At 67.8% G+C, this 52,182-nt stretch carries 63 protein-coding genes (1 of these 63 only partly in view); 13 read left to right on the plus strand and 50 right to left on the minus strand.

The features are described from left to right. Positions 1–103: 103 nt before the first annotated feature. The 5 genes from VGD28_RS16200 to VGD28_RS16220 form a co-directional block, all read right to left on the minus strand. Entirely contained in the window at positions 104–1,447 is a 1,344-nt protein-coding gene (locus VGD28_RS16200; protein ID WP_331029390.1) for a glycoside-pentoside-hexuronide (GPH):cation symporter, read from the minus strand. 355 nt (positions 1,448–1,802) lie between these two features. Then, a complete protein-coding gene (smc, locus tag VGD28_RS16205; RefSeq protein WP_331029391.1) occupies positions 1,803–5,216 on the minus strand; it encodes a chromosome segregation protein SMC in 3,414 nt (1,137 codons plus the stop codon). 28 nt (positions 5,217–5,244) lie between these two features. Then, positions 5,245–5,976: a thioredoxin domain-containing protein gene (locus VGD28_RS16210; protein ID WP_331029392.1), complete on the minus strand. Its 732-nt coding sequence runs from the start codon at positions 5,974–5,976 to the stop codon at positions 5,245–5,247. A gap of 28 nt (positions 5,977–6,004) precedes the next feature. Beyond that, a complete protein-coding gene (locus tag VGD28_RS16215) occupies positions 6,005–6,715 on the minus strand; it encodes a DsbA family protein (protein WP_331029393.1) in 711 nt (236 codons plus the stop codon). Next, positions 6,715–7,227 (minus strand): DUF721 domain-containing protein, encoded by a 513-nt coding sequence (locus VGD28_RS16220; RefSeq protein ID WP_331029394.1) that lies wholly within the window; start codon positions 7,225–7,227, stop codon positions 6,715–6,717. The genes VGD28_RS16215 and VGD28_RS16220 overlap by 1 nt, the downstream gene beginning before the upstream one ends. Before the next feature lie 27 nt (positions 7,228–7,254). Between VGD28_RS16220 and mutY the strand changes: the two genes are divergently transcribed. The 3 genes from mutY to nudC are packed head-to-tail and all read left to right on the plus strand — an operon-like array spanning position 7,255 to position 10,504. Next, positions 7,255–8,316, plus strand: coding sequence for an A/G-specific adenine glycosylase (mutY, locus tag VGD28_RS16225; RefSeq protein ID WP_331029395.1), 1,062 nt, complete (start codon positions 7,255–7,257; stop codon positions 8,314–8,316). Next, positions 8,313–9,629 carry a serine hydrolase domain-containing protein gene (locus VGD28_RS16230; protein WP_331029396.1) on the plus strand — a complete coding sequence of 439 codons (1,317 nt, stop codon included), beginning with the start codon at positions 8,313–8,315 and terminating at the stop codon, positions 9,627–9,629. The genes mutY and VGD28_RS16230 overlap by 4 nt, the downstream gene beginning before the upstream one ends. Beyond that, the gene (nudC, locus tag VGD28_RS16235; RefSeq protein ID WP_331029397.1) at positions 9,629–10,504 is read left to right on the plus strand and encodes an NAD(+) diphosphatase; all 876 of its coding nucleotides are present in this window, start codon (positions 9,629–9,631) and stop codon (positions 10,502–10,504) included. Before VGD28_RS16230 ends, nudC begins: the two co-directional genes overlap by 1 nt. A 58-nt stretch (positions 10,505–10,562) precedes the next feature. On the opposite strand, the gene VGD28_RS16240 is transcribed toward nudC, so the two are convergent. Next, entirely contained in the window at positions 10,563–10,994 is a 432-nt protein-coding gene (locus tag VGD28_RS16240) for an MAPEG family protein (protein ID WP_331029398.1), read from the minus strand. Positions 10,995–11,205: 211 nt separating this feature from the next. Here VGD28_RS16240 and rpmF point away from each other — a divergent pair, with 211 nt between their 5' ends. From rpmF to VGD28_RS16265, 5 genes are all read left to right on the plus strand, one after another. Continuing rightward, the gene (gene rpmF / locus VGD28_RS16245; protein WP_066572698.1) at positions 11,206–11,385 is read left to right on the plus strand and encodes a 50S ribosomal protein L32; all 180 of its coding nucleotides are present in this window, start codon (positions 11,206–11,208) and stop codon (positions 11,383–11,385) included. Positions 11,386–11,410: 25 nt separating this feature from the next. Beyond that, complete coding sequence (gene plsX, locus VGD28_RS16250; RefSeq protein WP_331029399.1) at positions 11,411–12,442, plus strand: phosphate acyltransferase PlsX; 1,032 nt, start codon at positions 11,411–11,413, stop codon at positions 12,440–12,442. Next, positions 12,439–13,419 (plus strand): beta-ketoacyl-ACP synthase III, encoded by a 981-nt coding sequence (locus VGD28_RS16255; protein ID WP_414714514.1) that lies wholly within the window; start codon positions 12,439–12,441, stop codon positions 13,417–13,419. The genes plsX and VGD28_RS16255 overlap by 4 nt, the downstream gene beginning before the upstream one ends. Before the next feature lie 98 nt (positions 13,420–13,517). After that, entirely contained in the window at positions 13,518–13,817 is a 300-nt protein-coding gene (locus VGD28_RS16260) for an integration host factor subunit alpha (RefSeq protein ID WP_331029400.1), read from the plus strand. A 1-nt stretch (position 13,818) separates the two neighbouring features. Next, the gene (locus VGD28_RS16265) at positions 13,819–14,154 is read left to right on the plus strand and encodes a MerR family transcriptional regulator (protein ID WP_331029401.1); all 336 of its coding nucleotides are present in this window, start codon (positions 13,819–13,821) and stop codon (positions 14,152–14,154) included. 3 nt (positions 14,155–14,157) lie between these two features. Here VGD28_RS16265 and VGD28_RS16270 read toward each other — a convergent pair whose 3' ends face one another. Genes VGD28_RS16270 through VGD28_RS16285 form a run of 4 tightly spaced genes read right to left on the minus strand, consistent with a single transcriptional unit; the run spans position 14,158 to position 19,011 of the window. Next, positions 14,158–14,700, minus strand: a complete 543-nt coding sequence (locus VGD28_RS16270) for a histidine phosphatase family protein (RefSeq protein ID WP_331029402.1) — start codon at positions 14,698–14,700, stop codon at positions 14,158–14,160. After that, positions 14,700–17,417, minus strand: a complete 2,718-nt coding sequence (locus VGD28_RS16275) for an ATP-dependent DNA helicase (RefSeq protein WP_331029403.1) — start codon at positions 17,415–17,417, stop codon at positions 14,700–14,702. The genes VGD28_RS16270 and VGD28_RS16275 overlap by 1 nt, the downstream gene beginning before the upstream one ends. Continuing rightward, the gene (locus VGD28_RS16280; protein ID WP_331029404.1) at positions 17,414–18,073 is read right to left on the minus strand and encodes a COQ9 family protein; all 660 of its coding nucleotides are present in this window, start codon (positions 18,071–18,073) and stop codon (positions 17,414–17,416) included. Before VGD28_RS16280 ends, VGD28_RS16275 begins: the two co-directional genes overlap by 4 nt. Before the next feature lie 2 nt (positions 18,074–18,075). Further along, a complete protein-coding gene (locus VGD28_RS16285; protein ID WP_331029405.1) occupies positions 18,076–19,011 on the minus strand; it encodes a DMT family transporter in 936 nt (311 codons plus the stop codon). Between the two features lie 56 nt (positions 19,012–19,067). Between VGD28_RS16285 and VGD28_RS16290 the strand changes: the two genes are divergently transcribed. Further along, complete coding sequence (locus tag VGD28_RS16290; RefSeq protein ID WP_331029406.1) at positions 19,068–20,159, plus strand: alkene reductase; 1,092 nt, start codon at positions 19,068–19,070, stop codon at positions 20,157–20,159. 22 nt (positions 20,160–20,181) lie between these two features. Here VGD28_RS16290 and VGD28_RS16295 read toward each other — a convergent pair whose 3' ends face one another. The 26 genes from VGD28_RS16295 to VGD28_RS16420 all read right to left on the minus strand — a co-directional run bounded on the left by VGD28_RS16295 (position 20,182) and on the right by VGD28_RS16420 (position 36,521). Continuing rightward, positions 20,182–20,724, minus strand: coding sequence for a GNAT family N-acetyltransferase (locus VGD28_RS16295; protein ID WP_331029407.1), 543 nt, complete (start codon positions 20,722–20,724; stop codon positions 20,182–20,184). Continuing rightward, entirely contained in the window at positions 20,721–21,140 is a 420-nt protein-coding gene (ribH, locus tag VGD28_RS16300) for a 6,7-dimethyl-8-ribityllumazine synthase (RefSeq protein ID WP_331029408.1), read from the minus strand. The genes VGD28_RS16295 and ribH overlap by 4 nt, the downstream gene beginning before the upstream one ends. After that, entirely contained in the window at positions 21,140–22,282 is a 1,143-nt protein-coding gene (ribB, locus tag VGD28_RS16305; RefSeq protein WP_414714515.1) for a 3,4-dihydroxy-2-butanone-4-phosphate synthase, read from the minus strand. The genes ribH and ribB overlap by 1 nt, the downstream gene beginning before the upstream one ends. Continuing rightward, positions 22,269–22,880 carry a riboflavin synthase gene (locus VGD28_RS16310; RefSeq protein ID WP_331029409.1) on the minus strand — a complete coding sequence of 204 codons (612 nt, stop codon included), beginning with the start codon at positions 22,878–22,880 and terminating at the stop codon, positions 22,269–22,271. The genes ribB and VGD28_RS16310 overlap by 14 nt, the downstream gene beginning before the upstream one ends. A gap of 4 nt (positions 22,881–22,884) precedes the next feature. Continuing rightward, the gene (ribD, locus tag VGD28_RS16315) at positions 22,885–23,868 is read right to left on the minus strand and encodes a bifunctional diaminohydroxyphosphoribosylaminopyrimidine deaminase/5-amino-6-(5-phosphoribosylamino)uracil reductase RibD (RefSeq protein ID WP_331029410.1); all 984 of its coding nucleotides are present in this window, start codon (positions 23,866–23,868) and stop codon (positions 22,885–22,887) included. Beyond that, positions 23,856–24,212 (minus strand): hypothetical protein, encoded by a 357-nt coding sequence (locus VGD28_RS16320; protein WP_331029411.1) that lies wholly within the window; start codon positions 24,210–24,212, stop codon positions 23,856–23,858. The genes ribD and VGD28_RS16320 overlap by 13 nt, the downstream gene beginning before the upstream one ends. Positions 24,213–24,255: 43 nt before the next feature. Beyond that, positions 24,256–24,927 (minus strand): energy transducer TonB, encoded by a 672-nt coding sequence (locus tag VGD28_RS16325; RefSeq protein ID WP_331029412.1) that lies wholly within the window; start codon positions 24,925–24,927, stop codon positions 24,256–24,258. A gap of 253 nt (positions 24,928–25,180) precedes the next feature. Then, positions 25,181–26,506 (minus strand): glutamate--tRNA ligase, encoded by a 1,326-nt coding sequence (gene gltX / locus VGD28_RS16330; RefSeq protein WP_331029413.1) that lies wholly within the window; start codon positions 26,504–26,506, stop codon positions 25,181–25,183. 169 nt (positions 26,507–26,675) lie between these two features. Further along, positions 26,676–27,764 (minus strand): site-specific integrase, encoded by a 1,089-nt coding sequence (locus VGD28_RS16335; protein ID WP_331029414.1) that lies wholly within the window; start codon positions 27,762–27,764, stop codon positions 26,676–26,678. Next, the gene (locus VGD28_RS16340) at positions 27,761–28,045 is read right to left on the minus strand and encodes a helix-turn-helix domain-containing protein (RefSeq protein ID WP_331029415.1); all 285 of its coding nucleotides are present in this window, start codon (positions 28,043–28,045) and stop codon (positions 27,761–27,763) included. The genes VGD28_RS16335 and VGD28_RS16340 overlap by 4 nt, the downstream gene beginning before the upstream one ends. Position 28,046: 1 nt before the next feature. Continuing rightward, the gene (locus tag VGD28_RS16345) at positions 28,047–29,027 is read right to left on the minus strand and encodes an MT-A70 family methyltransferase (RefSeq protein ID WP_331029416.1); all 981 of its coding nucleotides are present in this window, start codon (positions 29,025–29,027) and stop codon (positions 28,047–28,049) included. After that, on the minus strand, positions 29,027–29,269 hold the full coding sequence (locus tag VGD28_RS16350; protein WP_331029417.1) for a hypothetical protein: 243 nt from the start codon (positions 29,267–29,269) through the stop codon (positions 29,027–29,029). Before VGD28_RS16350 ends, VGD28_RS16345 begins: the two co-directional genes overlap by 1 nt. Beyond that, on the minus strand, positions 29,266–29,493 hold the full coding sequence (locus tag VGD28_RS16355; RefSeq protein WP_331029418.1) for a hypothetical protein: 228 nt from the start codon (positions 29,491–29,493) through the stop codon (positions 29,266–29,268). The genes VGD28_RS16350 and VGD28_RS16355 overlap by 4 nt, the downstream gene beginning before the upstream one ends. Continuing rightward, entirely contained in the window at positions 29,490–30,002 is a 513-nt protein-coding gene (locus VGD28_RS16360) for a hypothetical protein (protein ID WP_331029419.1), read from the minus strand. Before VGD28_RS16360 ends, VGD28_RS16355 begins: the two co-directional genes overlap by 4 nt. Beyond that, positions 29,999–30,337, minus strand: coding sequence for a hypothetical protein (locus tag VGD28_RS16365; protein ID WP_331029420.1), 339 nt, complete (start codon positions 30,335–30,337; stop codon positions 29,999–30,001). The genes VGD28_RS16360 and VGD28_RS16365 overlap by 4 nt, the downstream gene beginning before the upstream one ends. Then, positions 30,334–30,693, minus strand: a complete 360-nt coding sequence (locus tag VGD28_RS16370) for a hypothetical protein (protein ID WP_331029421.1) — start codon at positions 30,691–30,693, stop codon at positions 30,334–30,336. The genes VGD28_RS16365 and VGD28_RS16370 overlap by 4 nt, the downstream gene beginning before the upstream one ends. Continuing rightward, entirely contained in the window at positions 30,690–30,971 is a 282-nt protein-coding gene (locus tag VGD28_RS16375; protein ID WP_331029422.1) for a hypothetical protein, read from the minus strand. The genes VGD28_RS16370 and VGD28_RS16375 overlap by 4 nt, the downstream gene beginning before the upstream one ends. Further along, entirely contained in the window at positions 30,968–31,159 is a 192-nt protein-coding gene (locus VGD28_RS16380) for a hypothetical protein (RefSeq protein WP_331029423.1), read from the minus strand. The genes VGD28_RS16375 and VGD28_RS16380 overlap by 4 nt, the downstream gene beginning before the upstream one ends. Beyond that, complete coding sequence (locus VGD28_RS16385) at positions 31,156–31,287, minus strand: hypothetical protein (RefSeq protein ID WP_331029424.1); 132 nt, start codon at positions 31,285–31,287, stop codon at positions 31,156–31,158. The genes VGD28_RS16380 and VGD28_RS16385 overlap by 4 nt, the downstream gene beginning before the upstream one ends. Next, positions 31,287–31,652: a DUF2312 domain-containing protein gene (locus VGD28_RS16390; RefSeq protein WP_414714516.1), complete on the minus strand. Its 366-nt coding sequence runs from the start codon at positions 31,650–31,652 to the stop codon at positions 31,287–31,289. Before VGD28_RS16390 ends, VGD28_RS16385 begins: the two co-directional genes overlap by 1 nt. Before the next feature lie 145 nt (positions 31,653–31,797). Continuing rightward, entirely contained in the window at positions 31,798–32,259 is a 462-nt protein-coding gene (locus VGD28_RS16395; RefSeq protein ID WP_331029425.1) for a hypothetical protein, read from the minus strand. 3 nt (positions 32,260–32,262) lie between these two features. Then, positions 32,263–34,986, minus strand: a complete 2,724-nt coding sequence (locus VGD28_RS16400) for a toprim domain-containing protein (RefSeq protein ID WP_331029426.1) — start codon at positions 34,984–34,986, stop codon at positions 32,263–32,265. 104 nt (positions 34,987–35,090) lie between these two features. Further along, positions 35,091–35,411, minus strand: a complete 321-nt coding sequence (locus tag VGD28_RS16405; protein ID WP_331029427.1) for an ogr/Delta-like zinc finger family protein — start codon at positions 35,409–35,411, stop codon at positions 35,091–35,093. Continuing rightward, entirely contained in the window at positions 35,408–35,905 is a 498-nt protein-coding gene (locus VGD28_RS16410) for a hypothetical protein (RefSeq protein ID WP_331029428.1), read from the minus strand. The genes VGD28_RS16405 and VGD28_RS16410 overlap by 4 nt, the downstream gene beginning before the upstream one ends. Then, complete coding sequence (locus tag VGD28_RS16415) at positions 35,902–36,180, minus strand: hypothetical protein (protein ID WP_331029429.1); 279 nt, start codon at positions 36,178–36,180, stop codon at positions 35,902–35,904. The genes VGD28_RS16410 and VGD28_RS16415 overlap by 4 nt, the downstream gene beginning before the upstream one ends. Continuing rightward, positions 36,177–36,521: a carph-isopro domain-containing protein gene (locus VGD28_RS16420; RefSeq protein ID WP_331029430.1), complete on the minus strand. Its 345-nt coding sequence runs from the start codon at positions 36,519–36,521 to the stop codon at positions 36,177–36,179. Before VGD28_RS16420 ends, VGD28_RS16415 begins: the two co-directional genes overlap by 4 nt. Before the next feature lie 56 nt (positions 36,522–36,577). On the opposite strand from VGD28_RS16420, the gene VGD28_RS16425 reads away from it, so the two are divergent. The 3 genes from VGD28_RS16425 to VGD28_RS16435 all read left to right on the plus strand — a co-directional run bounded on the left by VGD28_RS16425 (position 36,578) and on the right by VGD28_RS16435 (position 38,436). Next, complete coding sequence (locus VGD28_RS16425) at positions 36,578–37,132, plus strand: XRE family transcriptional regulator (RefSeq protein ID WP_331029431.1); 555 nt, start codon at positions 36,578–36,580, stop codon at positions 37,130–37,132. 158 nt (positions 37,133–37,290) lie between these two features. After that, on the plus strand, positions 37,291–38,085 hold the full coding sequence (locus VGD28_RS16430; protein ID WP_331029432.1) for a hypothetical protein: 795 nt from the start codon (positions 37,291–37,293) through the stop codon (positions 38,083–38,085). A gap of 9 nt (positions 38,086–38,094) precedes the next feature. Further along, positions 38,095–38,436 (plus strand): thermonuclease family protein, encoded by a 342-nt coding sequence (locus tag VGD28_RS16435; protein WP_331029433.1) that lies wholly within the window; start codon positions 38,095–38,097, stop codon positions 38,434–38,436. A gap of 4 nt (positions 38,437–38,440) precedes the next feature. Here the strand turns inward: VGD28_RS16435 and VGD28_RS16440 are convergent, their stop codons facing one another. The 13 genes from VGD28_RS16440 to VGD28_RS16500 form a co-directional block, all read right to left on the minus strand. Beyond that, positions 38,441–39,478, minus strand: coding sequence for a contractile injection system protein, VgrG/Pvc8 family (locus VGD28_RS16440; RefSeq protein ID WP_331029434.1), 1,038 nt, complete (start codon positions 39,476–39,478; stop codon positions 38,441–38,443). Next, entirely contained in the window at positions 39,475–39,858 is a 384-nt protein-coding gene (locus tag VGD28_RS16445; RefSeq protein WP_331029435.1) for a phage tail protein, read from the minus strand. The genes VGD28_RS16440 and VGD28_RS16445 overlap by 4 nt, the downstream gene beginning before the upstream one ends. 3 nt (positions 39,859–39,861) lie before the next feature. Further along, positions 39,862–42,369, minus strand: a complete 2,508-nt coding sequence (locus VGD28_RS16450; protein WP_331029436.1) for a phage tail tape measure protein — start codon at positions 42,367–42,369, stop codon at positions 39,862–39,864. 9 nt (positions 42,370–42,378) lie between these two features. Next, entirely contained in the window at positions 42,379–42,498 is a 120-nt protein-coding gene (locus VGD28_RS16455; RefSeq protein ID WP_331029437.1) for a GpE family phage tail protein, read from the minus strand. Positions 42,499–42,506: 8 nt separating this feature from the next. Further along, a complete protein-coding gene (locus VGD28_RS16460) occupies positions 42,507–42,833 on the minus strand; it encodes a phage tail assembly protein (protein ID WP_331029438.1) in 327 nt (108 codons plus the stop codon). 12 nt (positions 42,834–42,845) lie between these two features. Next, positions 42,846–43,361, minus strand: coding sequence for a phage major tail tube protein (locus VGD28_RS16465; RefSeq protein ID WP_331029439.1), 516 nt, complete (start codon positions 43,359–43,361; stop codon positions 42,846–42,848). A 24-nt stretch (positions 43,362–43,385) separates the two neighbouring features. Further along, positions 43,386–44,573: a phage tail sheath subtilisin-like domain-containing protein gene (locus VGD28_RS16470; protein WP_331029440.1), complete on the minus strand. Its 1,188-nt coding sequence runs from the start codon at positions 44,571–44,573 to the stop codon at positions 43,386–43,388. 10 nt (positions 44,574–44,583) lie between these two features. Further along, on the minus strand, positions 44,584–44,967 hold the full coding sequence (locus VGD28_RS16475) for a GPW/gp25 family protein (RefSeq protein ID WP_331029441.1): 384 nt from the start codon (positions 44,965–44,967) through the stop codon (positions 44,584–44,586). After that, positions 44,964–45,527 (minus strand): phage baseplate assembly protein V, encoded by a 564-nt coding sequence (locus VGD28_RS16480; protein ID WP_331029442.1) that lies wholly within the window; start codon positions 45,525–45,527, stop codon positions 44,964–44,966. Before VGD28_RS16480 ends, VGD28_RS16475 begins: the two co-directional genes overlap by 4 nt. Before the next feature lie 78 nt (positions 45,528–45,605). Continuing rightward, positions 45,606–48,290, minus strand: coding sequence for a hypothetical protein (locus VGD28_RS16485; protein WP_331029443.1), 2,685 nt, complete (start codon positions 48,288–48,290; stop codon positions 45,606–45,608). 4 nt (positions 48,291–48,294) lie between these two features. Beyond that, complete coding sequence (locus VGD28_RS16490; protein WP_331029444.1) at positions 48,295–49,341, minus strand: hypothetical protein; 1,047 nt, start codon at positions 49,339–49,341, stop codon at positions 48,295–48,297. Continuing rightward, on the minus strand, positions 49,338–49,994 hold the full coding sequence (locus VGD28_RS16495; protein WP_331029445.1) for a phage tail protein I: 657 nt from the start codon (positions 49,992–49,994) through the stop codon (positions 49,338–49,340). Before VGD28_RS16495 ends, VGD28_RS16490 begins: the two co-directional genes overlap by 4 nt. After that, complete coding sequence (locus VGD28_RS16500; RefSeq protein ID WP_331029446.1) at positions 49,987–50,895, minus strand: baseplate assembly protein; 909 nt, start codon at positions 50,893–50,895, stop codon at positions 49,987–49,989. Before VGD28_RS16500 ends, VGD28_RS16495 begins: the two co-directional genes overlap by 8 nt. 183 nt (positions 50,896–51,078) lie before the next feature. Here VGD28_RS16500 and VGD28_RS16505 point away from each other — a divergent pair, with 183 nt between their 5' ends. Beyond that, positions 51,079–51,711, plus strand: a complete 633-nt coding sequence (locus tag VGD28_RS16505; protein ID WP_331029447.1) for a hypothetical protein — start codon at positions 51,079–51,081, stop codon at positions 51,709–51,711. A gap of 11 nt (positions 51,712–51,722) precedes the next feature. Here the strand turns inward: VGD28_RS16505 and VGD28_RS16510 are convergent, their stop codons facing one another. Beyond that, on the minus strand, positions 51,723–52,182 hold the 3' portion of the coding sequence (locus VGD28_RS16510) for a phage virion morphogenesis protein (RefSeq protein ID WP_331029448.1). It continues 200 nt past the right edge of the window; only the last 460 of its 660 coding nucleotides appear in the window; the start codon falls outside the window, past its right edge; the stop codon is at positions 51,723–51,725.

Below are 52,182 nucleotides of genomic sequence, written 5' to 3' on the forward strand. Positions count from 1 at the left end.
GGCGACGGAGGGGGAGGACGCCCGCAACTGTTGGGATGTCCTCCCCCGCCGTCAGGCGGCGCCTGCCACCTCCCCCTGGCGGGGGAGGATTATCCGATCCATCCTACCCTCTCAGATCGCGCACGATGCGTGCATGCTCCCCGCGACCCAGCGGGTTCATCGCCATCAGCAAGCACGACAGCGCCAGGAAGCCCAGCGGCACCAGCGCGATCGTCATGCGCATCGCGGTGAGCGTCGCACCGCTCTGCGCGACATTGGCGACATAGCCCGCATTCTCGAATCCGATGCCGATGATCGCAGTGGCGATCCCGATCGCCACCCGCTGCAGCAGCGCCGCCATCCCGAACACCGCGCCCTCGACGCGCAGGCCGCTGCGTTGCTCGCCATATTCGATCGTGTTGGGCAGCATCGCCCAGAAGACGAAGTTGAGGCCGACGATCATCGCCTGCATCGCCATCAGATAGGCCTGCATCACCCCGGCACGGTGGATGTCGAACGCCGCGAACAGCGCGAGGCCCATCATTGCCCCCGCCGCGGCGAGGAACCACAGCGCGCGCGTTCCCAGCCGCTGCTGCAGCAGCATCCATAACGGCACCGAAACCGCGCTGACCACGCTCATCGACGCCAGCGCCAGTTGCCCGCCGCCCTCGTCTCCCAGGAAATATTTGAAATAATAGAGCACCGACTTGTTGAGGATCGTCACGGCGACGATCATCGCCACCATCGCAAGGTTGAGCGTCACGAAGGCGCGGTTGCCCGCGATCGCCTTGAGCGCCGCCCATACCGGCACCGGTTCGCGCCGCTCCGGCACGTCGGCCTCGCGATAGGTGAGGCCGATCCACGCCAGGATCGCGGCCCCCGCGACCGCGAACAGCAGCGCGGCGCCAAGATAGGCGTCCGCCGCCGTCTTCGTCCCCAGCAGCATCGCCCCGACCGGCACCGTCCCCAGCGCCACCACCACCGCCGCCAGCGTGCCCGACAGCATCCGCACCCCGGCCACATAGGCACGGTCGCGGCTGTCCGCGCTCACCCGCGCGCTCATCGCCAGATAGGGCAGGTTGATGAAGGCATAGGCGGTGCGGAACGCGATATGCCCCGCGAACACGCCGACCATCCCCCACCAGCCCGGCAGCGCGGGGGGCAGCCAGGCGAGCACAAAGCCCAGCCCCAGCGGCACGCCGCCGATCGCGACCAGCCGCCCCAGCCCGCCCCTGGGCTCGCGCCGGTCGGCGAGCAGCCCGGCGGCGAAATTCGCGAACCCGTCCCACACCGATGCGATCATGAAGATCGTTGCCGCAGCGCGCACCGGCAGCCCGAGCGCGTCGGTATAATAGAACAGCAGGAAGAGCATCGCGCTCTGCCAGTAGAGATTGAACGCGAAGTCCCCGAACGCGAACAGGGTCAGCCGCACGCGGGAAGGGCGGGCAGGGGTCGCCGGATGTATCACGATCGCGCCGCTGCCGTTGAGAAACGGCTTCGTTCAATCCTCTTCGCCAGCTCCAACGTCTCAGCCTTTCTTCGTCACCCACGCTTTCGCGGGGATGACAAGACGAATCGATCTCTAAGGTTGGGGAACTCATATTCCAGCTTCGTCATCCCCGCGAAGGCGGGGATCCATTATCGCCAACGATGCGGCTCGATCTGCTGGGTCAGCCAGAATGGATCTCCGCCTTCGACCTTTGGTCGAAGTTTATCCTGAGCGCCTGCCTTGCAGGCAGCCGAAGGGCGGGGATGACGAATACAGCTGAACCGATCCCACCGATCAGCGACCTGGACGGGTCTCACCCTACCGCGATGCCCTGCTACTCCGCCGCCAGCAGCGACTCCGCCCCGCCAAGATCGACCGACACCAGCCGGCTGACGCCGCGCTCGACCATCGTCACGCCGAACAATCGGTGCATCCGGCTCATCGTCGCGGCATTGTGCGTGACGATCAGGTAACGGGTCGCGGTCTCGCGCGTCATCGCTTCGAGCAGGTCGCAGAACCGCTCGATATTGGCATCGTCGAGCGGCGCGTCGACTTCGTCGAGCACGCAGATCGGCGCCGGATTGGTCAGGAACAGCGCGAAGATCAGCGCCACCGCGGTCAGCGCCTGCTCGCCGCCCGAGAGCAGCGTCAGCGACTGCAGCTTCTTGCCCGGCGGCTGCGCCATGATCTCGAGGCCCGCCTCGAGCGGATCGTCCGAATCGACCAGCTCGAGATGCGCCTGCCCGCCGTTGAACAGCGTCGTGAACAGCCGCCGGAAATGCTGGTCGACCGCCTCGAACGCCGCGAGCAGCCGCTGACGGCCCTCGCGGTTGAGCGTGCCGATGCTCCCGCGCAGCCGGTGCACCGCCTGGATCAGCTCGTCGCGCTCCCTTGCGCTGGCTTCGGCGCTGGCGGTCAGCTCGGCCAGCTCGCTTTCCGCGACCAGGTTGACCGGTCCGATCCGCTCGCGCTCGGCGATCAGCCGGTCGTGCGCGGCCGATTCGTCCTGCGGCCCGCGCACCTCGTTCTCGGTGAAACCGGCGCGCTCGGGCAGCAGCGGCGGCGGGCATTCAAAGCGCTCGCCCGACAGCCGCCCCATCTCGATCCGGCGCATCTCCTGATTCTCGTGCCGTGCCACGGCACCCGCCCGGCCCTCGCGCGCTTCGGCCAGTGCCTCTCCGGCGGCGCGCACCGCGCCTTCGGTGCCGCGCAACGCGGTTTCCGCCTCGCGCTCGGCCAATTGCGCCGCGGCGCTCTCGATCCGCGCTTCCTCGTTCGCCTTCTCCGCGCGCAGGATCGCTTCGTCGAGCTGCGCGGGCTTGTCCTTGAGCGCCTCGGCGGCCTGGGTCAGCTCTACGGCGCGCGCGTCCATCTCGGCGATACGCTTCGCCGCTTCTCCGGCCCGCGCGCGCCAGCTCCTGCTCTCGGCAATCGAAGCGGCCAGCCGCTCGCGTGCCGCCGCCAGCTCGCGTTCCAGATTGCCGCGTTCGGCGCGGGCATTGGCGGCCGCGTTGCGCTTCGCCTCGGCCTCGGCGGTCAGCGCCGCCACTTTGGCGCGCGTCGCGCTCCCGTCGGGCAGCGCCGCACGCGCCGCTTCCGCGCGCCCGAGCTCGCCGCCGGCTTCCTCCAGCTCGGCCGCTGTGCGCGCACGCCGCGCCTCGAGATCGGCGCGCTGCCCGTCGAGCCGCTCGAGCGCCGCCGCCGCGCGATCCTCGGCTCGCGCCGCCACGCGCACCGCTGGCTCGCTATGATCGAGCAGCCTTTTGCATTCGGCCGCTGCGCGCCGCGCCTCGGCGATGTCGCCGTCGATTCGCGTCAGCTCGGCTTCGGCGGCGTCGACCGCGCGCACCGCCGCGGGCCGGGCCTTGTCGATCGCGCGCAGCCGGTTGACGCGCTCGAGCCGTTCCGCCGCGGCCGCGCCGCCGCTTCTGGCGACATAGCCGTCCCAGCGCCGCAGCACGCCTGCCAGCGTCACCAGCCGCTGCCCCACCGCCAGCGGCTGCCCCTCGTCGCGCTCCGCGACCAGCACCTGCGCCAGCCGCCGCGCGAGCAGCGCGGGTGCCTCGACATGCCGCGCCAGCGGCGTCGTGCCGGGCACTGCGCCGGGGTCGGCCTTCAATGCTTCGGCGCCGGCCCAATGCCGCTCGTCCCCGGGGTCGAGCCCAGCCTCCAGATCGTCGCCCAGCGCCGCCGCCAGCGCGCGCTCATAGCCCGGATCGACCTTGAGCTTGTCGAGCAGCCGGTCCTTGCCGCTCGGCCGGGTCGCCTTGGCCAGCGCCGCCGCTTCGCTGTCGAGCTGCGCCAGCTCGGCATGCGCGCCCGCCCGCGCGGTTTGCGCCCGCGTCCGCGCCTCGATCGCCCCGCGCTCGGTCGCGTCGGCGCGGGCAAGGCCGGTGCGCGCGGTCTCGGCCTGGCGCTCGGCCCGGGCCTTGTCGTCCGCAGCTTTGGCCCGCGCTTCCTTGAGCGGGGCGGGGTCGCCCAGCGCGTGAATCTCGGCCGCAACGCGGGAAACTTCGCGTTCGGCACGTTCCACTCGCGCCTTCGCGGCGGAGAATGCCGCTTCGGCGACGCGAGTCTCCGCAGTCTCGCTTGCCTGCGCGGAAAGAGACTGGGCCAAACCAACTTCGGCGTCTCTCGATTCTCCTTCCGCTCTCGCCAGCGCGGACTCGAGCGACGGCATCCGCCCCTCCGCATCCTTGATCCGAACCTCGAGCGCCCTGGCCTCTTCCTCCAGCCGCGCCAGCGCCTCGGCGGCGTCGCGCGCGAGCGCCCCTTCGCGCCCCTTGTCCGCCTCCAGCCGCGCCGCGCTCTCGCCCAGTTCGGCGATTCGCCGCTCGACGCTCGCCCGCTCGCTGCGCAGCCCGGCCAGCGCGTGCATCGCCTCGCTCGCCCGGTCGCGCACCGCCAGCGCCGCCGCCCGCGCCGAGGCCAGCTTTTCCGCCATTTCCTGCTGCGCCGCGAGCGCCGTTTCCTGCTTCGCGGTCCGCTCGGCGACCAGCGCCTCGGCCGCGGCCGCCTCCTTCTTGGCGGCATCCGCTGCCGCCGCCGCCTCGCGCCAGCGCGCGAAGATCATCCGCCCCTCCGCGGTGCGGATGCGGTCGGAAAGCTCGCGATAGCGCTCGGCCTGCCGCGCCTGCCGCTTGAGCGCGGACGCCCGCGCCTCCTGATCCCCGATCACCTCATCCAGCCGGACGAGATTGGCCTCGGTCGCGCGCAATTTCTGCTCGGCGTCCTTGCGCCGGACGTGCAGGCCGGAGATGCCCGCCGCTTCCTCGAGCATCTGGCGCCGCTCGCCGGGCTTGGCCTGGATGATCGCGCCGATCCGCCCCTGGCTCACCAGCGCGGGCGAGTGTGCGCCGGTGGCGGAGTCGGCGAACAGCAGCGCCACGTCCTTCGCCCGCACGTCGCGCCCGTTGATGCGATAGGCCGATCCCGCGCCGCGCTCGATCCGGCGGACGACCTCCAGCTCCCCGTCATCCTCGCCGCCGGCTTGTTCGGCCAAGATCGAGACCTCGGCGAAGTCGCGCTGCGGACGCGTCGCGGTGCCCGCGAAGATCACATCCTCCATCCCCGCGCCGCGCATCGACTTGGCGCTGTTCTCGCCCATCGTCCAGCGCAGCGCCTCGAGCAGGTTGGATTTGCCGCAGCCGTTCGGCCCGACGATCCCCGTCAGCCCGGGCTCGATGCGCAGGTCGGCAGGGTCGACGAAGCTCTTGAACCCCGTGAGGCGGAGCCGCTTGATCTGCATCGTCCGGCCCCGCCCCCGCGGCCCGCGATCAGGCGCCGGCGGCCTTCAGCGCCGCTTCGACCTGCGGCCAGGTGCCGGTGTTCTCGAGCACCTTGCCGTTGAGGATGAAGGTCGGCGTGCCCGGGATGTTATATTCCTTCTGGGCGGCCTCGTTGCCCTTCACCAGCGCATCGATCGCACCCTGATCGGCCAGACACTGGCGCGCCTGCGCCTCGGGCACGCCGCGCTGCTGGACGAAGGCGAGATAGCCGAACTTCTCGGCCAATGCCGCGGTGCGCTGCGCCGGCGACATCGCCTCGACCTGCTGGATGAAGGGGTCACCCTCCTTCGGGCCATTCTGCAGGATCGTGTGCTGCTCCTCGTACATCTGGTCCATGATCGCGAAGAACGGGCCAGGGCCCGCGCACTGGCCGAGCAGCGCCGCGCCCAGATCGATCGGGTTGAGCAGGAAGTCGCGGAACTCGAAGCTCACCTTGCCCGCCGCGATATAGGCCTTGAGCGGCTCCATGCCGGTGTTGGCGAAGGCGGCGCAATGGCCGCAGGTGCGTGATCCATATTCGATCAGCTTGATCGGCGCATCGGGGTTGCCCATGCGGAAGCCGCCCTCGGCGGTCTTCTCGACCTTGTCGGTCCACTGCGTGCCTGCTGGCGCGGCCGTGCCCGCCACCGGCGCGGCGGGCGTGGTGGTGTTGCCGGCTTCGCCGCCGCCGCCGCAGCCCGCCAGGATCATCGCGGACGCCAGGCCAATCGCAATACGCATCAGTTTCTCTCTCCGTTCGAAACTTGGTTCAGCGCGCGCCCGCGGCGCGCAGTTCGGGTTGAAGGGCGGCCCAGTCGCTGCCGGCGACGGCCTTCCCGTTGACGGTGAAGCTCGGCGTGCCCTGGATCACGGCCCATGCCGCCTTGGTCATCGCGGTCAGCTTGTCGAGGTCGCCGGGCGCCGCGAAGCAGCGGTCGATCGCCCCCGCGGACATGCCGCGCTTCTGCATCAGCGCCGACAGGCCCGAACCGCTTGCGGCTGCCTTGATCCGGGCCAGCTCCGGCTGCTCCTGAATGCGTGCGCCGTTGGCCTGCCACCACGTCTTGCCCTGCTCGAACCAGCTCTCCTGCGCGGCGAAGATCGCCTGGGTGGCGCCGCTGAATCCCTTGGGGCCGGTGCAACGCGCGAGCAGCGATGCGGCCATGTCGAGCGGATCGCGCACGGCGTGGCGGAATTCGACCCGCACCTGCCCGCGGCGGACCAGATCGTCATGGAGTGGCGCCTTCGACTCGGCGACGAAATGCGCGCAATGCGGGCAGGTATAGCTCAGATACTCGACCAGCCTGACCTTGGCGGCGGGGTTGCCGGTCAGGATCGCCCCCGATTTGGTCTGCACGACGTGCGTGCGCCAGTCGCGGGCCTGCGGCGCCTTGGCCGCGGGTTTCGCCTGCTGCGCGGGGGCCGTGGCGGTGAGCAGCGGAACTGCGAACAGGGCGAGGGACAGGCGGAAAAGGCGCATCAGTCGATCTTTCCAAGCTTGAGCACCGGCATCGCGACCCCAGCAGCAAGGCCTTCGAGCACCGCGCGCAATTCCGGATCGGCGATGCCGCGCAGGCTTTCGCCCATCTCGACCGGCACCGGTGCGGGCTCGGGCTTGGGTGCGGGGGCCGGCGCGCGCGCGACCTCGCCCTGCCGGATCGCGACGCGGGCGACCGCGGGATAGCCGAAGAAGCGGTTCACGCGCTCCATGATCTCCGGCGCGATATGCATCATCATCGGCGCATGCGCGCCCTGCACCACCAGGTTGAGCACGCCATTGGCGCGCTCACCGCGGGGAAAGCGGATCGATTCGGGGGCGGACACGCCGGCATAGCGCTCGCCGACGATCTCGCTCCAGCGCCGCACCACCGCGCTCTGAACGAAGCCGAACTTGCGGAACGCGACACGGCCGACATCGGGCACCAGCTCGGCCACCGGGCGGAGGCGGTTGCTGCGTTTCGGCTCTTCGGTCGTGGCGCGCGGCTTACTCATCGCGTCAGTCCATGCCATAGCCGGGGCGTGCCCGACAACGCTTCTCGCGATATCGCCGACCCGCTGCTCGCCTGGTACGATGCCAATGCCCGCATCCTGCCGTGGCGCGCGCCGCCGGGAAGCCCGCCGCCCGACCCCTATCGCGTGTGGCTGTCGGAGGTGATGCTCCAGCAGACCCAGGTCGCTACGGTGATCCCCTATTTCGAGAAGTTCACGGCCCGCTGGCCCGATTTCGCGAGCCTCGCCGCAGTCGACGATGCCGATCTGATGAGCGCCTGGGCGGGGCTGGGCTATTATGCCCGCGCCCGCAACCTGCTCGCCGCCGCGCGCGCCGTCGCGAGCGAGCATGGCGGCGATCTCCCGCGGTCCGAAGCCGAGCTGCGCCAACTCCCGGGCTTCGGCGCCTATACCGCGGCGGCGGTCGCGGCGATCGCTTTCGATCAGCGGGCGGTGGTCGTCGATGGCAATGTCGAGCGTGTCGTCACGCGCTTGTTCGCGGTGACCGACCCGCTGCCGGGTGCGAAGCCGCGCATCCGCGATCTCACCGACTCGATTACCCCCGATCTGCGCGCCGGAGATTTCGCACAGGCGATGATGGATCTGGGTGCGACGATCTGCACGCCGCGCGCGCCCAGATGCCTGCTCTGCCCGCTGGCCGGCCGTTGCGACGCGCGTGCCGCGGGAACGCCCGAGGCCTTTCCGGTCAAGGCGCCGAAAAAGGCGCGGCCGTTGCGCTACGGCACTTTCTTCTGGGTCGAGCGCGACGGAAGGGTGCTGCTGGTTCGCCGCCCGGCAAAGGGGCTGCTCGGCGGTATGCGCGCGCTTCCCACCGGCCCCTGGGCCGAGTCTCCCCCGGCGCTCTCGGCTGTGCCCTTCGCCGCCGGCTGGACGCTGCGCAACGTCACGGTGCGGCACGTCTTCACCCATTTCGAGCTGGTTGCCGCGCTTGCGACTGCAACGATCGGCAGTCACATAGACATCGCATATGAATCCGCGGACGGCGAATGGTGGCCGATTGCCGATCTCGAATCGGCTGGGCTCCCGACCCTGTTCGCCAAGGCGGTGAAGGCGATTAGGAGAAGCGAATGAAGCGGTTCTGGCTGGCTGGCGGCGTTGCGGCGCTTGCGATCGCCGCGGTTTCGGGTGCCACCGCGTTCGGGCAGGTTGCCACCTCACCGCCCCCTCGGGACGCGGCGGCCGCCACCAATGCCGTTCCGGCGCTGACCCGTGCCTATGTCGCCGACAGGAAGGCGCCGGGCATCGTCGTCGCCTATGCCAAGGGGAACCGGCCGCCGCTCTTCGCTGCCGCGGGTGCGATCGCCGATGGCGCGGACGCCGCGAAGGCCGGCCCCGATTCGCTGTGGCGGGTCTATTCGATGACCAAGCCGATCACCGGCATCGCCGCGATGATGCTGATCGAGGACGGGAAGCTGAAGCTCGACCAGCCGGTCAGCGACTTCATTCCCGGCTTCAAGTCGATGAAGGTGCTGACTGATCCGGCGAACAGCCTTGCCGCCCGCCCGGCGGCGCGGCCGGTGACGATACGTCACCTGCTCACCCATACCGCCGGCCTCGGCTACACCATCGTGACCAAGGGGCCGCTGCTTCAGGAATATGAGCGGCTGGGGATCGTGCCTGCCGCGCTCAACCCGGGCGTCGAGCCCAATCTGCGCAAGGTGCGGCCGGGTTCGCTCAAGGAATTCGCCGATCGCGTGGCGACGCTGCCGCTGATCGCCGATCCGGGGACCAAGTGGAGCTATTCGATCAGCCTCGACGTGCTCGCGCGCGTGGTCGAGGTCGCCGGCGGGATGCCGTTCGAGCAGTTCGTGCAGACCCGGCTGTTCGCCCCGCTCAAGATGACGTCGAGCTATTGGAGCGTGCCCCCAAGCGAGACCGGCCGCCTCGCGACCAACTATCTGTGGACCGGCGAGAACCGGATTCCCATCGATCCCGGCGAGGGGTCGGTCTTCGCCGCGCCGCCGTCCTTCCCTTATGGCGGCGCCGGGCTGGTGATGTCGGCGCGCGACTATGATCGCTTCCTCGGCATGCTGGTGAGCGAGGGCGCGCTCGACGGGGTGCGGGTGATGAAGCCTGAAACGGTGCGGCTCGCCATGTCGAACCTGTTGCCCGCGGGAGTCGTGTTCGATCGCGCGCCGGGCGGCAGCGGCGGCGATACCGCGCCGAAGATGGGGTTCGGCGCGGGCGGCTCGGTCTATCTCGAAGGAGTGCCGGGCGGGCCGGGCAAGGGCACCTATGGCTGGGGTGGTGCGGCGGGCACGATCGCCTGGGTCGATCCCACGAACAAGATCCGCGCGACGGTGATGGTCAATTACTTCCCCAGCGACAAATGGCCGCTGCGCGCCGACGCGGTCAAAGCCGTCTATGCCGATCTGGGGTTTTGATGCAGCTTGAGGTCGGCTTCACTGGCGCGGTGCTGGACCGTGCGGATCGGGAGCGCAACAACCCGGACGCGCTGGCCGCAGCGCTCGGCGACTGGCGCGCGCGGCTGCTCAAGCTCGACGGGCTGGAGCCGGAGATCGACGGCGCGGGGCAGCTGGTCTGGACCAGCCTTGCCGACCTGCCCGAAGGCAGCGAGCCGCTGTTCCTCGGCTATGTCGCCGGCAAGCCGCATTTCGCGCCCTTGGCGATGGACGAGCGGCACGGCGTCGCGCGATCGCCGGCGCTGTTCCGGATGCTGGGCCTGATGCCCGCCGATCAGGCGGGGCTCTATGCCTGCGCGCGCAGCCTGGTCGACTGGCACCAGCGCCACGGCTTCTGCCCTGCATGCGGCACCACGACCGAGCTGTTTCGCGCCGGCTGGGCGCGGCGCTGCCCTTCTTGCGCCGCCGAGCATTTCCCGCGCACCGATCCGGTAGTGATCATGCTCGCCGAGCATGACGGGCGCGCATTGCTGGGGCGGCAGGCGGCGTGGCCTGCGGGGCGCTATTCGGCGCTGGCCGGTTTCGTCGAGGTCGGCGAATCGATCGAGGAAGCGGTGGCGCGCGAGACGCTGGAAGAGGCCGGCGTCGTTGTGCGCGATGTTCGCTATGTTGCCAGCCAGCCTTGGCCGTTCCCGTCTTCGCTGATGATCGCTTGCATCGCGCAGGCGGAGGGCGATTCGCTGACCCTGGATGCGGACGAGCTCGAGGATGCGATCTGGGTGACGCGGGACGAGGTCCGGGCGGCGCTCGACGGGCACCCGGATGCCGGTTTCGGCGCGCCGCCGCGCTACGCCATCGCGCACACGCTGTTGCGCGCCTGGATCGGGGAAGGCTAGAATCGTTTTCAGTCAAGCGGCGCGGGCCGGTGCCGTTTCAGCGAAGCTGAAAACGACCCTAGCCCGCCTGGATCAGCTCGATCGTCTCGCTTTCCCCGATGCCGAAATAGGGGATGCTCGCAGCATAGAGGGCGAGACCGGCCAGGATCGCGAAGGTCAGCAGGATGCCGATCGCCCGGCCGGGCTTCCATCCGTCCATGCCGAAGGGGTGGAGAATCCGCGCGACCACGAACAGCGCGGCCACCCACCACAGCCAGTCCACCGTGCCCACCGCCAGCTCGATCAGCGCGATCAGGATCACCACGAGCGGCGCATATTCCGCGAAATTGAGCTGCGCGCGCATCCGGGCGATCAGCTTGGGGCTGCCGCCGTCACCGATCGAGATCTTCTCCGATCGCCGCACCATGCCGACCCGCAGCGCAAGCCACAGGTTGAGGATTGCGCAGGCGGCGGTGGTGGCGAGCGCCACGGGCAGGATGATCGCGTCCATCGGTATCGGTTCCCCCTTTTGACCGCCATGCGGTGCCACGCCGCGCGCCGCCTTGCAACTTGGCCGGAAATCGGTATAGGCGCTCGCTCGCTTCGCGACAGGCCTGACCGGCGGTCCGGCGAGTGCCGGGACCACGGCGCTTGCCCGTTCCCCGCGCCAAGCGTATCGCGATCCAGTTTTTTGACGACACGAATCCAAGAAGGTTGCCGAAATGGCCGTCCCCAAGAGAAAAGTTTCGCCGAGCCGCCGCGGCATGCGCCGGTCGCACGACGCGCTGAAGGTCGAGGCGTTCCAGGAATGCCCGAACTGCGGTGAACTCAAGCGCCCCCACGTGCTGTGCGGCGCCTGCGGCCACTATAACGGCCGCGAAATCGTCTCGGTCGAGGGCTGAACTCGAACAACGGGGGCCGTCAGCCATGACCTCAAGCGCGCGGATCGCTGTCGATGCGATGGGCGGCGACGAGGGGTTGGCGGTCATGCTCGCCGGAGTCGCACGCGCGCGGCGCCGGTTCGAGGGGATGCGCTTCCTGCTGGTGGGTGATGAGGCCGCGATTCGCGAGGGCCTCAAGTCGCACCCCAACCTGACTGCGGCGTCGGAAATCGTCCACGCGCCGGAAATCGTCACCGCCGAGGAAAAGCCGAGCCAGGCGATTCGCCGCGCCAAGGTGACCTCAATGGGCGTCGCCATCGATCTGGTGAAGAAGGGCGAGGCTGCCGCCGCCGTGTCGTCGGGCAATACCGGCGCGCTGATGGCGATGTCGAAGCTCGCGCTGCGCACCATGCCCGGGATCGATCGGCCCGCGCTCGCTGCGCGCATGCCGACGCTCGGCGCCAACGACGTGGTGATGCTGGATCTCGGCGCCAACACCGAGGTCGACAGCCGCAACCTCATCCAGTTCGCGGTGATGGGCGCCGCCTATGCGCGCACCGTGCTCGATCTGCAGGCGCCGCGCGTCGCGCTGCTCAACATCGGCACCGAAGAGCTCAAGGGCACCGACATCATTCGCGACGCTGCGCAGCAATTGCGTGCCGCGACTCACCTGCCGCTCAACTTCACCGGGTTCATCGAGGGCAATGCCCTGTCGCGCGGCGATGTCGATGTGATCGTATGCGACGGCTTCGCCGGCAACATCGCGCTCAAGACGGTCGAGGGCACGGCACGCTTCGTCGCCGATCTGCTGCGCCGCGCCTTTTCCAGCTCGACCCGCTCCAAGATCGGCTTTCTGATCTCGCGCCCGGCGACCGAGCTGCTGCGCCATCATCTCGACCCCAACAACCACAATGGCGCGGTCTTTCTCGGTCTCAATGGCATCGTGGTGAAGAGCCATGGCAGCGCCAACGAGCTTGGGGTCGATACCGCGATCGGGGTTGCGGCAAAGATGGTGCGTGACGATCTGACGCGCCGGATCGCCGAGGATCTGGGTAATTTCGAGGCCCAAGCTGCATGACTGAGTTGGTGCGCCGCGCCGTGATTACCGGAACCGGATCGGCCCTGCCGCCGCGCCGGGTGTCGAATGCCGAGCTGGCGGAGCAAGTGGATACCAGCGACGAATGGATCGTCGAGCGGACCGGAATCCGGTTCCGCCACATTGCCGCCGAGGGTGAGACCACCGCGACGCTCGCGACCGACGCGGCGAGAGCCGCACTGGCGGCCGCCGGGGTGGATGCGTCGGCGATCGACCTGATCGTGCTGGCGACCGCGACCCCCGACCAGACCTTTCCCGCCAGCGCGACCAAGGTGCAGGCGGCGCTCGGGATCAATGACTGCGTCGCATTCGATGTCGCTGCGGTGTGCTCGGGCTTCCTCTATGCGCTGCAGGTGGCGGAGAGCATGATCCGCGCGGGCAGCGCACATAAGGCATTGGTGATCGGCGCCGAGACCTTCAGCCGCATCCTTGACTGGGAAGATCGCGCGACCTGTGTGCTGTTCGGCGACGGCGCCGGCGCGATCGTGCTTGAGGCGCAGGAGACCGCGGCGGCGGGTGGCCGTGGCGTGCTGGCGACCAAGCTGCACGCCGACGGGCGCCACAACCAGCTGCTCTATGTCGATGGCGGCCCTTCGACCACCGGCACGGTCGGCAAGCTGCGGATGAAGGGCAAGGAAGTGTTCCGCCATGCGGTGGTCAATCTCGCCAGCGTGATGGGCGAGAGCCTCGCGGCAGCGGGGCTGGAGGCGGGAGATGTCGATTGGGTAGTACCCCATCAGGCGAATGCCCGCATCCTCGATGCGACCGCGAAGAAGCTGGGCCTTGCACCCGAGAAGGTGATCGTCACCGTCGACCAGCATGCCAATACCTCGGCGGCGTCGGTGCCCCTCGCACTGGACGCTGCGGTGCGCGACGGGCGCATCAAGCGGGGCGACCTGCTGGTCCTCGAAGCGATGGGCGGCGGCTTTACCTGGGGCGCATCGGTCGTCCGGTTCTGACACAGCCGCCGCCGCGCCGCTCGTCACGATAGCGTAACGGCGGTTGCGCTGTGATATCCGTGTGTTACAGTGACGTTGCCGGAGTTGGAGAGTTTTCGATGGCCACCGCTGCGACGCTGACGAGAGCCGATCTTGCCGATGCCCTGCATCGTGAAGTCGGGTTGTCGCGCGCCGACGCTTCGCGGCTGGTCGAGCAGGTCCTGCGCCATATGTGCGAGGCGCTCGCTAATGGCGAGAATGTGAAGATTTCGGGCTTTGGCAGCTTCATCCTTCGCGACAAGGGCGAGCGCATCGGCCGCAACCCCAAGACGGGGGTCGAGGTGCCGATCGCCCCACGCCGCGTGCTGACCTTCCGCGCCAGCCAGATGCTGCGCGACCGGATCGTCAACGGGGGATGAGATGAGCATCGGTCCGGAGAAGGGGCCAAACGCCTTCCGGACGATCGGTGAGCTTGCACAGGAAATCGGGCGTCCTCAGCATATCCTGCGATATTGGGAGACGCGCTTCTCGCAGCTTCGTCCGCTCCAGCGCGCCGGCGGTCGCCGCTATTACCGTCCCGAGGATGTCGCGCTGGTGCGCCGCATCGATTCGCTTCTGGGCAAGGAAGGCTACACGATCCGGGGGGTCCAGCAATTGCTCGCGAGCGAGCGGGGCGGGGCGCGCAAGCCATCCGCCGAAACGCTGACCGGCGTGCGCGATGCGCTCGCGCGCGCGCTCGTGGACGACGAAGCCTAGCGGTCAGTCGCGGTCCGGGCCGAGCGCGGGATCGAGATCGCGCGGGCGCGTAAAGCGGATCAACACGCCGCCATCGGCGCGAACAGCCGCCCAGTCGGCGACGTCGAAGGTCATCTCGGCGATTGCCGCGGTCGGGAATTTCTCCTCGACCGAATCGCGCAATGCATCCCCCGTCCGATCGGGGATCAGCGTCAGGATCAGGTCCTCAAGGCCCGGATTGTGGCCGATGAGCAGGGCCGTCCGGGCCTGTGCCGGGAGCTCGTGCACGATATCGAGCAGGCTTCCCGCCGAGGCGAGGTAGATGCGCCGGTCCCAGGCAGGCGCGAGATCGCTGCCATAGCCCGCTTCGACCTGCTCGACCGTCTCGACGATGCGCACGGCGGGCGAGGCGACGACATGGTCGAACGTCATTCCCTCGCTGCGAAGATAGCGGCCCATTGCGAGCGCCGCACGCTGCCCCTTGCCGTTGAGCGGCCGGTCGAAGTCGCGCGCGACGGGATCGTCCCAGCTCGATTTGGCGTGGCGCAGCAACGTCAACGTCTTCATCAGGCCTCCCGGGGGACGAACGCGGGCGCCTTCTGCCCCAGCGGCGCGACAGATGAAAGACGTTCGACGCGCCGCACCGCCTCATCGAGCGGGATGCGCGATACCGGGGTCCCCGGCGGGAACGCGCCGAGCAGCCGTGAGGGCATGGCGGCGGAAAGCAGCACAAAGGCGCCTGCATCGTCGGCGCGGCGGATCAGCCGCCCGAACGCCTGCGCCAGCCGGGCCCGGACGATGCGGTCGTCATAGTCGCTTCCGCCGCCTGCTAGCCGCCGTGCCGCATGCAGCACGCTCGGCTTGGGCCAGGGCACGCCTTCCATCACCACCAGCCGGAGCGATTGGCCGGGCACATCCACGCCATCGCGCAACGCATCGGTGCCGATCAGCGAGGCGCGGGGATCGTCGCGGAAGATGTCGACCAGCGTCCCCGTATCGATCGGATCGACATGCTGCGCATAGAGCGGAAGCCCCTCGCGCGCGAGCCGGTCGGCGATACGGGCGTGGACTGCGCGCAACCGCCGGATCGCGGTGAACAGGCCGAGCGTGCCGCCCTGTGCCGCGACGATCAGCCGCGCATAGGCAGCTGCCAGCGCGGCGGTATCGCCGCGCTTCACATCGGTGACGATCAGCACTTCGGAGCGGTTGGCATAGTCGAAGGGCGACGGCGCCTCGAACCGCGCGGGGGGATGGATCAGGTGCTGCGCGCCGCTGCGGGCGTCCGCCACGTCCCATTCGCCGCCCGCGCGCAGCGTCGCGGAGGTGACGAGCGCGCCATGCGCGGGTTTGAGCACCGTCTCGGCGAACGGCTTGGACGGATCGAGCCAGCGGCGATGCAGGCCCACATCGACCTCGCGTCCTTCGATCCGTTCCACCGCGAGCCAATCGACAAAATCCTCCGTCGCCGGGCCGCCGATCCGGGCGATCAGCGCGAGCCAGGCGGCAACCGTCTCGGCACGCCAGCCCAATGAGGCGATCGCGCCCTCGATCCGGGCGCGCGCCTGCCCGTCCATCCAGTCGGGCGCCTCGTCGAGCACCGCTTCCAGCCGGCGGCCGAGCGCCATCATCGGGCGCAGCAGCTGCTCGAGCGCGGCCGCAGCCGGGCCGGCGGCGTCGATCAGCGTCGCGTCCGGCTCGGCCAGCTCGGTCTCAATCCCGTATCCCGCTTCGCCCGCGCCATTGGCGTCGCGCGCATAGGTGAGACCGCGCACCGCGGCGAGCAGCTGCTCGATCGCGCCGAAGGGCTGGCCCTCGGCGAGCCGCTGGAGCCAACCGTCCGAGGGCAGCGCGCGTGCCGCATCGACCGCCGCGGCGATCGCCTGCGCACCGGCATCATCATAGCTGGCGACGTCCGACAGGCGCGCGGCAAGGCCGCGGCGGCGCCCGCGCGATCCCGATTCGGGGCCGGTGATCCAGCGCCGCAGCTCGATCGTCTCCTGCCCGGAAAGCGCGACCCCGAACATCGCATCGGCGGCGTCGAACAGATGATGCCCCTCGTCGAAGACATAGCGGGTCGGGCGGGTGGCGGTCTCCCGCCCGCGCGCGGCGTTGACCATCACCAGCGCATGGTTGGCGATGACGATATCGGCGTCGGCACTCGCCCGCGCGGCGCGCTCGATGAAGCATTTGCGATAGTGCGGGCAGCCTGCATAGACGCACTCGCCGCGCCGGTCGGTCAGCGCGGTCGATCCGTTGCGCCGGAACAGCGCGGGCAGCCAGCCGGGCAGGTCGCCGCCGATCATGTCGCCATCGGCGGTATAGGCGGCCCAACGCGCCGCCAGCTGGGCGAGGATCGCCGCGCGGCCGGCGAACCCGCCCTGCAATGCGTCCTCGAGGTTGAGCAGGCAGATATAATTCTCGCGCCCCTTGCGCGTGACGATGCGGCGCTTGCGGACCTCGGGATCGGCGAACAGCCGCTCGCCCTCATGGCCGAGCTGGCGCTGAAGCGCCTTGGTGAAGGTGGAGACCCACACCGGCCCTTCGGCCTTGGCGGCCCAGAGCGAGGCGGGGGCGAGATAGCCCAGGGTCTTGCCGATCCCGGTGCCCGCTTCGGCCAGCACCAGATTGGGCGAATCGCGCAGCATGCGCGGCGCGAATGCGCTCGCCGCCGCCTCGGCATAGAGCCGCTGGCCTTCGCGCGTCTCGGCACCGCTGCCGGTCAGCTCGGCGAGGCGCGCGCGGACCTCGTCCGGCTCCAGCACGACGGTGCGCGGCGGCGTGCGGGGCGGTTGCTCGGTCCATTCCGGCAGGCGCGAGAACAGCCAGCGCTCGGGCTTTTCCGGACGGCTCAGCCGCTGTGCCAGCGCAGGCGCCCAGCTCCAGCGCAGCCGCGCGAGCGATTGCGCGGCGTGCCACGCGCCTTCGCGCTCGGGCCAATCCCCGCCGGCGATCGCGAGCATCGCCTGCGCAGCGTCGCGCAGGAAGGCGGCGACATCCGCGTCGCCTTTGGGTTCGGGCAGGCCAAGAAAGCGCGCGACGCCGCGCGGGGTCGGCACCATGAAGCGGGCCGGGCGCAGAAAGGCGAACAGCTCGAGCAGGTCGAGCCCGGACAATTCGGCATAGCCGAGGCGCAGCGCGGCGAGCGGCGCATTGAGCAGGATGACGGGGGTATCGGCGGCGATGCGCACCGCCTCGCCTCGCCCGACGCTGCGGGTGCCCTCCTCGGTCGCGATCCAGACGCCGCCATGGCTGGCGTAGAGGGCGGGATAGGGGAGCGCGTTCACCGCGCGTGATAGCGCAGCCGGCCGACGAAGCGCGACATGCTGAAGCGATGGTCCTTGCGGCCGGCCAGCTTCGCCTTGGCCTTTTCAAACTGCATGATGTTCTCGATCCGGCGGGCCAGGAAGGCGCGCGTCTCGGCCTGCCCTTCGCTCTCGTCGTTGAGGAGCACGGCAACCGTCGCGGCATAGATGCCGGCGAGCATCGCGCGCTTGCTGTAATGGTTGTAGTCGGTCGCGGTATCGCCTGCGAGCCGCCATATCGTATCGGCCGATCGCCAGCCGAGCTGCGCCGCGCGCGGCGCATTGTGCGGCATGGCGAGGATCGCGAGGGCGCGGCGCAGCGCCTCCCGGTTCGGCGCAAGCGCATCGAGCCGTGCCTCGACCAGCGCGGTGATCCTTGCGCGGATCTTCATGGCGCCGAGCGTTTCGGGCGGCAGTGCCTGCGCCATCTGCCGGTCGATCTGGGCGAACCACAGGTCGATCATGTCGATCGCCTTGCCCGGCACGGCCAGCCGCGCCACGTCACGATCGGCGCCGATCGCGTCGGCCGCAGCCTCCACCGCCCTGGCATTCCAGCCGTCGAAGGCGGCATTGGGGGCAAGGTGCGGGGCGAGCGCGATGCGCAGCTCGTCCAGCGTCATGTCAGCGACATCGGCCATGCTCAAGACTTAGCCTCGTCTGCCGTGGTTGCAACCTGCCCCGGCGGCACCGATCCGCGACGGACCAGCACCAATGCGATCGCCACCAGGATCGCGCCGACGAAATCGGGCAGGCCCAGCCGCTCGCCATAGACCATCCATCCGATCGTGCCGGCGACGACCGGCTGCGAGAGCAGGGCGATCCCGACGACGAGCGGAGAGAGGTGGCCGAGCGCATAGATCAGCAGGCCCTGCCCGAACACCTGGCTGGCAAGCGCCAGGCCGACCAGCACGCCCCAGTTGCCCGGCCAGATCTGCTCTCCCATCGCCATTGCGAACAGCAGCAGCGGAAGCGCGCCGACCGCGCTGCACAGCGCCAGCGCCGACAGCGGAGTCATCGCTTCGCGCGCGCGGGACATCAGGATGAAATAGACGGTGTAGAGCGCCCCTGCGAGCAGGCAGAGCAGATCGCCCAGCAGGTTCTGCGGCGACAGGCTGTAGGAACGGCCAAGCAGCAGGCCCGCGCCGACCGCGGCCAGCGCCAGCGCGACGCCTTGCTGGCGCGTCGGCCAGGCACGCGCGACGAGGAAGCCCCAGATCGGGAACATCAGCGTCGCCGAATTGCCGAACAGCGTCGCGTTGGCGAGCGTGGTGTGAAGGATGCCGACATGCCAGGAGGCGAGATCGGCGGCAAAGGCGATTCCCGCGAAGAACAAGGTGATGCCCAGCCCTCTGGCGCGGCGCAGCGGGTTGCCCTCCATCGCGAGCACGATGGCGAACAGGAAGGGCACGCCGAGCGCCAGCCGCCAGAATCCGGCGGCAACGGGCCCGACATCGGCGGCGCGCACGAACCATGGCCCGAATGCCAGCGCCATGTTGCCGAGAAGCAGTGCGGCGAAGGGCAGCGCAGTCCCGCTATGCTGCGGCGCAGCTTTTCTTGGGGCAGCGGAGTCGTGCATGCGGCCCTTAGCGCTCTAACTGTTGCATATTGCAACCCATCGGGAGGAAATTTCCCATGCCCAGCCTGTTCGACCCCATTGCCTTCGGTACGATCGCGTCGCTCAACCGCGTGCTGATGGCGCCCCTGACGCGTGGCCGGGCGACGCGCGATGCGGTGCCGACGCCGATGATGGCCGAATATTATGCCCAGCGCGCCGGTGCAGGGCTGATCATCTCCGAAGCTACGGGGATCAGCCGCCAGGGGCTGGGCTGGCCATTCGCGCCGGGCCTGTGGAGCGATGCGCAGGTCGCTGGATGGAAGCCGGTGACCGATGCGGTGCATGAAGCGGGCGGGCGGATCGTCGCGCAGCTCTGGCATATGGGGCGGCAGGTCCACAGCTCGGTCACGGGCGAACAGCCCGTCTCGTCCTCCGCGACCACCAGCCCCGGCAAGGTCCACAGCTATGAGGGTCGCCAGCCGTTCGAGCAGGCGCGGCCGCTGGCGCTGGAGGAGATCCCCGGCATCCTCGACGATTATGCGCGGGCCGCCGAGAACGCGCTGAAGGCCGGGTTCGACGGGGTGCAGATCCATGCCGCGAACGGCTATCTGATCGACCAGTTTCTCCGCGACAATGCCAACTTACGGACCGACGGCTATGGCGGCAGCGTCGAGAACCGCATCCGGTTGCTGAGCGAGGTCGCGGAGCGCGTCGCATCCGCGGTGGGCGCCGGGCGCACCGGCGTGCGGCTTTCGCCGAACGGGGCGACGCAGGGCGTCGACGACAGCGATCCCGCGGCGGTGTTCGTGCCCGCGGCGCAGCGGCTGAACGAGATCGGCATCGCCTTTCTCGAGCTGCGCGAGCCGGGTCCCGAGGGCACGTTCGGCAAGACCGAGGTGCCGCGGCTGAGCCCCATGATCCGCAGGGTCTTTGCCGGGCCGCTGGTGGTGAACTCGGACTATTTCACGCGCGAGGCGGCGCAGGCGCAGCTCGACGGCGGCGCGGCCGATGCGGTGAGCTTCGGGCGCGCCTATCTCGCCAACCCCGACCTCACCGAACGGCTGCGCAGCGGCGCGGCGCTCAACGAGGGCGATCCCGCGACCTGGTATAGCCAGGGGCGCGAAGGCTATGCCGACTATCCCGCGCTCAAGGATCAGGAAGCCGCCTGACTCGCTTCGCTTAGCCGCGCGGTCATCTCGCCGTCCGCCGTGCCCGCCATTCGTCGGCGGTCTGGCCCCAGGCATCGACGCGCTCGCCGACATAGGGCTCGGGCAGTTGCACCGGCCCCATATTGTACGAGCCGAGCCGCTGCGCGAGGCGGATCGAGTTCGCATTGTCGGGGTTGATCGTGTGGATGATGGTGGTCCAGCCGAGCACGTCCACCGCATAGTCCATCGCTGCCGTGGCGCCCTCATAGGCATAGCCCTTGCCCGCGAACTCCGGCGCGACGCCCCAGCCGATCTCGGTGCCCGGCCAGCCATCGGGCTGCCACGGTCCGAGCCGTCCGACCCATTTCCCGGTCGCCTGCTCGATCACCGAGAACATCGCAAACCCATTGATGTCCCACGATCCCGCCATCGCACAGAGCTGGCGCCAGGCGAGGCTGCGCGCGACCGGGCCGCCGATGAAGCGCGCCGTTTCCGGGTCCGCCGCAAACGCCGCCCAGGCGTCCAAGTCCGAGGCTTCGGGACGGCGCAGGATCAGCCGCTGCGTGAAGAGGACGGGATGGCTCAACCGAGCCTGTCCTTGAGCGCGAGCATCGCCAGCGCTGCCTCGGCCGCGCCGCCGCCCTTGTTCAGATGCTTGGGATTGGCCCGGGCGATCGCCTGCGCCTCGTTCTCGGTGGTGAGGATGCCGTTGCCAATCGCAATGCCGTCCATCGTCAGCGCCATGATGCCGCGCGCGCTCTCGTTCGAGACGATCTCGAAATGATAGGTCTCGCCGCGGATCACCACGCCGAGCGCGACGAAGGCGTCGTAGCGGCCGGTTTCGGCTGCCATCGCGATCGCGCCGGGAACCTCGAGCGCGCCCGGGACGGTGATCGTCTCGTGGCTGTGCCCGGCCGCCTCGATCGCGGCGCGGGCGCCGGCGAGCAGCATGTCGTTGAGATGGTCGTAGAAGCGCGCCTCGACCAGCAGAACCCTGGCCATCAGGCGCCGCCTTCCAGATCGATCGGGCGCTCGCCGACGATCGACAGCCCATAGCCGTCGAGGCCGACCAGCGTGTGGTGGGTGTTGGTGAGCAGGATCATCTCCTCCACCCCCAGTTCGGTCAGGATCATCGCGCCGACGCCATAGTCGCGCAATTCCTCCATATCGGCCTCGGTGCGGATGCCGGCCTTACGCTCGACCGCCATGGTGAAGGCGTCGGCGCGCGGCTTGTTGATGACGACGATCACGCCTGCGCCTTCCTCGCCGATGATCTCCATCGATCGCTGCAGCAGCTTGCCGCGGTCGCCTGCTTCGCCGAACAGGTCGCCGAACGGGGAGAGCGCGTGCATGCGGACGAGCGTGGGCTTGTCTGGATTGACGCGGCCCTTGAGCAGGGCGATCTGCTCGGTGCCGGCGGCGGTGTTCCAGAAGGTGATGACGCGCCAGTCGCCGCCCCAGCGGCTGGTGAAGTTGGTCTCCGCGCGGCGCTCGACGAGATGGTCGTAGCGATGGCGATAGGCGATCAGGTCGCGGATCGTCCCGATCTTGAGGTTGTGGAGCTGGGCGAAGGAGACGAGGTCGTCGAGCCGCGCCATCGTGCCGTCATCCTTCATCACCTCGCAGATCACGCCTGAGGGATTGAGGCCGGCGAGCCGCGCGACGTCGACCGCGGCCTCGGTATGGCCGGCGCGGACGAGTACCCCGCCCTCACGCGCGACCAGCGGAAAGACGTGGCCGGGCGAGACGAGGTCGGCGGGGCCGTTGCTCGCGTCGATCGCGACAGCGACGGTGCGCGCGCGATCGGCGGCGGAGATGCCGGTGGTGACGCCTTCCTTAGCCTCGATCGACACGGTGAAGGCGGTGCCCATGCGAGTGCCGTTCTTGCGCGCCATCGGCTCGAGGCCGAGCTGGTCGATGCGCTCGCGCGTCATCGCGAGGCAGATCAGCCCGCGGCCGTGCTTGGCCATGAAGTTGATCGCGTCGGGGGTCGCCATCTGCGCCGGGATAACGAGGTCGCCCTCATTCTCGCGGTCCTCGTCATCGACAAGGATGAACATGCGGCCGTTGCGCGCCTCGTCGATGATCTCCTCGGGCGAAGAGAGGAAGGCGTGGCGGAGACGGGCGAGTTCAGCTTTGGCCACGATGGGCCTCCATGCGTTGGAGATAGCGCGCGAGCACGTCGATCTCGAGGTTGACGGCCTGGCCCTGCGCGAGCGCGCCGAGGGTGGTGACGGCCTGGGTATGGGGAATGAGGTTGATCGCGAAATGCGCGGTGCCGTCGCTCTGGTCGGACACCTCGTTCACGGTCAGCGAGACGCCGTCGATCGTGATCGATCCCTTGGCGGCGATGAAGGGCGCGAGCGCGGGGGGAACCGAGACGCCGATGCGCTGCGACTCGCCATCCGGGCAAATGCCGAGCACCGTGCCGGTGCCGTCGACATGACCGGTGACGATATGGCCGCCAAGCTCGTCACCGAGCCGGAGTGCGCGTTCGAGGTTGAGACGCCGACCCTGCACCCATTGGTCGGCTGCGGTGCGCGAGATGGTCTCGTGCGAGACATCGACCGCGAACCAGCCGGGCGCCTTGTCCACGACGGTGAGGCACACGCCCGAGCAAGCGATCGACGCGCCCAGATCGACGGTCGCCATGTCATAGGTAGTGGTGACGCGCACGCGCAGGTCACCGCGGTCCTCAAGGGCTTCGATGGTGCCGATATCGGTGATGATTCCCGTGAACATACCGTTATTCAGAATCCCGTTTGCTGGCGCGCTCGTAGACCTCGAGCCGGTCGCTGCCAAGCATGCGCGTGTCGGTGAGTTGCCAGCGGCCATGGGCACCGCCGAGCTCGGTGAGGCCGACATCGGCGATGCCAGGCTTGCCGCCGAGCAGCATCGGGGCGCGATAGAGCAGCAGACGATCAACCAAGTCGGCGCGCAGGAAGGTGGCGGCGGTCATCGCGCCGCCCTCGACCAGCAGATGATCGACCCCGACCAGCGTGGCGATCGCGGCGGGCTGCGATATCATGTGCCAGCCGTCCGCAGTGCGCGCCGACAGCAGGACGCGGCGCGGGGCACGGCCCTCGAGGCCGGGCAGGCGCACGTCGAGCCTCGGGTCGTCACGCTCGAGCGTGCCGCGGCCGATCAGGATCGCCTCGTGCCGCGCGCGCTCCAGATGGGCATGCGCGCGCGCCTCGGGCCCGGTGATCCAGCGGCTTTCGCCATTGGCAAGGGCAATGCAGCCGTCGAGCGAGGTGGCGAGCTTGAGCGTGACATAGGGGCGCCCCTTGAACCGGCGGGTGAGAAAGCCCGCGATCGTGCGGCGCGCCTGGGTCTCGCCGATCCCGGTCACCACCTCGATCCCCGCCTCGCGCAGCCGTGCGATCCCCTTGCCGTCGGTGCGCGGATCGGGATCGCGCATCGCGACGACGGCACGCGCAATGCCTGCCGCGATCAGGAGATCGGCGCAGGCGGGTCCGCGCGACGATTCATGCGCGCAGGGTTCGAGCGTGACATAGGCAATGGCGCCCCGCGCAGCCTCACCGGCTTCGGCCAGCGCCATCGCTTCGGCATGCGGGCGTCCGCCGGCCTGAGTCCAGCCGCGGCCGACGACATGGCCATCTACGACCAGCACGCAGCCGATGTTGGGATTGGGCGCCGTCACCCGCTGGCCGCGCGATGCCAGCGTGAGCGCCGCACCCATCCAGCGGGTGTCGCTCAGAGACCCCATGACTTCAGCTTGTCGTCGATCTTCTTGTACTCGAGGCGCTTCTTCTCGGCCTTGGCCTTCGCTTCGGCCTCGCGCTTCTGCCGCGCTTCCTCGTCGATCTTCTGCTGCGCGACGATCTGCTCGAGCGTGCGATCGGCCGGCCAGCTCTCGACGTAGATGATCTCCCGCTTGTAGGCGCGCTCGAAGTAGGAATCCAAATAGAAGCCGGCGAGGACCAGGCCGGTGGTCGCGAACGCAGCGAGCAGGAACCAGATCTGGTAGCGATGGCGGATGCGCAGGACGTCGCGCAGGTCCTGGAGCGGCCCGACCGACGAGACATGCTTGTTGCGCCGAAGAAAGAACATGGGGCGCAAGATAGGCGTGCCGCGCGGCCGGGGCTAGACCTGCCTATTCGACGATCTGGAAACGCAGCGTCATCGTCTTCCACCCCTCGACCGGCACGCCGTCGCGCGTCGCGGGCCTGAAGCGCCAGCGGGCAAGCGCGTGGCGGCGCGTGGCGTCGGACAGGCCATCGCTCGGGCTCTTCACGATATCGATCGCCTTGACCCGCCCGTCGGCGCCGATCAGCACGCGCGCGGTGACGCTGCCTTCGGTCCCCCGGCGGATCTCTGCAGGCGGATAGGGAGGCTGGAGTGCGTCGGCATATTTGGGATCGACCGAAGGGGCGACCATCACCGGCGGCCGCGGCGGATCGAGCGTGACGCCGCCGCCCGCCGGGCCGACGGGGCCGGGCGGCTCGGACGTCGCCGGGCCGATCAGGTCGGTCCCCTCGATCAGCGCGCCCTTGCCGGCCAGGTCGATCACCGGGTCCGGGACATGCGGCAGCGGCGTCGTCATTGTCCTGCGCTGTTCTATCTGCTGCTCCTCCGGCTGGGGCTTGGGCGGGGGCGGCTTGGGCACCGGAATATTCTTCGTGACGAGCGGCGGGTCGGCAAAGACCCCGGGAGCGATCGTCGGGCCTGCATGATAGAGGCCCAGGATCATCGCGCCGCTGATCAGAAGGGCTGCGCCGGCTCCAGCCGGCCGCGATGCAGTGGAATGATACCTGTCGGCATACATGGCTGCTCTCCTTGCTTCCGGCCTGTCTTTGCCGGACGCGATCAATGATATATCATTACATCCAATCGGCAAAGCGTTTTCCTCCGGCGGTGAAGCGAGCCGTTCGCCAGGGGCATCCACCGCTCCGTCAACCGCTGTCGCCCTCGTCTGCGCGGGGGTGGCCGCCCCCCGGGTGGAAGGATCGAACCCGCTCGCTGGAGCCGACCAAACCCCTTCGTTCGAGCCGGCGAGGTTCGGCGCGGCGGCCGGGCCGTCAGCCGCGCAGACGGGCGATCGCGCGGTCGCGACCGATCAGCGGAAGCAGGGCAGCCATGTCCGGCCCCGAGTCGCGGCCGGTGAGCGCGCGGCGCAGCGGGAGGAACAGCGCCTTGCCCTTGCGTCCGGTCGAGTCCTTGAGGACGGCGGTGAGCGCGTGCCAGGGGTCGGCAGACCAGTCGAGGCCGGCGGCGGCGTCGGCCGCCCGGGCAAGGAATTCGGCGTCGTCGGGATCGGTCGCGGCGGTCACTGGGCCCTGCACGACCTGCCACCAGTCCGCCGCTTCGGCCAGCGTCGAGAGATTGGGGCGGATGGCGCGCCAGCCGGCGGCGTCCATCCCCGCGGGCAGGCGCGCGGCGACGGCTTCATGATCGAGCTGGTGGAGGATGCGGGCGTTGAGCTGCGCCAGCTCCGCCTCGTCGAACCGGGCGGGCGCGCGGCCGAACCGGGCGAAGTCGAACGTCGCGAGCAGCGGCGCCGTATCGGGCTGCGGCTCGACGGGATCGCTGGTGCCGAGCCGCGCGAGCAACGCGACGATCGCCTGCGGCTCGATCCCCGCCTCGCGGAAATGATCGGCGCCGAGCGAGCCGAGGCGCTTGGACAGCTTGCCTTCCGATCCGGTCAGCAGCGCTTCATGCGCGAAGGCCGGCGGCGCGGCGCCGAGCGCGTCGAACATCTGGAGCTGCGCGGCGGTGTTGGAGACATGATCCTCACCACGCACGACATGGGTGATGGCCATGTCGATATCGTCGATCACCGACGGCAGCAGGTAGAGCCACGAGCCGTCGGCGCGGCGCACCACGGGATCGCTCATCGTCGCCGGATCGAAGCGCTGGGGACCGCGGATCAGGTCGTGCCATTCGATCGGCGCCGCATGATCGAGCCGGAAGCGCCAGTGCGGGCGCACGCCTTCCGCCTCGAGCCGGGCGCGATCGGCATCCGTCAGGGCAAGCGCCGCACGATCATAGACCGGCGGCAGGCCGCGGCCGAGCAGGATCTTGCGCTTGAGGTCGAGCTCCTGCTGCGTCTCGTAGGCCGGATAGATCCGGCCGGCGGCGACCAACTCGGCAAAGCGGCGCTCGTAGAGACCGAAGCGCTGCGACTGGCGCTCCTCGCCATCGGGGACGAGGCCGAGCCAGGCGAGATCGTCGCGAATCGCCGTGACATGCTCCTCGCGCGAGCGCTCGCGATCGGTATCGTCGATGCGCAGCAGAAAGCGGCCGCCGGCCTTGCGCGCCCACATCCAGTTGTGGAGCGCGGTGCGGATATTGCCGACATGGAGCCGGCCGGTGGGGCTGGGGGCGAAACGGGTGACGACGGTCATGCGACGCCCGCTACCCGATTTCGCCGGGCCGGGAAACGCCGCCCGGTTTACGTCGCCGCCGAACCCGCCTATCGGGGCGCACACGGTCATGCGGCCGGGCGCTTAGCTCAGTTGGTAGAGCATCTCGTTTACACGGTGATGTCGAGCGGGCCGCAAAGCGGCAGAAATCCTAGGCTTTCCGGACCTTCGCCGCATCAGCTTCGGGGATGGTTCGGGACTCTGACGCTTCAAGTGCGTTTCTCACATCATCATCCAGGACGTGCGCGTAGCGTAGCGTCGTCTTCAGCGTGCGATGCTTGAGCGCTTCCTTTGCGGCCGCGAGCGAGCCGGTTGCGCGCACGATCCTGGTGCCGCGAGTATGGCGCAAGTCGTGGAAGCGGAACGCCTCTATGCCGCCGGCGAGCTTGGCGGCCGCGAACGCGCCTCGCAAGGCCGTGGCGGACATGGGATAGCGCTGCCCCTTGATCCGCGCCGGTTGCGCCCGTCCCTTCTTGTCGATGAAGCCCGGCCTCGTGCGCTGGGCGACATAGGTGAAGACGCGCGGGCCGACCTTCGGCTGTCTCGCGATGATCGCGACCAGCGCCGCGGTGAGCGGGCGGCGCACGATGTCGCCGCCCTTGATCCGAGTCTGTGCCTGCATTGTGGTCAGATCGACGTCCGACCAGCGCAGCGCGATCACTTCCTCGCGGCGCCATCCTGCCTTCAATGCGAAATCGACCACGTCGAGCATGTCCTCGCGCAGCTCGTCGAACAGCGCGGTTTCCTCATCCACGGACAATTCGCGGGGTGGCTTTTCGGTCACCTTGAGGCGCAGCGCTTTCCAGTCCGGCATTTCGCCGACGTCGAAGCGCGCCTTTTCACAGCGACGCCACACGGCGCGCATGTTGTCGATCTCGCGGTTGACGGTTGCATTCGATCGGCCATCGCGCCGACGGGCGACGTGCTGTTGCAGGTCGCGCTGCGTGATCTCGCTGAGCAGGCGCTTGCCGCCCAGGCCGGCGAGCAGATCGGCCAGCATGTACTCGATCGTCGACCAGCTCGACAGGTGCTCGCCATGCTCGGCGTAGACGCCGCAGGCTTCGTCCAAGGTGATCGGCGGCCGCGTCTGCAGCTGCATGATCGCCTTGTTGCGCTGAACCGCCTCATAGGCTTCGGCCTGGCGCTTCGACTCCATGCCAGTCGAGCCGTAGTGGCGACGGCCCTTCCAGACGAAATCGAAGTGATAGTAGGGGGAACCCTTGGGCTTGTAGACGCTCATCGCCGGCTGCGCTGTCGCTCCGAAAACGGCACGATAACACCGCCGCCATGATTCGCAGCAATCTTGCGACCGCCCTTCCCCGTCCGCTTCGTCGGCTTAGGCCGGTCGGCAGTGCGCTTGACCTCGATCAACTGATCAAGATCGTCGGGATGATAGCGAACGCAGCGCCCGATCAGGATATAGCGGACGTTGCCCGCCTGGCGCTCCCTGCGCAGCGTGCGCCCGCAGATCTGCAGCCGCGCCGCCGCTTCGTCTTCGGTCAAGAGGAGCGCGTCGGCCATGTCAGCCGTCGAACTTGTCAACGTCGTTGCCCCAGGCATCCCAGCCGGGGCGGCGCTGGCGGGCGAACAGCTCGACGCGGGGGCCGGCGTAGAGCGCCTCGACGTCGGCGATCATCTGGTCGGGCTTGCGGCTGTGCTCGCGCGTCGGCGCCACGACCAGGTTGCGCACCGATCGGGACATGACGCGCGGCTTGCCGATCGTGCCGACGAGATAGAACTCGGCCGCCGAGCGGAAGACGTAGCCGGTGCCGAACGCCCAGGCCGCGCCGGTCGAGGTCTGTTTCGCCCACGCGCCGGCGCTCTTGAAGGTGAAACCCCATGCGTTAAGAAGTTCGATCGCGCGATCGAGCAGCGGCGCCGTCGCCCACATGATCAGCGCGCAGTCGGGCGCGGCGAGCCGCGCGACGGGCAGCTTCGCCAGATCCTCGACCTTCATGCAGGGATAGTGCGCGACCGGGTTCTTCGCCTCGCCCTTCGCCGAGAAGTTGGAGAAGCGCCACGGCGGATCGGCATAGATTACCCCGTAATGCCCGGCCTGCAGATCCCCAAACGGCCAGTCGATCGGCGCCGGTGCCGGCGGCGGTGCGACCGTCCCGCGCTCCGGTGGAGTCGGGATTCCCAAGTCGCCGCCGAACAACTCAAAGTTGCCAGCGGCCGCGACGCGCCGGCGCGACATCGTGAGCTTCACGTTGTGCGCGTGAATGTGCCGATCATAGGCCAAGTGGCAGCGCTGGCACATGGCGCGAAGGTTTTCGTCGGCGCAATTCTCCGGCGTGTCGTCGAGGTGCGCGACGGTGAGCACGACGATCGAGCTGGTGACGCTGTGCGGCTCGCCGTTGATCTCGGGGCAGCGGCCGCCATGATCATGGCCGCACTCGCCCTGGCATTCGCAGCGGTCGCCCGCGCGATCCTTGCGGATCCGCAGGCTGATCACCGGCCAATCGGCGGGATAGCGAGCGCGATTTTCGGCCGAGATCGGCATTATGCGCGATTCCGCTTGAGCTTGATGAACAGCACGCCGCTGCCATCGTCGTTAAGGGAGACGTTGACGCCGTGCGTCGGGTCGAAGTCGGCGAGGTTGATCGGCCCCTTCGCGCCGCTCTCGCTGGCGAACCGCACCAGATCCTGCAGGGACATCAGCAGCGAGGGCAGCGTGCACACCCGCTCGTGCGCGCGCAGCACCTTCGGCGCTTCCGGCAGATCGAGGGAAAGCGTGTCGGTCATTCGACGATGCTCCATTCGATGCTGCAGCCTGGGCCCCAGCGCTTGCTGGCGACCTTGCCTGCGTCCTCCAGTTTCATCAGGCGGCGACGCACGGCGTCGGTTTTGAGCGCGCGGCCGAAGCCGTGCTCAGATGCGAGGATATTGCGGATCACGTAGGTGAATATGCCGCCGGGGCGAGCCGCCATCGCCTGCAGGATCTGCACGTCGGTGGGCGTGGCCGTCATAACAGCGCCTCCGTCGGGGTCGGCCAGTTCCAGAAGCCCTGCAGGCCGCGCATGGCGATCGGCGTCGGCCAGCGCTCAATTTCGAGCATGGGCCAGCCCCAATTGGCATGTTCGTCCCTGTCGCTGTCGTTGACCTCCTCGACGCCGAACTCGCGCGCGATATCGACGCCGTTGCGCGGCTCGCCCAGAATTGCGGTCCCGAGGCCCACACCGAACGGCAAGCTGCAGTTAAAGGTGATCTTGGTGGCCTCCTCGAGGATCGGAAGCGCCAGTGCGGGGTGGAGGCACGTCTCAGCCGCCAGCTCACCGCCGGCCGCGAGCGCAGCGATCAGCGCCTCGACCTCTTTGCGGTCAATTTTGCGCGTGGAGGCGTGGATCACGATCCGCTGGCCGATCAGCTCGGCATAGGCACCTCCGCGGCGCCGAGGATTCCAACCGCGAAACTCGTATGGCTTTGCGCCAGCCATGATGAGCGAGGCCCACGGCTGGTAGATGGTGAGCGCCTTCATCGACCATCCCCCGGCGTCTGAACGGTAATGTCAATGTCCATGCCGATCACGCCGCGAACGGCTTCGGCGATGGCGGTGGCGTCGATCGCGACAACCTGGTCGGGGTGCTCGACCTTGATCGAAGCGGCGAGCGAGGGCGCCTCGAACAGCGCGATCGGCAGCTCGATCTTCAGGTTGAGCGCGCGCTCGTTGCGGGAGAGCGCGGGATAGCCAGCGGTGACGCGCACGCTGGGGCGGTCGCTGCCGCCCTGTCCGCGCGCGATCGTCAGCCAGAAGTCGAGCAGCATGACGTGCTTGCCATGCGCGCGGCTCTCATGTCCGTAGCGGCCGCTCATGCTTCACCGCCCTTCGCATAGAGCGCGTCGAAGATTGGGCCGTTGCGCTCGCGCCACTGGCGGGCATAGGCCAAGCCGCGCAGGCGCTCTTCGGATTGCGAGCCGCGACGGACATAGGCGGTGGCGGTGCCGGCATAGGCCTCGGCGCGCACGAAGCCGCGGATCTGCAACAGCGCGGCGATGGCGCGCGGCTCGGCACCGCGGCGATCGGCCTCGGCGATACCGGCCCGTTCCATGCTGGCGCGGGTCTGTTCGGCGGCCTCCTCGACCGTGCACAGGCTGCGGGAGCCGAGCCACGGATTGAGGTGCGCGTTGGCCAGCTCGAGCTGGTCGGGGCTGAGAAGTTGGGTGCTCATGCGTCACGTTCTCCAAGCATGCGCGCCTGCAGTTCGTAGGCGCGTTCGGGTGAGGTTTCGGGTTGGGGTTCGCGCCGGACGCCGGCGATGAAGCTGCGCGCCTCAAGGCAGTTGGCCGACCAATCGCGGATGCGGCCTTCTTTCCAGGCGTCCGAGATCGCGCGGCGCAGCGGTGCCGGCAGGCGGAACCAATGCGCGCGACACATCAGCTTCCCGCGCGGAATCCGCTCGCGGCAGTTCGGCGCATCGCACATGCTGATGCCGGGGTTGCGCCTCATGACGACGCCCTCCGGCCTCGCGCACCGGGGCGGCGCAGGCCGAGCTTTTCGGCACGGCAGTGGATCGCGCTGGGCGAGCGGTTCGGCAGCAATGCCGCGACATGCTTGGCGCCGCCGATGGGATATTCGCGGCGCACCGTCTCGATCTCGGCGCGGCGCCAGAAGAAGGGCGAGATGGTGTCGCTCATGAGCGGCGCGATCCGGCGCTGCCGAACAGCGCGACCAGGATGAAAGGCATGCTGACGATCGCGACCAAGGCGAGCAGCACGATCTTTGCGACGCGACGCCAGCGGGCATGATGTGCGAACCCGCGCATCACAGCATTCCCAGCGAGGCTAGATAGGTTTCGAGGATCGCGTCGTCTTCCTCGAGGACGTGCTTCTCGACCTTCCGGCGCGCGATGATCTTCTTGAAGGCCTTGGTATCGTATCCGACCGCCTTCATTTCGCCGAGCACGTCGCGCTTGTCCTCGGCGATGCCGATCGCCTCCTCGTCGAGGCGCTCGTAGCGTTCGATGAACAGGCGCAGCTGCTCGGCCGCGCTCTCGCCCGATGTCTTGATCGGATCCGGCACGACGCGCTTCTTGCGGCCGCGCGGCGCGCTCCCCGGCAGCGCGGGCGCCGGGACATGCCGGGCGACGCCATCCGCGCCGCGCTGCAGCCGCATGGTGAGTCCGGTCATAGGATCCCCGCGAGGTGCAGGAGGGCGCGCCCTGGCAGGAGCGCGAATGCGACGGCGGCGATGGCAAGGCAGGCGCGGGCGAGCACTGGCCGTGCCGGTGCGCAATCCGGGCACGCGCAGGAGCCGAGCTGGGCAGCGCGGCGCATCAGAGCAGCTCGCCATTGGTGCAGCGCGTGCACATGTCGGCACCGGCCCAGCCGCAAGGGCGCATGTCGGCCGCTTCGCAAGGCGTCGCGTCGGTGCAGCCGCAGCCGCGACAGATCGTCGGATGCGCGTCAACAGGGGCTGTCGCCAACTGGCGGTAGACTGCCGCGTCGATGCGCATGGCGCGATTAATCATCGCCAGCGTGTCGGCATGGCGAGCAACGACGCCGGGGGTTTCGAGCTGGCGCAATAGCGCGCGCAGTTCGGCCTGCGCATCACCTTGGCCCATGCGGCGTGCTTGCCCCGCAGGATGCTTGGCCGCGATCAGCTCGGCGAGCTGGTAGATCGTGAGGCCAGCGGCCTTGCGGCGCAGTGCGAGGTAGCTGGCGGGGGTGAAGGCAGGCAGCACGCCAAACGGCGGCGGTGGCGGCACAGGGCGGCCGAACAGAGGGGCATGGAACATGCGTCAGGCTCCTTTCTTGCGGGTGGTGTCGGGGTTGGGGTTGCGGAAAACCCAGCAGTTGACCGTCTTTCCGGTGACCGAGTTGACCGCCTTGTTCTCGAGGAAGCGGCGCGCCTTCGACGTCTTGAGCAGGCGCTTCAGCTCCTGGCTGGTGCACGGCATGCGCAGGCCGTTGGCTGAGCAGCGGGACTCGAATTGAACCAGGCTGATCGCGTGCAGATCGGTGCCGCGCGCATGGTCGATCGGATTGTCGGGCGTGCTCGGCAGCGAGCAGTCCTGGGCGTGGAAGTGGTCGAACCGTTCCCAGAACAGCGTGACGTGCGGATGATCGGCCTCGGTCACCCGGTGGCGCTCGACCAGCATCGACAGGATCAGGTCGTGCGCGTCCTGGACGTCGCGATTGGTGAGGTTGGTGACGACAAGCCGCAACGCGTCGAGCATGGCCGCGAGCTGGGCGTGGTTCTTCGCGAAGCGGTGATCGCCGCAGCCGGGATGGTGCAGCATCGCGGTTTCGTGGCGGGCGAAGGCCTCGAAATAGGCTTTGAGGATCTGCTCCTCGCGCCGCACGATATGGATCGGGAAGCCCGAGATCGCCTTGACGTCGATCGACTTGAGCGCCTCGCCGGCCTTCTTGCCCTCGATGCTGAAGCGGCCCTTGTCAAAGTGCAGGCCCATGATGCGCTCGCGCACCGCAGGCGATCCCTCGACGGTGTCGTTCTGGGCGATGACGATCGCGCCACGGAAGGGCGGCTCGAACGTCTCCATACCGCCGTTGGCGATAGCGCGGGTGCGGACGGCACGGCCGTTATAGGCTGTCTTCAGCTCGTCCCATTCGAAGCGCTTGGCGTGCGGCGTGTCCTGACCGCGGTCGCCTTCGATCAGCACGACCGGCAGATTGCCGACCTGGCCGAGCGTGCGGGCGATGCCGGCGTTGGTCGCCTTGGTCGGGTCGAAGCCCTCGTAGGCGGAGCGGCCGAGCAGCTTCCACAGGAACTCGAGCAGCGTCGTTTTGCCGCTGCCCGGCGCGCCGGTCATCTCGAGGAAGCCCAAGCTCTCCTGCTTGGCGCGGACATGCTCGGCGAACAGTGCCAGCACCCAGAAGGCGAGCACGACCAGCCCCTTCGGGCCATAGGCGGTGACCAGCGGCGTGGTCCATGACAGGTCGAGATTGTCGGGGTCGTATGCGATGCGCAGCATGCGCTCTGACGTGCGCAGCTTCACCGACCGCTTGCCGAGCACGAAGTAATCCTCGTCGTTCGGCTCGTAGACGCGGCCCTTGTGCACGGCGGTGTCGCCGAAGATCCACGCCTCGTGATCGATCGAATAGCCGGTGAACTGGATGGCCTCGACGACTTGGATGTTCGCCCATTGGCGCTGCATCAGCTTGACGATCTGATATTGATTGCCGGTCCACAGCGCGCCGGGTGCGACCGAGGCGAGCCGCTTCATGAAGTCGCCGGATCCGGCGCATGCCGAGCCGGAAAAGGTCGCCTTCACGGTCGCGCGATCAGACGGGAAATCGACGCGTAGGAAGTAAGCGCCTTCCTCTAGGTTCGGGTCGCGCTGGTAGTAGAGCGTGCGGAAGGTGCAGTTGGCGACCTCCTCGATCTCGACCGCGCGCTCGGCCGCCTTCTGCCATTGCCGGTCGAATGGCAGTTCCTTGAAGTCGGCAAGATCCGGCTCGCTGCTCTCCAGCATCGCGGCCAGCTCGGCCTGGATGCGGTCGATCGAGAAGTTCGCCCAGAGCTGGCGACCGCCAAAGGTGACCGGGAAGTTGGCGAATTTCTCGCGCTCGTAGATCAGCAGCGCCTTTGCTGTGGCGCTCGGCGCGATCGTGATCTCGCCGTTCCAGCGATAGGTGGCGAGATCCTCGGGCTTGAGCCGGTCGCGCTGCCCGAGGTCATTCCAGTCGAGCTTGTCGCCTTCGCCATCGGGGCGCACCTGGGCGGCGCCCGAGCGCCATCCCTCTTCTGTCGCGCGCTCGTGAAACTTGCGGGTGAAGTGCACGCCAGCGCGGCCGACGTCGAACGCCCAGACCAGCTTGGGGCCGGCGAGGTTAAGCTCGCCACAGACGCGGCGAAGATCGGCGAGGAAGTGCTCGGGGTAGACGTTGCAGGTGAGCGTCGAGACGGCGCGGATCTTGCCGCGCTGCACCAGGTCGATCGTGTCGAAGATGCCCTCGGCAAGCCACAGCTCGTCGGCCCGAGCGAGATCCTCGAGGCCGACGCCGGGATACATCCAGCAATGGCCGCGATAGCTGCTCCCATAGGAGAAGGTCGCCTTCTTCTTGCCGAAGCGGCCGGGCTGGTCGATCAGCCGCTGCCAATAACCGCCGCCGGGGATCGGGAAGCGAACGGCGGCTGAGGTGATCTGCAGCTCGGGGTCGCGATACCATTCCTGCGTGTAGGATCCGCGCAGGCCCATGAGGTTGAAGCCACGTGCGGCCGACAGATAGGCGTCGGCGGCGGCATGGGGATTTTCGGCAGTCTGTTTGTGGCGCTTCGACCAGTTGTCAAAGATGTCGGGGTAGAGTTCCTTGACGTGCCGCTCTTCGCCGCAGCGATTCACGCGGCCGCACTTCACGACCCAGGGGGCGTCGGCACGGGCATAGGCCTCGCGCTTGCCGCACTTGCTGCACTTCCCCTCCTGCAGCCACGCGCCCTTGGTCTTGAACTTGTAATCGTTCTGCAGGCGCTTCAGCACTTCTGTGAGCAAATCGTCGCGCATCGCGGTGGTCGGTTCTTTCAGGCAAGCGGAAGGCGTTCCCGGAAGCGCATCGCGACCGGGTCGGTAAGCAGGTCAGGAGCGCCGGCGTCGGCGCGGGGTTGGGATCAGCCGCTCATGGGTGCGGCCTGCGTTGGCGGCTCCTGGGTCGCCGGCGGCTTGTCGTCGTTGGCAGGAAGTGGTTCGGTGTCGTTCGCCGGCCGCCAGTCACCGAGCGGCAAATGGATCGTCGGATTGGGCCGCGAGCTGGGCCGAACGGTGCGGATCAGGTTGAGCTGGGCGACACAGGTGTGCCCGCATTCGATATTATCGCATGCAAGGCGAAGCTCGCGCACGATGGGCGTCAGCTGCTCGCTGGAGCGTGCGATCATTCGCGTGCTGCAATGCGGGCAGGGGATGCCGGGCATTCTCGGTTTCTTGGCAGTCATGGTTGGGTTCCCCCCACGGTTTCCCCGCCCGGCCCCGCGCCGAGAGGATGGAAAGACGAGAGACGCCGACCAACGACCGCCATCGCAGATTGGGCTTCTTCGAGTTCATGTTCGGCGCGGTGGACCTCGCGAGGCCCGGCACCGGGATGGGTGACGGCGAGCACGGCCGCGAGCGCTTCGCCGTTTTCCTTGGCCGCAGTGGCGACGGCGGCGGTGAGGGCGAGGCGGTTGGCCACCCGCTCCCCGATGCCGCGATCGAGCAGCTGGAGATAGGTTTCGGAGATCGGCGCGGTGTCGCCGCCTGCCTCGATAAAAGCGAGGTCGAGGGCGACGCCCTGAGCGACCGTCGGATGCGCGTTCGACTGCGGGTGCGACCATTTGCGCACGAGCCGCTCGCTGCGGTCGACGATCTGCGCCATGCGCGGGTAATCGATCTTGCCCGCGATCGTGCTGATCGCCTTCGAGAAGGTTAGAGGTTCGCGAGCGAGGGTCAAAACGGCACCTCTGCGCACGGACCGCAGAAACCATCTTCCGGGGTTCCGGCCTCAGTGGTGGCAAGATCGATCAGGCAATGGCGACACCGGCTCTCTGCCTCCGCCAGCTTCTGGATCTCGGTGCAGACCTCAGGATAGGCCTTGAAGATCTGCGCGAGCCGCCGTTCGGCGGTGCGATACTTTTTTCGTGCGGCCGCAGCGCGCTTCAGCTGGGCTTGATGCCGTTGCACGATGGCATCGCGGCGCGCGACGAGCTTGGTGAGGGCGGGGCTCACGACCGCGCCTCCGGGTGCAAAACCGGGCTCCGATCGCACGCGACGATCGGAGCGCCGGAAGTTACGACGCCCTTATGCGAGTGGCAGGGGGCCGAGGCGTCGTGGGAGAACAGGTCGGGTTGCTCTTCGAAGTCGGCGGGTACGCCGTTCGGAAAGATAATGAGCAGGGCGGTGACCGGGAGCCGAAGGCGGCGGGCAGTCCGCAGCACGTGGGGTTGCTTGGCAGCCGGAACGCGGCCGCGCGTCTTCCAATCCTGAACGCTGGACGGAGACTCCGATAGTTCGCGCGCCATGGGCCGGGTGCCGCCGAACACGTCGAACAGGGTGAGGGTGCTGCTCATGATTCGCGGTGTGCGTAATTTCCGACGCTATTGCAAGCGTAAAATACGGACGGACGGTGTTCGAGTTTTACGCGACTGAACTGAGAATGGATTCGGGTGCTATCCGACTGAAGCAGCTGCGCGAGAGCGCGCCAGTAAAGCTGAGCGTCCGCCGCGCAGCGAAGGGGGCGGGCATGCCTCCGGGATCCTATGCCGCCTACGAGGACGCAAAACGGTTCAAGAAGCGCTTCATCCCCGTTGAACTGGCGCACTCGTTGGTGGGCGTCTTTGGCGAGCATGGCATCGCGCGCGAGGCTGTGCTCGCGCTTGCTGGTGTAGGGCCGGATGCGCCCGTTATCGAAGCGCCCGCGCCCCCGCCCGTCCAATTCGTGACGATGCAGGTCGCGCTTCCTAGTGAAGCTGCGCTCGCGCGGATGTTTGAGGGGCTGCTGCGACCCGTCGATTATCAAAATCAGAGCGTGGCCGAACTCGCTCAAATTCTCGCTCGGCGGCTTCCAACCGGTCTCGCGCAGCTTCAAGATCTGATGCCGGCACCCGCGCTGGCCGCATCGCCCGAACGCGGTGCAGATCTTCCAGCTCTCGCCACAGATCGTCCCGCGTCGCGGCGATGACCGAGCACATGACATCGCACCGCGCGCAGGCCTGTTCGCAGCCGGGCGAGTTGCGGAATACGGGTTTGCTCATGGGCGCGTCGCTCGAATCGTTGTTCTCGTTGTGTTCTGCTGACACGGCGAGCGCGTTGTAGGAAATATCTTTCTCGGGGGGCGGTATGGAAAAGAAGGCTGGCGGCGTCGCGCGTGCAGTGGGCGCGTGGATCTGGGTCGTGTTCGCCAGCATCCTTCTGATCGGCTGCATGGTGAGCGGTTGGTGGGTCGGCGTGCTGTTCTTCGCCGTTTCGATCGCAGCCGCATTGCCGCCGCTCAAAGCCCACCTGCTTCCAACGATTTCGGGCGCAGCCCGCATCGCGGCATCGACTGTCGCCGGATTCCTCGGTTTTATCGTGATTGGCGAAAGCGCGCCGCCGGTGGACCGTAAAGCGACATCCGAGAAGGTCACGGCAAGCACCGCATCACCTAAGGCGGAGGCGGTAGAACAGAAGGCGCTCGCGGAGGCCCGTTCGACGTCGTTTCATGCGTTCTACGAGCGAGTGATCGACGCAGCGCGACCGTGCGACGAAGCCAACACCAAGGCGGCGGAAACGCTCCAGGCGGTGTCGAGCGGCGGCGCAACGGTCTATGACGCCTATGGCGCGGCCAAGGCCGCTGAGGAGCGCTGCTCGGGAGTGTCGGCTGAAATGGCCCGGATCGATGTGCCCGAAGAGATCGACGATGAGGCGGAGGACAAGGCCGAGGAAGCTGTCAGCAAATGCCGCAATGCGTATCTGATGCGCGCGATGTCGTTGCAGACGATGCTGGAGGTGATCGACGGCGACGCAAAGCCGTCGAAGATCCAGGAGTATAAGGAGCGGGCGGAAGCGGGTCAGGGCGGTGTAATGCTTTGCGTCGCCTCCCTGTTTGACGCCGCGTCCAGTGCCGGCGTGGAATTGAAGCCCAAAAAGAGCTGAGGCGTGTCGATGATATTTCTCTGCATCGCGGCGGTCGCGATTGACGGTGACACGTTGCGATGTCGGGGTCTCGGCCGCGTCCGCCTTGCCCGCATTGATGCGCCGGAACTGCATGGGTGCCCCCCGCGCCGTCGCTGCGCGCCGGGGGATGGCAAGGCTTCGCAGCGTAACCTTGCCCGAATGCTTGGCGCGCGCGTCACCTGTGAACTGGTCGATGCCGATCCTCGAAAGAAGGGGTTTCAGGCGCGCGACCGGTTTGGGCGACCGGTGGCGCGGTGTTCAAGCGGCAGAACGGATCTGGGCGCGGCGCAATTGCGTGGCGGGTATGCGGTGCGCTGGCTGCGCAGCTGAGGAATCAAGCCCGCTCTAGCTTGATCGACGTCGTGAAGCCCCGATCGCTCAAGCTGTGCGCGACCTCGCTGATCCGCCACGGCACCGCGTCGATCTCGCTCTTGAAACCGCGCACCACGACCTTCTGCTCGGGCATCAGGTCGGCGCGGCCGAACGCGAGTGAATAGTCGAAGGTCGCGGCCTGGCGCGCGGCGCGGCCCGATGCGGCCTTCGCCGCGGCGCGCGCCTGCGCCTCGCTGGCATAGGTGCGGGACAGCTTCTTCGCGCCATCGGCCTTGCCGACCGTAACCTGCTTCTTCTTCGCCGCCTTGCGATCGTGCCAGGACGCGGTGGCGCCGGTCGAGTCATCACGCTTGGCAAGCCGGTAGCTGTGCCGATCGCCGTCGCGCCGACGCAACGTGACTTCGGCGAGCGGCTTGCCGGTGGCGGTTTCCCCCTGCCCGATCGGGACGAGGATGAGCGAACCGCCCTTGATCGTCGCGACGGCATCGTGCTCGCGCCCCAGACGGCGCATGAGCGCCATATCGCTCTCGCGGCTCTGCACGAACGACTTGAGCTGGATCGACGCCAGTGCGGCTGCGCAGCGGCCCTGCAGGCCGTTCCTGCCCGCGATCTCGTTGACGATCGCGCCGAGCGTCGTGTCGTGCCAGCTCTTTTCGCGTCGCGCCTTGAGTTCGCTGGTGAAGTCGGCCGATCTGGCGGTAATGCGTACCTGGTCGGGCGGGCCGCTATGTTCGACCTCATCGACCTTGAAGCTGCCCTTATCGACCAGCCCCGGCGTGACGTCGCGCCCCTGCGCCCAGCCGAGCTGCAGCTTCAGCACCGCGCCGGCCTTTGGCATCTCGAGCTTGCCGTCGGCATCGTCGAGTGTGATTTCGAGCTGATCGGCTTCGTCGCCGCGCTTCTCGGTCAAGGTGAGCGAGATCAGCCGCGGGCGCACCTTGGCGGTGATGTCGAGCAGCTCGGCTGCCGCGTTGAAGATCGCCCCGCGCAGATCCTGCCCGCCGAGGGTCAAGCGGAAGTCGGGGATGTTGGCGCTCATTCGCTGTCCACGCGCACGAGGTCGAGCGCGAAGTCGATGCGGCGCGGCGTGCCGTCGTCGAACAGGTGCTTATGCCGTTCGTCGAGCGCTGTGATGGCGAAGTCGCCGAAGACACGGCCGGCTCCATCGACCAGCGGCCAGTATTCGCCTGAGCCGGCCATCTCGCGCAGCTCGTCGATCGAGGCGCGGCCGTCCGACAGCTCGGCATAGCTGCTGCCGCTGATCGTCACGCTCTCGTCGCCAGGTCCGACGAACTGAAACGCATCGCGCGCGCCGATGCGCTTGCTGCGCTCGTGCCGCCAATCGGCGCGGCGCTGCAGTTCGTCATGCGCCAGTGTCGAGACGTGGAAAGCGAACATGCCAAGCGACATCAGGATCATGCGTCACCCCCAATCCGGCGCGTCGGCGAAAGAGCCGCCGGTGCCCGGCTTGCGGCGGCGCTCTTCATCAAGGATCCGACGCACTTCCTCGGCGATATCTTTGGGTCGCTGGTCGGGCGTCGCGAAGATCTGGATTGTGATCGGCGCCGTCGCCATGGCCTGTGCAGATGGATTCGCAGCGCCTCCCGCGTTGCCCGACATGCCGCCGCCCGCGATGGCCGGTGCAGCCGCGCCCAGCGCCATTGCCGCGCCAAGTTCGCCCGCCAGCCGGTCGATGCGACGCAATGGCTGGCGTTGACCGCCAGCGATCCCCTCGTCGAGGCCCTCCATCATGAAGCCGCCGAAGCCCATGAAGACGCGCGAGGGCGATTGGATGCCGAGCTTTTGCTTGAACCAGCGCGCGGCCGAGGACGCCGCATTGACGATCGTCGATTTGAGCGCGCCGAGCATCGCCGTCACGCCACGGATCAGGCCTTGGATGATGTTGCGCCCGGCCTCCATCATCTGCCCCGGCAGCGGGCCGCGCAGGAAGTTGAGCACGGCCGTGAAGGCGCGGAAGAACATGCCGAACGGCGTGAAGTTCAGGATAAAGCCGGTGATCGCGGCGATTCCCGCGCTGACAGCCGACTTGATGCCCTCCCACACGCGACCAAAGAAGGCGACGATCGCGCCCCAATTGTTGTAGATCTTGTAGGCGGCATAAGCGAGCAAGCCGACGACTGCGACGACGGCCAGGATGGTTCCGATGATCGGAAGCAGCCCGACGGACGCGATGCCGCCCGCTACGCCCATGGCGATCAGGCCGGAGTTGAGCAGCACGATCGGCCCCATGATGCCGGCGATCGCGATACCGGCGCCGCCGAGCACCACGAACAGAGCGGCCAGCACGCCGGCGGTGAGCGCAAGGCCCTTCGCCAGCCTCGGATTCTCACGCGCCCATTTGGCAAACGCCTTCGCGCCGGCGCCGACCTTCTGCGCGAGCGAGGTCGCCGCAGGCAGGATCAGCGTACCGATCGTGATCGACAGGTTCTGCATCTCGACGTTGAACTGCCGGGATTGCTCGGCCGCGTCGCGCAGCCGCTCGGCGAAGTCGGCATCGGTCGTGCCGCCAGCATTGCCAGCCTCGGCGCGGATCTTGCGATATTCCTCAAGGTTCTGGATCAGCGGGCGCAGCGCCGCCTGCACTTGTGCATCTTCGAACAGGAAACCCATCTTCGACAGGTCGCCGCCGAGCGTCTTCTTCGTCAGCTCGGCGATGGCCTCGAGCGGCGTCTTGCCCTCGGCATATGCCTTCTTGAGCGCGGCGGGCAGATCGACGCCATAGTTCTTCTTGAACGCGCGGATCGTCGCCGGCGACGTGATCTTCTGGAGCAGATTGGCGACGTTCGTCGCCGCCGAGGCGGAGTCGCCAGCGCCCTTGCGCGCGATCTGCAGCGCGGCGGCGAGATCCGCGACGGCGGGCGCGCCCTTCTGCCCGAGCGCCTGACTGGCGGCGGTGAGCGCAGGAAAATACTGCGCCATATCCTTGATCTCGAACGCGCCCTTCTTGCCGGCCGCCGCCATGATATCGATGACCTTGCCGGTCTCGGCGACGGGCACCTTGAGGTTATCGTTGGCAGCGAAGGCAGCGGCCGACAGATCCGCGATCTCGGCTTTGTAGGCGGTTGCCGCGCGGCCAATCGGTTTCATCATCTGCACGGCTTGGCGCGGGTCGAGCCCGAAGCCTGACAGCGAGTCGATACCCTCGCGGATGGCCTCGGGAAGCTGGTTCGCCGCGGATGCGACCTCGAGCACCGTGTCGCCCATCTTGCGGGCCGCGTCGCGGCTTAGATCAGCCTTTTGCGCGATGTCGGTCATCGACGACTCATGCGTCATCGCGTCTTCGGCCGTGCCAGTGAGAGGGCGCAGCATCGTGCGCCCGGTTTCCATGGCAGAGAAGCCGCCGGCAGCGAGGCCGGTCGCCATGTTCATTCCCTTGCCGAACTTGTCACGCGCCGCGCCGAACCGCTGTGCGCGATCGTTCGCTGCCCGCAAGCGGCGCTCCTGCTCGGCGAGTTCATCGTTGGTGCGAGCGATGTCGCCGCGCAGGCGGCGTTCGTGCTGCGCCAGATCTCCGGTGGCTATGCCGGCCGCGCCGAGCCGATCCCGCAGCTGCTGAAGCCGCGATCCCTGCTCGGTATATTCCGTCTTGAGCGCTGCCGATTCGCGCTTGGCCTTGGCGAAGTCGGCGGCCAGCTTCTTCGTGGGCGTGCCGGCTGCTTCGATCTGGCGCGCGAGGGAGATGACCTTGGCCTGCGCCTCGGTCATTTGTGCCTGGGCCGTGCGCAGGCCAGCCTTGAGTTCGCGAAAGCCGGCGATGTCGGATTGCGTGCGCTTGAGGTCGCGCAGGCGGTCGTTTGTCGCCTTCAGCTCGCGTGCCGCCTTGCTCGAACCGCCGGCGATATCGCGCAGTGGGCGGGAGACGCGGTCCCCCGCCTCGAGGAGCATGCGGATACGGAGATTGCGGTCCATCGCGGCCTCTCAGCGCTTTTCGGCTTGGGTGCGGCGCTCTGCCTGAGCGCGCCAGGCCATGAGTTCGCCGAGATCCATTTCGGCCATTGCGGATGGCGGCCAGTGAAACACGACCGCCAGATCCGCCATGACGTCTTCTACTCGGTTGGGGAGGCCGCCTGCTTTGCGGCCGTCGGCAGCAAAAAATCCATGACCTCGCCGCCGAACTGCATCAGGTCGGCGGGATCCATCGCGGCGTTCTTGTGAATCACCGGCATGGTGATGCGCGGTGCCAGCTCATGCAGCGCCGCCACGTCGAGCTGCGACAGCGCCATGAGCGTGAGGCCGCGCAGCTCGCCCGAGCCGGGCTTGCGCACGGTGATCTCGGTCCCCTTGGCGATCAGCACCTGGTCGCCGACCATCACGTTCTCGTCGAGCGTGAACTTGCGGAGCTTCGGCGCGCTGTCAGTGGTCTGGGTTTCCATGCTCACGCCCCCTTAGAACTGGCCGATGGCGGCGCGGTGCGCGGCCATGATATCGACGCCATCGACGATGCAGATGCCGCCAAGGATATCGATCTCGACTTCGGTGCGGCCGTTCCAGATCTCCTTGTAATAGGCGCAGGCCGTCTTGACCTTGAACTCGCCCATTTCGCCCGACTGCTGGTCGCCGCGGTCGATCTCCTCGTGCCGGCCGCGCACCACGATCTCGATCGTGGTCAGCTCGCCGGTGTCGTCGTTCTGGAACGACCCGACCCAGCGGATCTGCACGCCGGTGAGCGTCGGTAGGCCGTACTGGCGGATGACTTCGCGGATCGGGCCGCCGTAGCTGTGCTCGATGTCGAAGTCGTCGCCGCCGCCCAGGTCGAGCTTGACGGGACGGTCCATGCCGCCACCGCGCCAGCTCTCGAGCTTGCGGTCGAGGTTGGGGAGTTTCATCGTCTTCGTCTCACCGACATAGCCGATGCCATCGATGACGGTGGTCATGACCTTCAATACGCGGGGCAGGCCCATTTCTTTTCTCCGGGACTAGAGGGATCAGGCGGCGAGCGCGACCAGCTCGGCGAAGTCGGCGAGATACTCGTCGGTGATCTCCTGCCGCAGGTTGAGGTTTTCGAGCGGCGGGACCGGCGTGTAATTGTAGCGCACGAGCAGCTTGCCGGCCTTGAGGTTATCGACCGGGTTCATGTCGGCATCGAACCAGGCGGTCGCGCCCAGGATGCGCTGTGCCGCGCCGGGACGGGCGAGCTGGCGGAAGGTTTCGTTGATCCGCTCGATGATGTCGCGCGCGAGGCCGGGGGTCAGCGGCTTGTCGATCGCCCAGATCATGCCGAGCGCAATCGTGTCCGCGAGGATCTGCGCGGTGCGCGTGGCGGTTTCGAAGACGAAGTCCTTGCCCGCGTCGGTCGCCGGATCCGCGCAGGTGCGGTTGCCCCAGAAACGCAGCGCGCCGTTAATGCTGACGATCGTCGTGATGCCGGCTTCGTTGAGCTGATTCGCATCGGTATCGACCGACTGGAAGTCGAAGCTGACATCCTCGGTCATCCCGACGACGCCATCGACCGGCACGTTCGACAGCGTCTTGTGCCAGCCATATTCCTGATCGATGCGAGCACGCATGCCGAGCGCGTGCGCCACGGCGAAGCTGGTGACGGTGCCGGCGCCCGACTTCACCAGGAAGTCAGGTGCGATGAGCATCAGCTCGCGGCGGTCGAAGCTCTCGCGATAGGTGATCATCTCCGCGACCGTATCGCCCTGGCAGCGGGCATAGGCGAAGGCGCGCAGCTTCTTGGCGACCTCGGCCAGTTCATCGGCGACGTCCTCGCTGTCGAGGCCCGGCGCGCCGAGGATCCGCGGCTTGATGCCGAGCTGCGCCTCGGCGCCGAGCAGAAGCTGCAGGCCGGCGATGACGTTGATGTCGGTTGCTTCCTCGACGCTGACTTCCCCGGCCGCCACGCCGGGCGCGACGCGCACCAGGACGATCGGCGTGCGGACGTGCGTGGCAATCGCCTCGAGCGCCGAGCGACCCGTGCCGGTGGCGCCGATCTTCTCGATCGCATCGACGATGCCGGCGGGCGCGATCTTGATGCGGGTATTGAGCGGGAAGGCTGCGCCGTCAGCCGCCGGTGCGGTTACGACCAGGCCGATCACGCCGGTCGCGACGATGGCGAGCGAGCGGGCCGCCGTGGCGGCTTCGGTGACGCTGATTCCGTGCAGAAACGTCATGGGGTTCCTCTCAGTTGGGCGCAGGAGTGGGGTTGAGGGCGCTGCGTGCGCGAACGGGCAGGGAAAAATTGAACCGGGTGCGGCGGCCGGCGGGATCCCGCGCGACGCCGGCGATCACCAGCTCCGCGCCGCTCGCCGTGGTGGCGCCGCCCATGGCGATGCGCGACACGCGCACGCGCGGTTCCTGCCGCGACAAGGCCAGCGCCGCGGCCGCGTAGAGCCGGATGCGCGTGAGGCTGGTCATCGGCTGATCGAGCAGCTCGGGAAGCAGGGAGCCGTAGTCGCGGCGGCAGACCCGAGTGCCGAGCGGCGTGCCGAGAATGTCGGCGATCGATTGGCGCAGATGTTCGAGGCCGGCGAGCGGCTTGCCAGTGTCGCGGTTCATGCCGTTCATACCGGCACCCCCGACTGTGCCGCGCCGGCCTGCACCTGGCCATGCTTGTGCGTCTTGAGGCTGATGCTGCCGGCCTTCACGTCGGCATCGCTGGCGATCTCGCCATCGGCGTGAAGCTTGGCATCGAGCTGGACGTCGCCGGTGACCTTGAGCTTGCCGTCGATCTCGACATCGCAGACCAGCTTCGCGGTCCCGCCATCGGGCAGCACGACGTCGAGCTTCTGCGCCTCGGGATCGTAGGAGAGCTTGGCGCCATCGGCGAAAACAAGCACGACGGCGCGCGTGTTGCCTGGCGCCGGGTTGGCGTCGCTCGGCAAGCCGCGCAAGATCAGCCCGCCCGTCGTGTCGCCTTCCGGTGCCAGCACGAGCACCTGCTCGCCCTCGCTGGGCGGCATCCAGATGTGCGTGTCGCCCGCCGATCCGGTGAGCCAGGGCAGATCGCCAGTTTCGAGATCGCCGATCGTCACGCGGCACGTCGCCGCGGCGAGATCCACGGACGCGACCGTGCCAATGCGCAACATGTCGCCCAACAGGCGCTGAATGTCGGAGGGGTCGCTCATTGTGGCGGTTATGGCGACCGAGTGCCTGCCACGCGTCGATCGGCGCTTGTAGAGACCCACTCTACAAGCGCCGATCCCTTAACCCGAGCTTTCGTCCACCCCGAACGTATTCGCGATCCAGGCGGTGGCCGGCATTACGCCGGCATCTACGTTGCCGGAACCGGGATGGATGTGCCCGGCATTGTCGGCACCGATCGTGCTGTCATCGTAGCGCACCGTTGCCTCGATACCATCGGTGCTGACCACATCGACCTGATACCCGGCAACCTGGCTCTGGTGCATATAGTTCGGCAGGAAGGCGATCTTGTCATCGTCATATGCATCGAGCTTGTCGCGCAGGTAGGCGAGCGCACGCTGATGAATTTCATAGTCGCCATAACCGACCTTGTCGGCCACCATCGACGGATAGCAGCCGAAGCCGATATTCGGGTTGTGCTCGCGCCAGGCGCCGATGAGGCGGTCGACCTCGTCGACGTCAGCCTCCATCGCTTCGACGCCGACATAGATGCTGTTCTGCGGCGCGGACCAAATCACGAAATCGATCAGGTTGGCGCCCAGGCCGAGCAACGGCTCCAAGCGTGCAAGCCCCCACACGAAATCGAGGATATATCCGTTGCGAATGCGGGGATCGTTCGCGGCGGTCTCACCCGACGTAGCTGGCCGGATGAACGGGTTTCGCGCGCGACGGTAATTCTGCGCCGCACCGGCATCAGGTTCGGGCACGCCATCCGCCCCGCCGTTGATGTAATTGGTCAGCTCAACGCCATCCGAGACGGGCGCCATGAGATCGGTGTGGAAATGGGTGAAGTCGCCCAGGCGTCGCCCGCCGCGCGCCTCGCTGGGGATGCCGGGCAGCCCGCCATAATTCTGGCTGACCATCGAGCCGTGAAAGGAGACGTCGAGCCCGATCGCCGCCAGACGCGCGGCGATCACCGCGGCCTGAATCTGCTCTCCGATGCTGTCGCCGCCATAGAAACCGCGCAACGTGCCGGTGGCGGCGGCGCTCGAGATGCTGAGCGCGACCTGCCACCGTTTGAAATTCACGCTCGGCCGCAGTCGGTCGCGGATTTCGATGGTCAGCACACCGTCCATCTGATCGGTGTCGAGGGTGAAGCTGTCCGATCCGCGCCTCTGCTCCATATAGGACAATAGCGTGGTCTCGTTTCGGCTGTAGCAGGTGATCTCCAGACCCCGGCTCTCGAGCCGCTCGATCGAAGCGTTAAGCGGGAAGAACGGTACGCGACAGCCGCGGGTCAGATGCAGTCGACTCGGCATCGCCGGCAGGGTGATCTCAGCTTCCCGCACGAGCGATCCGACCGCCGCGACGTCAGCCGCCAGCGCGTCGAATCCCGCCTGCATCGCGGGTGCATCAAGATATCGATCGGTCAACGCGCGGTAGGCGATGCCGCCATTGGCCATCGCCCCGCTCAGCGCCGCATAGGTGGCGCCGCCGCGATACCAGCCGGTCAGGCGATCCGGCAGCGCACCAGGCACGACGACGCCAAAGCCCGCGCCGCTCGCGACGGTGACGCCGCCGGCGTTCAGCGCTTCCCACTTTACCGGGTAGCAGAAGCCCGCCTCGAGCGTGATCGCGCTGTCGAAGATCGCCGGCGCCCAAGTCGCTTCCGGCCCGCCAGCGGTCAGCCCGAGCGCCGCCAGCGACCGGGTGAATTCGGGGATCGCGAGCACGTCATCGGGATCGATGCCGGGCGGCTCGTTGACATATTCGGCGTCGGTCGCGCGCTTGTAGACCCAGAATTTGACCTGAGTCGCCGTCGCGGTGACCGCGAGCGGAACCTCGATGCCGCGAAGCAACGTGTCCGCAGCTACATGGTCGGCGCCGTCGCCGGTTTCTATCGTGACGCCCCAGCCAAGGAAGCCCGCATCGACGGGGAAGCTGTCGCTCGCGTCGCGCTCCGCCGCCGGCGCGTAACCAACCTTCAGTGCTTCGTCGTGCCGCCCGACCTTCTCGGCTTGATCTTCAACCTCGGCCTGCAGCATCTCCGCATCGAGATAGCGATCGGTCAGGGCCCGATAGGCGATGCCGCCATTGGCCATCGCCCCGCTCAGCGCCGCATAGGTGGCGCCGCCACGATACCAGCCGGTCAGGCGATCCGGCAGCGCACCAGGCACAACGACACCAAAGCCCGCGCCGCTCGCGACGGTGACGCCGCCGGGGTTCAGCGCTTCCCACTTCACCGGGTAGCAGAAGCCCGCCTCGAGCGTGATCGCGCTGTCGAAGATCGCCGGCGCCCAAGTCGCTTCCGGCGCGCCAGCTGTCAGCCCGAGCGCTGCCAGCGACCGGGTGAATTCGGAGATCGCCAGCACGTCATCGGGATCAATGCCGGGCGGCTCGTTGACATATTCGGCGTCGGTCGCGCGCTTGTAGACCCAGAATTTGACCTGAGTCGCCGTCGCGGCGACCGCGAGCGGAACCTCGATGCCGCGAAGCAACGTGCCCGCAGCTACACGGTCGGCGCCTTCGCCGGTCTCGATCGTGACGCCCCAGCCAAGGAAGCCCGCATCGACAGGGAAGCTGTCGCTCGCGTCGCGCTCCGCCGCCGGCATGTAGCCAACCTTCAACGCGTCGTCGTGCCGGCCGAGCTTGTGGTTCATGCCGGCGAATGCCGCGACTTGCGGCGCCATCGCGGCAGCCACCAACGAGGAAAGCGGACTTTGCTTGGCGATGCCAGCCTCGACAACGACGACGGTCTCGGCGCCGGTCGGCTCGGCAACGACGGGCAGTTCGGAAATCTTTGCCATCGGTTCAAACCCGCATGATGAAGTGGAGCGCCAGCGAGGGCTGAGAGACGTCGATCTCGACGTCGTGCGAGTGGAGGCCAGCCGCTGCGGTGGCGCCGGCAACTGTCGCGTCGTGGTCGTGACCGGGATCGTCGATGCCAGGCGGGACGGGCGCGTTGCCGTCCGGCGGAACAGCGAGCGTCTTGCCGGTGCCGCCGCTCGCCGTGTCCCCTTTGGTCGAATATTGGAACGTCGCGCCGGTTTGCGAAGACTCGATCGTGACGCCCAGCTCGCCGACGCCGTGCACGTGGCTGCCTTCCTCGCTGCTCTCGACCTCTTTGACGAACGCGCCAAAAGGGGCTCCGAGCGCATGGGTGGCGCTGGCACCCACCGGCACGCGGTCGCGCATGTCGGGAAGCGTGATATTGCCCGCGCCGTCGCTGCGCGCGATCGTCTGGCCGTGGCAAAGTGCCCAGCCGGCGGGAACCGCCTCGGCCGCGCCGAACCATTCGGCGATCAAGCCGATCGGCAGCACCATCGCGAGCACCTTGAAGACGTCGGCGGCAGTGGCGACGCGATCGGGCAACCTGTCCTCAAGCGCCGCATCGTCGGCGAGCCGCACCACGCCGGCCATTTCCGTTGTGGCGGGTGGATTGAGGAAGTTGGTGTCGCCGAACGTGATCGAGCTGACGTCGCCGGTCGGGAAGGCCATATCGAGCGCGAGCAGCATCGTCGCGGCCGTCGCCTTTTCGAAGATCGGCTCTGCCTGACCATAGACGGCAAAGAGTGTCCCGTCGGCCAGGAACAGGCCGAAGCCGCGGATGGTATAGGTGAGCGGTGCGGCATCGCGCACGATCATGTGCACGACGTTGTCGCCGCGCGCTTCTCCCGAGATCGTCGCGACCGATCGGAACTGGCCGGGCAGCGCAGTGAGTGTTGGCGCCACCACGAAAACCTGATCGGTCAAACCGACGCTGGTGATACCGAGATCAATATCGTCATCGACCTGGGCAGCGGTGAAGCGAGCAAGGCCCGCATTCGTGATGATGAGCGACAGGGCGGGCTCGGTCATAGCGTTCCATCCAGGAAATCGCCTGCATCGTCCTGAAGCGGCTCGCCGTTTTCGTCCTGGAGCAGGCTGGCCCAGGGCTGGCTTTCATCGACGGTGATCGTCATCTGCTCGCGCGAAAAGGCGAAGGCGCGGGCGACGCCCTGGACGCCAATCCCGCCGCGCGCCGCCACGGTCTGGAGCAGCGTGAAGTGCTCGCGCAGCGGCTTCGCGCCCGCGATCTCGCTCATGAGGCGATTGGCGAAGGCGGCCGAGGCGCGATAGCCGCCCCGAGCCACGCCGTCTTCGTCGACCAGCGGCAGCGAAACTTCGAACGTGTGCGGATCGCGTCGCGGCGTCGCCTCGTGCCATTCGACAATGCCGAGCCGATCGTCAAAGCGGCCGATTACCGACTCGATCGCCGCTCGCGTCCCCTTGATCCGATGCTCGGGAATGCTGTTCGCGACGGCCTCGCGCTTCGTTGCCTCCGGCCATGCGGGATCCCAGCTATCGACCGACATCGCCCAGGCCAGCCAGGGCAGCATGTGCAATGGACAGGTGGCGGGGTCCCAGAGCTGCGACAGTGGCAAGGGCACGTCGCTGATGCGGTTGGTGACTGCCGCGAGGCCGCGCTCGAGCGCGGTCGCGTTCGGCGGGAGGAGCGCGGCGTTACTCATCATAGCCGCCATGCGCGAGCGTGATCCCGGTGCAGCGGGCGGCCTGGGTTTTGCTGCACACGATGTCGGCCCAGCCAGGCAGCACCACGCGCTGAACGCCGGCGACACTCAGGGCGGCCTTGACGCTCGAATCGGTGATATCCCGCGCGAGCTTGAGGCTGTCGGCGAGATAGGCGTCGAGCCGCTCCCGCGCGGCCTGCAACACCAGCGCATGATCCGGGCCGGCGAAAGTGTAGATCGTCGCGTCGATCGCGAAGTCGATGATCTCGGCCGAGGCAACGGTGACCAGGTCGCCCATCGGGCGGATGCGGTTGCCGGTCACCGGCGTTAATACCGCTTCGACGGCGGCAATCGTCTCTGCCGGCGCGGTGCCGTCTCCGGTGCGTGAGAGCAGCGTGATCAGCACCTCGCCCGGAGCGGGCGAGCTGGCGCTTGCGTCGAGCACGTCGGGGTGCGCCGACTTCGCGTGGAAGACATAGGCCAGCTCGGGGCCGGCGCAGGTGAAGCTTTCCGGCGCGAGCACGATCCGCTGGCGGAGCGAGGCGTCATCCTCGAGGATTGGATCGACGCCATTGTCGGGGTTGCCGGGATCAATCTCCTGCCGGAAGACGCCGACGCGCAGCGCGATCTGGTCGAGATCAGCGCCGGTGGCATAGGCGGTCATCAGCGCATGAGCGCGATCGTTGAAGTCCTGTCGGATGAGCAGCTCGCCATAGGAGAACAGTTCGACCAGCTTCACGACGGGATCGGATGCGACGGTCGCGTCGAAGCCGGGGATGAGGGCCTGCGCCTGCGCAAGGTTGGCAGCGAGGATCGTGTCGAACGAAAGCTGTTCGATCACCGTCGGCGCCGGAAGGCTCGAAAGGTCTACGGACGAGGAGCTGGCGGCGATATCGGGCATTGGCGCCATGTCGGGGCGGGGTCCGATGCTCGGCTAGAGCGGGCGCTTGTAGAGTGCGATTCTACAAGCCTGCGGCCGTACTTTTCGAGCTGCAACCAGGTGGGCGAACGAACAAACCGAACCCGCTGCGCGCCAGAGCGCGGCATTGCATAGTTGGCACGATCGCCAGTAGACGTGGCTGCAATGGACAAGGCAGCTATTGCTCAAGCATCTCGCCGCTTGGCGATAGCTCAGAAGGCGCACGCCCTCTTAGCATCTGCCAGCAATCACGACGAGTTTTCGGATAGCTGGTACACGCTGATTGTCGCCGCGAAGAGCGTATGGACGCTACTGGAGCAAGGTTCCAAGTCGTCGCCGCAGTCGCGGCAGTGGTTCGGTGGTAAAAAACGTGAGCGGCGCGACGACGAGCTCCTCCAATATATGTTTGAGGCCAGAAACGCTGCCGAACATGGCCTGGAGGACGTCGTTCGTCATCAACCCCCTTACAACCGGCTAGAAGGACGCTTCGCGGTTGGTGAGACACCCGGTTTGAAAAGCGGAACCCAAATAACGGGAATGCAGCTAAATTTCAGTCGCGGCCTGAGCATTGTGGGCGTTGACCCGGAAGGGAATGACATATCGCTTCCGATTGAATCTAGGATCGTTGATTATCCGGAGACCAGCCGCCTAGCTTCCATCACGACGAGAGGGTCAGTCGTACTCAAGCCACCACAGAAGCATCTGGGGAAACACTTGATCGATGATCATCCCGCATCGGTAGCAAAGGCGAACCTCGATTATCTGGCCGCCATGATCGCAGAGGCTGAGGCGCTCTAACGGTTCGCCGGTTAGCTGGCGATGTGCTCGAGCACTTGTTCGATTATGGCCGCGCGATCGGCCTCGGTCAAACCAAGCAGCTCGCGGCGAGCGTAGCGGACCGGGCGCGCACCTGCGGCCGCGCGATCGGTCCCGCCCTCCTGGTGCACCCACGCGATCTCGGCGACGCGACCGCTGAAGCCGACCCATGCCTCGGCGTCCGTCGCGCCGCTGCGGAGGAAGCGGCCGTTGCGCAGCTTGCGAAACATGGCGCGCTGGCGGATTGCGCCCTTCCGCCGATACTTACCCTTTGAACCGGCGACATCGCCGGTTGGGAGCCATTTGGCGACGCGGTCCCAGAAGAAGCTGCGGATCGCGCCGGCCTCCTGGTCGAAGCCAGTGATCAGCGGCCCCTGGCGCACCCAGCTCGCCATGGTGACTAGGCGCGGTTCGTCGGCGCCCTTGGGATAGAGGAAGCGCAGCGGATAGGCG

The organism is Sphingomonas sp., assembly GCF_036402235.1.
Lineage (GTDB): Bacteria > Pseudomonadota > Alphaproteobacteria > Sphingomonadales > Sphingomonadaceae > Sphingomonas.

Bases quoted from the DNA above. Each gene is read 5' to 3' on its own strand.
- VGD28_RS16495 (WP_331029445.1), bottom strand. From the start codon at position 49,994: ATGAGTAACGCCGCGCTCCTCCCGCCGAACGCGACCGCGCTCGAGCGC.
- VGD28_RS16390 (WP_414714516.1), bottom strand. From the start codon at position 31,652: ATGACCGGACTCACCATGCGGCTGCAGCGCGGCGCGGATGGCGTCGCC.
- VGD28_RS16500 (WP_331029446.1), bottom strand. From the start codon at position 50,895: ATGCCCGATATCGCCGCCAGCTCCTCGTCCGTAGACCTTTCGAGCCTT.
- VGD28_RS16325 (WP_331029412.1), bottom strand. From the start codon at position 24,927: ATGTATGCCGACAGGTATCATTCCACTGCATCGCGGCCGGCTGGAGCC.
- VGD28_RS16360 (WP_331029419.1), bottom strand. From the start codon at position 30,002: ATGAAGGCGCTCACCATCTACCAGCCGTGGGCCTCGCTCATCATGGCT.
- VGD28_RS16350 (WP_331029417.1), bottom strand. From the start codon at position 29,269: ATGACCGACACGCTTTCCCTCGATCTGCCGGAAGCGCCGAAGGTGCTG.
- VGD28_RS16220 (WP_331029394.1), bottom strand. From the start codon at position 7,227: ATGAGTAAGCCGCGCGCCACGACCGAAGAGCCGAAACGCAGCAACCGC.
- VGD28_RS16345 (WP_331029416.1), bottom strand. From the start codon at position 29,027: ATGCCGATCTCGGCCGAAAATCGCGCTCGCTATCCCGCCGATTGGCCG.
- VGD28_RS16215 (WP_331029393.1), bottom strand. From the start codon at position 6,715: ATGCGCCTTTTCCGCCTGTCCCTCGCCCTGTTCGCAGTTCCGCTGCTC.
- ribH (WP_331029408.1), bottom strand. From the start codon at position 21,140: ATGGCCAGGGTTCTGCTGGTCGAGGCGCGCTTCTACGACCATCTCAAC.
- VGD28_RS16405 (WP_331029427.1), bottom strand. From the start codon at position 35,411: ATGACTGCCAAGAAACCGAGAATGCCCGGCATCCCCTGCCCGCATTGC.
- VGD28_RS16465 (WP_331029439.1), bottom strand. From the start codon at position 43,361: ATGGGCCTGCCCCGCGTATTGAAGGTCATGACCACCGTCATCGATGGC.
- VGD28_RS16380 (WP_331029423.1), bottom strand. From the start codon at position 31,159: ATGAGCGACACCATCTCGCCCTTCTTCTGGCGCCGCGCCGAGATCGAG.
- VGD28_RS16450 (WP_331029436.1), bottom strand. From the start codon at position 42,369: ATGGACCGCAATCTCCGTATCCGCATGCTCCTCGAGGCGGGGGACCGC.
- VGD28_RS16480 (WP_331029442.1), bottom strand. From the start codon at position 45,527: ATGAGCGACCCCTCCGACATTCAGCGCCTGTTGGGCGACATGTTGCGC.
- plsX (WP_331029399.1), top strand. From the start codon at position 11,411: ATGACCTCAAGCGCGCGGATCGCTGTCGATGCGATGGGCGGCGACGAG.
- VGD28_RS16445 (WP_331029435.1), bottom strand. From the start codon at position 39,858: ATGATCCTGATGTCGCTTGGCATGTTCGCTTTCCACGTCTCGACACTG.
- VGD28_RS16475 (WP_331029441.1), bottom strand. From the start codon at position 44,967: ATGAACGGCATGAACCGCGACACTGGCAAGCCGCTCGCCGGCCTCGAA.
- VGD28_RS16460 (WP_331029438.1), bottom strand. From the start codon at position 42,833: ATGGAAACCCAGACCACTGACAGCGCGCCGAAGCTCCGCAAGTTCACG.
- VGD28_RS16340 (WP_331029415.1), bottom strand. From the start codon at position 28,045: ATGGCCGACGCGCTCCTCTTGACCGAAGACGAAGCGGCGGCGCGGCTG.
- VGD28_RS16385 (WP_331029424.1), bottom strand. From the start codon at position 31,287: ATGCGCGGGTTCGCACATCATGCCCGCTGGCGTCGCGTCGCAAAGATC.
- VGD28_RS16310 (WP_331029409.1), bottom strand. From the start codon at position 22,880: ATGTTCACGGGAATCATCACCGATATCGGCACCATCGAAGCCCTTGAG.
- VGD28_RS16455 (WP_331029437.1), bottom strand. From the start codon at position 42,498: ATGGCGGATCTGGCGGTCGTGTTTCACTGGCCGCCATCCGCAATGGCC.
- VGD28_RS16335 (WP_331029414.1), bottom strand. From the start codon at position 27,764: ATGAGCGTCTACAAGCCCAAGGGTTCCCCCTACTATCACTTCGATTTC.
- VGD28_RS16375 (WP_331029422.1), bottom strand. From the start codon at position 30,971: ATGAGGCGCAACCCCGGCATCAGCATGTGCGATGCGCCGAACTGCCGC.
- VGD28_RS16265 (WP_331029401.1), top strand. From the start codon at position 13,819: ATGAGCATCGGTCCGGAGAAGGGGCCAAACGCCTTCCGGACGATCGGT.
- VGD28_RS16395 (WP_331029425.1), bottom strand. From the start codon at position 32,259: ATGTTCCATGCCCCTCTGTTCGGCCGCCCTGTGCCGCCACCGCCGCCG.
- VGD28_RS16210 (WP_331029392.1), bottom strand. From the start codon at position 5,976: ATGCGTATTGCGATTGGCCTGGCGTCCGCGATGATCCTGGCGGGCTGC.
- VGD28_RS16230 (WP_331029396.1), top strand. From the start codon at position 8,313: ATGAAGCGGTTCTGGCTGGCTGGCGGCGTTGCGGCGCTTGCGATCGCC.
- VGD28_RS16240 (WP_331029398.1), bottom strand. From the start codon at position 10,994: ATGGACGCGATCATCCTGCCCGTGGCGCTCGCCACCACCGCCGCCTGC.
- nudC (WP_331029397.1), top strand. From the start codon at position 9,629: ATGCAGCTTGAGGTCGGCTTCACTGGCGCGGTGCTGGACCGTGCGGAT.
- VGD28_RS16355 (WP_331029418.1), bottom strand. From the start codon at position 29,493: ATGACGGCCACGCCCACCGACGTGCAGATCCTGCAGGCGATGGCGGCT.
- rpmF (WP_066572698.1), top strand. From the start codon at position 11,206: ATGGCCGTCCCCAAGAGAAAAGTTTCGCCGAGCCGCCGCGGCATGCGC.
- VGD28_RS16280 (WP_331029404.1), bottom strand. From the start codon at position 18,073: ATGGCCGATGTCGCTGACATGACGCTGGACGAGCTGCGCATCGCGCTC.
- VGD28_RS16320 (WP_331029411.1), bottom strand. From the start codon at position 24,212: ATGTTCTTTCTTCGGCGCAACAAGCATGTCTCGTCGGTCGGGCCGCTC.
- VGD28_RS16470 (WP_331029440.1), bottom strand. From the start codon at position 44,573: ATGACGTTTCTGCACGGAATCAGCGTCACCGAAGCCGCCACGGCGGCC.
- VGD28_RS16420 (WP_331029430.1), bottom strand. From the start codon at position 36,521: ATGAGCAGCACCCTCACCCTGTTCGACGTGTTCGGCGGCACCCGGCCC.
- VGD28_RS16400 (WP_331029426.1), bottom strand. From the start codon at position 34,986: ATGCGCGACGATTTGCTCACAGAAGTGCTGAAGCGCCTGCAGAACGAT.
- VGD28_RS16270 (WP_331029402.1), bottom strand. From the start codon at position 14,700: ATGAAGACGTTGACGTTGCTGCGCCACGCCAAATCGAGCTGGGACGAT.
- VGD28_RS16255 (WP_414714514.1), top strand. From the start codon at position 12,439: ATGACTGAGTTGGTGCGCCGCGCCGTGATTACCGGAACCGGATCGGCC.
- smc (WP_331029391.1), bottom strand. From the start codon at position 5,216: ATGCAGATCAAGCGGCTCCGCCTCACGGGGTTCAAGAGCTTCGTCGAC.
- VGD28_RS16440 (WP_331029434.1), bottom strand. From the start codon at position 39,478: ATGAGCGCCAACATCCCCGACTTCCGCTTGACCCTCGGCGGGCAGGAT.
- VGD28_RS16365 (WP_331029420.1), bottom strand. From the start codon at position 30,337: ATGAGCGGCCGCTACGGACATGAGAGCCGCGCGCATGGCAAGCACGTC.
- VGD28_RS16370 (WP_331029421.1), bottom strand. From the start codon at position 30,693: ATGAGCACCCAACTTCTCAGCCCCGACCAGCTCGAGCTGGCCAACGCG.
- VGD28_RS16435 (WP_331029433.1), top strand. From the start codon at position 38,095: ATGATATTTCTCTGCATCGCGGCGGTCGCGATTGACGGTGACACGTTG.
- VGD28_RS16285 (WP_331029405.1), bottom strand. From the start codon at position 19,011: ATGCACGACTCCGCTGCCCCAAGAAAAGCTGCGCCGCAGCATAGCGGG.
- VGD28_RS16505 (WP_331029447.1), top strand. From the start codon at position 51,079: ATGGACAAGGCAGCTATTGCTCAAGCATCTCGCCGCTTGGCGATAGCT.
- gltX (WP_331029413.1), bottom strand. From the start codon at position 26,506: ATGACCGTCGTCACCCGTTTCGCCCCCAGCCCCACCGGCCGGCTCCAT.
- VGD28_RS16485 (WP_331029443.1), bottom strand. From the start codon at position 48,290: ATGGCAAAGATTTCCGAACTGCCCGTCGTTGCCGAGCCGACCGGCGCC.
- VGD28_RS16290 (WP_331029406.1), top strand. From the start codon at position 19,068: ATGCCCAGCCTGTTCGACCCCATTGCCTTCGGTACGATCGCGTCGCTC.
- VGD28_RS16430 (WP_331029432.1), top strand. From the start codon at position 37,291: ATGGAAAAGAAGGCTGGCGGCGTCGCGCGTGCAGTGGGCGCGTGGATC.
- VGD28_RS16260 (WP_331029400.1), top strand. From the start codon at position 13,518: ATGGCCACCGCTGCGACGCTGACGAGAGCCGATCTTGCCGATGCCCTG.
- ribD (WP_331029410.1), bottom strand. From the start codon at position 23,868: ATGGGGTCTCTGAGCGACACCCGCTGGATGGGTGCGGCGCTCACGCTG.
- VGD28_RS16490 (WP_331029444.1), bottom strand. From the start codon at position 49,341: ATGACCGAGCCCGCCCTGTCGCTCATCATCACGAATGCGGGCCTTGCT.